The 54935-nt window shown below is 55.0% G+C and carries 65 protein-coding genes and 1 other RNA gene (2 of these 66 only partly in view); 32 read left to right on the top strand and 34 right to left on the bottom strand.

Annotation, left to right across the window (positions count from 1 at the left end; all coding sequences use genetic code 11):
• From AC0L7R_RS14620 to AC0L7R_RS14630, 3 genes are all read right to left on the bottom strand, one after another.
• Window positions 1-64 carry the beginning of a F0F1 ATP synthase subunit C gene (locus AC0L7R_RS14620; RefSeq protein WP_247127293.1) on the bottom strand. Its footprint begins 161 nt before the window's first position, so only the first 64 of its 225 coding nucleotides appear in the window; the start codon lies at window positions 62-64; its stop codon lies beyond the left edge, outside the window.
• Between the two features lie 64 nt (window positions 65-128).
• A complete protein-coding gene (locus tag AC0L7R_RS14625; RefSeq protein ID WP_247127732.1) occupies window positions 129-890 on the bottom strand; it encodes a F0F1 ATP synthase subunit A in 762 nt (253 codons plus the stop codon).
• Entirely contained in the window at window positions 871-1209 is a 339-nt protein-coding gene (locus tag AC0L7R_RS14630; RefSeq protein WP_247127294.1) for an AtpZ/AtpI family protein, read from the bottom strand. Before AC0L7R_RS14630 ends, AC0L7R_RS14625 begins: the two co-directional genes overlap by 20 nt.
• A 217-nt stretch (window positions 1210-1426) precedes the next feature.
• Here AC0L7R_RS14630 and AC0L7R_RS14635 point away from each other — a divergent pair, with 217 nt between their 5' ends.
• On the top strand, window positions 1427-1753 hold the full coding sequence (locus tag AC0L7R_RS14635; RefSeq protein WP_473657599.1) for a metalloregulator ArsR/SmtB family transcription factor: 327 nt from the start codon (window positions 1427-1429) through the stop codon (window positions 1751-1753).
• Here AC0L7R_RS14635 and AC0L7R_RS14640 read toward each other — a convergent pair.
• From AC0L7R_RS14640 to AC0L7R_RS14650, 3 genes are read right to left on the bottom strand one after another with little or no spacing between them, the layout of a single operon-like run.
• Window positions 1750-2496 (bottom strand): hypothetical protein, encoded by a 747-nt coding sequence (locus tag AC0L7R_RS14640; RefSeq protein ID WP_473657600.1) that lies wholly within the window; start codon window positions 2494-2496, stop codon window positions 1750-1752. The two genes, AC0L7R_RS14635 and AC0L7R_RS14640, sit on opposite strands and share 4 nt — an antisense overlap.
• 3 nt (window positions 2497-2499) lie before the next feature.
• The gene (locus tag AC0L7R_RS14645; protein ID WP_473657602.1) at window positions 2500-3363 is read right to left on the bottom strand and encodes an EamA family transporter; all 864 of its coding nucleotides are present in this window, start codon (window positions 3361-3363) and stop codon (window positions 2500-2502) included.
• 17 nt (window positions 3364-3380) lie between these two features.
• On the bottom strand, window positions 3381-4262 hold the full coding sequence (locus AC0L7R_RS14650) for a LysR substrate-binding domain-containing protein (RefSeq protein ID WP_473657604.1): 882 nt from the start codon (window positions 4260-4262) through the stop codon (window positions 3381-3383).
• A 285-nt stretch (window positions 4263-4547) separates the two neighbouring features.
• On the opposite strand from AC0L7R_RS14650, the gene ffh reads away from it, so the two are divergent.
• From ffh to trmD, 7 genes are all read left to right on the top strand, one after another.
• Entirely contained in the window at window positions 4548-6059 is a 1512-nt protein-coding gene (gene ffh / locus AC0L7R_RS14655; protein WP_247127297.1) for a signal recognition particle protein, read from the top strand.
• A 3-nt stretch (window positions 6060-6062) separates the two neighbouring features.
• A complete protein-coding gene (locus AC0L7R_RS14660) occupies window positions 6063-6587 on the top strand; it encodes a GNAT family N-acetyltransferase (RefSeq protein WP_247127298.1) in 525 nt (174 codons plus the stop codon).
• A gap of 73 nt (window positions 6588-6660) precedes the next feature.
• Entirely contained in the window at window positions 6661-6957 is a 297-nt protein-coding gene (locus AC0L7R_RS14665) for a chorismate mutase (RefSeq protein WP_247127299.1), read from the top strand.
• Window positions 6958-6983: 26 nt separating this feature from the next.
• Complete coding sequence (gene rpsP, locus AC0L7R_RS14670; RefSeq protein WP_348108377.1) at window positions 6984-7373, top strand: 30S ribosomal protein S16; 390 nt, start codon at window positions 6984-6986, stop codon at window positions 7371-7373.
• A gap of 95 nt (window positions 7374-7468) precedes the next feature.
• Window positions 7469-7987 (top strand): ribosome maturation factor RimM, encoded by a 519-nt coding sequence (rimM, locus tag AC0L7R_RS14675; RefSeq protein ID WP_473657606.1) that lies wholly within the window; start codon window positions 7469-7471, stop codon window positions 7985-7987.
• 152 nt (window positions 7988-8139) lie between these two features.
• Window positions 8140-8952 (top strand): sulfotransferase family protein, encoded by an 813-nt coding sequence (locus AC0L7R_RS14680; protein ID WP_473657607.1) that lies wholly within the window; start codon window positions 8140-8142, stop codon window positions 8950-8952.
• A 33-nt stretch (window positions 8953-8985) separates the two neighbouring features.
• Complete coding sequence (gene trmD, locus AC0L7R_RS14685) at window positions 8986-9831, top strand: tRNA (guanosine(37)-N1)-methyltransferase TrmD (protein ID WP_473657608.1); 846 nt, start codon at window positions 8986-8988, stop codon at window positions 9829-9831.
• Here the strand turns inward: trmD and AC0L7R_RS14690 are convergent.
• Window positions 9828-10217, bottom strand: a complete 390-nt coding sequence (locus AC0L7R_RS14690; RefSeq protein WP_473657609.1) for a carboxymuconolactone decarboxylase family protein — start codon at window positions 10215-10217, stop codon at window positions 9828-9830. The genes trmD and AC0L7R_RS14690 overlap by 4 nt on opposite strands.
• 153 nt (window positions 10218-10370) lie before the next feature.
• Between AC0L7R_RS14690 and AC0L7R_RS14695 the strand changes: the two genes are divergently transcribed.
• Window positions 10371-10643 (top strand): hypothetical protein, encoded by a 273-nt coding sequence (locus AC0L7R_RS14695; protein WP_473657611.1) that lies wholly within the window; start codon window positions 10371-10373, stop codon window positions 10641-10643.
• Window positions 10644-10781: 138 nt separating this feature from the next.
• On the opposite strand, the gene AC0L7R_RS14700 is transcribed toward AC0L7R_RS14695, so the two are convergent.
• Entirely contained in the window at window positions 10782-10943 is a 162-nt protein-coding gene (locus AC0L7R_RS14700) for a hypothetical protein (RefSeq protein ID WP_473657612.1), read from the bottom strand.
• Here AC0L7R_RS14700 and rplS point away from each other — a divergent pair.
• The 4 genes from rplS to AC0L7R_RS14720 all read left to right on the top strand — a co-directional run bounded on the left by rplS (window position 10942) and on the right by AC0L7R_RS14720 (window position 12499).
• Window positions 10942-11316 (top strand): 50S ribosomal protein L19, encoded by a 375-nt coding sequence (rplS, locus tag AC0L7R_RS14705; protein WP_247127306.1) that lies wholly within the window; start codon window positions 10942-10944, stop codon window positions 11314-11316. The two genes, AC0L7R_RS14700 and rplS, sit on opposite strands and share 2 nt — an antisense overlap.
• An 11-nt stretch (window positions 11317-11327) precedes the next feature.
• Window positions 11328-11549 (top strand): 50S ribosomal protein L31, encoded by a 222-nt coding sequence (rpmE, locus tag AC0L7R_RS14710; RefSeq protein ID WP_247127307.1) that lies wholly within the window; start codon window positions 11328-11330, stop codon window positions 11547-11549.
• A gap of 138 nt (window positions 11550-11687) precedes the next feature.
• The gene (locus tag AC0L7R_RS14715) at window positions 11688-12185 is read left to right on the top strand and encodes an AAA family ATPase (protein ID WP_473657615.1); all 498 of its coding nucleotides are present in this window, start codon (window positions 11688-11690) and stop codon (window positions 12183-12185) included.
• Window positions 12185-12499: a DnaJ family domain-containing protein gene (locus tag AC0L7R_RS14720; protein WP_473657617.1), complete on the top strand. Its 315-nt coding sequence runs from the start codon at window positions 12185-12187 to the stop codon at window positions 12497-12499. Before AC0L7R_RS14715 ends, AC0L7R_RS14720 begins: the two co-directional genes overlap by 1 nt.
• Window positions 12500-12557: 58 nt before the next feature.
• On the opposite strand, the gene AC0L7R_RS14725 is transcribed toward AC0L7R_RS14720, so the two are convergent.
• Window positions 12558-13889, bottom strand: a complete 1332-nt coding sequence (locus AC0L7R_RS14725; protein WP_247127310.1) for a DEAD/DEAH box helicase — start codon at window positions 13887-13889, stop codon at window positions 12558-12560.
• A gap of 396 nt (window positions 13890-14285) precedes the next feature.
• On the opposite strand from AC0L7R_RS14725, the gene AC0L7R_RS14730 reads away from it, so the two are divergent.
• From AC0L7R_RS14730 to AC0L7R_RS14740, 3 genes are all read left to right on the top strand, one after another.
• Window positions 14286-15095, top strand: a complete 810-nt coding sequence (locus tag AC0L7R_RS14730; RefSeq protein ID WP_473657618.1) for a division plane positioning ATPase MipZ — start codon at window positions 14286-14288, stop codon at window positions 15093-15095.
• 121 nt (window positions 15096-15216) lie between these two features.
• Window positions 15217-16842: a glutamate synthase-related protein gene (locus tag AC0L7R_RS14735; protein ID WP_473657620.1), complete on the top strand. Its 1626-nt coding sequence runs from the start codon at window positions 15217-15219 to the stop codon at window positions 16840-16842.
• A 98-nt stretch (window positions 16843-16940) separates the two neighbouring features.
• Window positions 16941-18383: a pyridoxal-dependent decarboxylase gene (locus AC0L7R_RS14740; protein ID WP_473657622.1), complete on the top strand. Its 1443-nt coding sequence runs from the start codon at window positions 16941-16943 to the stop codon at window positions 18381-18383.
• Here AC0L7R_RS14740 and AC0L7R_RS14745 read toward each other — a convergent pair whose 3' ends face one another.
• The 5 genes from AC0L7R_RS14745 to AC0L7R_RS14765 all read right to left on the bottom strand — a co-directional run bounded on the left by AC0L7R_RS14745 (window position 18384) and on the right by AC0L7R_RS14765 (window position 23819).
• On the bottom strand, window positions 18384-19457 hold the full coding sequence (locus AC0L7R_RS14745) for a Hint domain-containing protein (RefSeq protein WP_473657623.1): 1074 nt from the start codon (window positions 19455-19457) through the stop codon (window positions 18384-18386).
• Between the two features lie 119 nt (window positions 19458-19576).
• Window positions 19577-20482 carry a lipid A-modifier LpxR family protein gene (locus AC0L7R_RS14750; protein ID WP_473657625.1) on the bottom strand — a complete coding sequence of 302 codons (906 nt, stop codon included), beginning with the start codon at window positions 20480-20482 and terminating at the stop codon, window positions 19577-19579.
• Window positions 20483-20675: 193 nt separating this feature from the next.
• Window positions 20676-21713: a betaine/proline/choline family ABC transporter ATP-binding protein gene (locus AC0L7R_RS14755; RefSeq protein ID WP_473657627.1), complete on the bottom strand. Its 1038-nt coding sequence runs from the start codon at window positions 21711-21713 to the stop codon at window positions 20676-20678.
• 11 nt (window positions 21714-21724) lie between these two features.
• Window positions 21725-22765 (bottom strand): ABC transporter permease, encoded by a 1041-nt coding sequence (locus tag AC0L7R_RS14760; RefSeq protein ID WP_348108391.1) that lies wholly within the window; start codon window positions 22763-22765, stop codon window positions 21725-21727.
• 79 nt (window positions 22766-22844) lie between these two features.
• Window positions 22845-23819, bottom strand: a complete 975-nt coding sequence (locus tag AC0L7R_RS14765) for a glycine betaine ABC transporter substrate-binding protein (RefSeq protein WP_348108438.1) — start codon at window positions 23817-23819, stop codon at window positions 22845-22847.
• A gap of 597 nt (window positions 23820-24416) precedes the next feature.
• Between AC0L7R_RS14765 and AC0L7R_RS14770 the strand changes: the two genes are divergently transcribed.
• The 3 genes from AC0L7R_RS14770 to AC0L7R_RS14780 all read left to right on the top strand — a co-directional run bounded on the left by AC0L7R_RS14770 (window position 24417) and on the right by AC0L7R_RS14780 (window position 28392).
• Entirely contained in the window at window positions 24417-25946 is a 1530-nt protein-coding gene (locus AC0L7R_RS14770; RefSeq protein ID WP_473657628.1) for a substrate-binding domain-containing protein, read from the top strand.
• Window positions 25947-26023: 77 nt separating this feature from the next.
• Window positions 26024-27142 carry a sulfotransferase gene (locus AC0L7R_RS14775; RefSeq protein ID WP_473657630.1) on the top strand — a complete coding sequence of 373 codons (1119 nt, stop codon included), beginning with the start codon at window positions 26024-26026 and terminating at the stop codon, window positions 27140-27142.
• Window positions 27139-28392 carry a cytochrome P450 gene (locus AC0L7R_RS14780; protein WP_473657631.1) on the top strand — a complete coding sequence of 418 codons (1254 nt, stop codon included), beginning with the start codon at window positions 27139-27141 and terminating at the stop codon, window positions 28390-28392. The genes AC0L7R_RS14775 and AC0L7R_RS14780 overlap by 4 nt, the downstream gene beginning before the upstream one ends.
• Here the strand turns inward: AC0L7R_RS14780 and ccoS are convergent.
• The 9 genes from ccoS to ccoN all read right to left on the bottom strand — a co-directional run bounded on the left by ccoS (window position 28343) and on the right by ccoN (window position 36819).
• Entirely contained in the window at window positions 28343-28531 is a 189-nt protein-coding gene (gene ccoS / locus AC0L7R_RS14785) for a cbb3-type cytochrome oxidase assembly protein CcoS (RefSeq protein WP_473657633.1), read from the bottom strand. The two genes, AC0L7R_RS14780 and ccoS, sit on opposite strands and share 50 nt — an antisense overlap.
• 5 nt (window positions 28532-28536) lie before the next feature.
• The gene (locus AC0L7R_RS14790; RefSeq protein ID WP_473657634.1) at window positions 28537-30681 is read right to left on the bottom strand and encodes a copper-translocating P-type ATPase; all 2145 of its coding nucleotides are present in this window, start codon (window positions 30679-30681) and stop codon (window positions 28537-28539) included.
• Window positions 30678-31142, bottom strand: a complete 465-nt coding sequence (locus AC0L7R_RS14795; protein ID WP_473657636.1) for a FixH family protein — start codon at window positions 31140-31142, stop codon at window positions 30678-30680. Before AC0L7R_RS14795 ends, AC0L7R_RS14790 begins: the two co-directional genes overlap by 4 nt.
• Window positions 31142-32554 (bottom strand): cytochrome c oxidase accessory protein CcoG, encoded by a 1413-nt coding sequence (gene ccoG, locus AC0L7R_RS14800; RefSeq protein ID WP_473657637.1) that lies wholly within the window; start codon window positions 32552-32554, stop codon window positions 31142-31144. The genes AC0L7R_RS14795 and ccoG overlap by 1 nt, the downstream gene beginning before the upstream one ends.
• A 71-nt stretch (window positions 32555-32625) precedes the next feature.
• The gene (locus AC0L7R_RS14805; RefSeq protein ID WP_473657638.1) at window positions 32626-33222 is read right to left on the bottom strand and encodes a hypothetical protein; all 597 of its coding nucleotides are present in this window, start codon (window positions 33220-33222) and stop codon (window positions 32626-32628) included.
• Window positions 33223-33412: 190 nt separating this feature from the next.
• Window positions 33413-34288, bottom strand: coding sequence for a cytochrome-c oxidase, cbb3-type subunit III (gene ccoP, locus AC0L7R_RS14810; protein WP_473657639.1), 876 nt, complete (start codon window positions 34286-34288; stop codon window positions 33413-33415).
• A complete protein-coding gene (locus tag AC0L7R_RS14815; RefSeq protein WP_348108400.1) occupies window positions 34285-34470 on the bottom strand; it encodes a cbb3-type cytochrome c oxidase subunit 3 in 186 nt (61 codons plus the stop codon). The genes ccoP and AC0L7R_RS14815 overlap by 4 nt, the downstream gene beginning before the upstream one ends.
• Before the next feature lie 12 nt (window positions 34471-34482).
• Window positions 34483-35208: a cytochrome-c oxidase, cbb3-type subunit II gene (gene ccoO, locus AC0L7R_RS14820; protein ID WP_473657641.1), complete on the bottom strand. Its 726-nt coding sequence runs from the start codon at window positions 35206-35208 to the stop codon at window positions 34483-34485.
• A 12-nt stretch (window positions 35209-35220) separates the two neighbouring features.
• Entirely contained in the window at window positions 35221-36819 is a 1599-nt protein-coding gene (gene ccoN / locus AC0L7R_RS14825) for a cytochrome-c oxidase, cbb3-type subunit I (RefSeq protein WP_348108402.1), read from the bottom strand.
• A 187-nt stretch (window positions 36820-37006) separates the two neighbouring features.
• Between ccoN and AC0L7R_RS14830 the strand changes: the two genes are divergently transcribed.
• Complete coding sequence (locus AC0L7R_RS14830; RefSeq protein WP_473657642.1) at window positions 37007-37846, top strand: universal stress protein; 840 nt, start codon at window positions 37007-37009, stop codon at window positions 37844-37846.
• On the opposite strand, the gene fnrL is transcribed toward AC0L7R_RS14830, so the two are convergent.
• From fnrL to AC0L7R_RS14875, 9 genes are all read right to left on the bottom strand, one after another.
• On the bottom strand, window positions 37843-38574 hold the full coding sequence (gene fnrL / locus AC0L7R_RS14835) for a transcriptional regulator FnrL (protein WP_473657644.1): 732 nt from the start codon (window positions 38572-38574) through the stop codon (window positions 37843-37845). The two genes, AC0L7R_RS14830 and fnrL, sit on opposite strands and share 4 nt — an antisense overlap.
• A gap of 185 nt (window positions 38575-38759) precedes the next feature.
• The gene (rpmG, locus tag AC0L7R_RS14840; RefSeq protein WP_072857731.1) at window positions 38760-38927 is read right to left on the bottom strand and encodes a 50S ribosomal protein L33; all 168 of its coding nucleotides are present in this window, start codon (window positions 38925-38927) and stop codon (window positions 38760-38762) included.
• 114 nt (window positions 38928-39041) lie between these two features.
• The gene (locus AC0L7R_RS14845) at window positions 39042-39443 is read right to left on the bottom strand and encodes a PAS domain-containing protein (RefSeq protein WP_473657646.1); all 402 of its coding nucleotides are present in this window, start codon (window positions 39441-39443) and stop codon (window positions 39042-39044) included.
• Between the two features lie 106 nt (window positions 39444-39549).
• Window positions 39550-39930: RNase P RNA component class A (rnpB, locus tag AC0L7R_RS14850), an RNA gene on the bottom strand.
• 11 nt (window positions 39931-39941) lie between these two features.
• Window positions 39942-40556 (bottom strand): N-acetylmuramoyl-L-alanine amidase, encoded by a 615-nt coding sequence (locus AC0L7R_RS14855; RefSeq protein WP_473660435.1) that lies wholly within the window; start codon window positions 40554-40556, stop codon window positions 39942-39944.
• A 56-nt stretch (window positions 40557-40612) separates the two neighbouring features.
• Entirely contained in the window at window positions 40613-41386 is a 774-nt protein-coding gene (locus tag AC0L7R_RS14860; RefSeq protein ID WP_348108406.1) for a hypothetical protein, read from the bottom strand.
• A gap of 37 nt (window positions 41387-41423) precedes the next feature.
• Entirely contained in the window at window positions 41424-42902 is a 1479-nt protein-coding gene (gene gatA, locus AC0L7R_RS14865) for an Asp-tRNA(Asn)/Glu-tRNA(Gln) amidotransferase subunit GatA (protein WP_247127334.1), read from the bottom strand.
• A complete protein-coding gene (gene gatC / locus AC0L7R_RS14870; RefSeq protein WP_348108408.1) occupies window positions 42902-43189 on the bottom strand; it encodes an Asp-tRNA(Asn)/Glu-tRNA(Gln) amidotransferase subunit GatC in 288 nt (95 codons plus the stop codon). The genes gatA and gatC overlap by 1 nt, the downstream gene beginning before the upstream one ends.
• A gap of 88 nt (window positions 43190-43277) precedes the next feature.
• On the bottom strand, window positions 43278-43727 hold the full coding sequence (locus tag AC0L7R_RS14875; protein WP_473657647.1) for a deaminase: 450 nt from the start codon (window positions 43725-43727) through the stop codon (window positions 43278-43280).
• Between the two features lie 122 nt (window positions 43728-43849).
• On the opposite strand from AC0L7R_RS14875, the gene AC0L7R_RS14880 reads away from it, so the two are divergent.
• From AC0L7R_RS14880 to dtd, 12 genes are all read left to right on the top strand, one after another.
• Window positions 43850-44662 carry a pseudouridine synthase gene (locus tag AC0L7R_RS14880; protein WP_473657648.1) on the top strand — a complete coding sequence of 271 codons (813 nt, stop codon included), beginning with the start codon at window positions 43850-43852 and terminating at the stop codon, window positions 44660-44662.
• Window positions 44663-44734: 72 nt separating this feature from the next.
• Window positions 44735-45556: a TerC family protein gene (locus tag AC0L7R_RS14885; protein WP_473657650.1), complete on the top strand. Its 822-nt coding sequence runs from the start codon at window positions 44735-44737 to the stop codon at window positions 45554-45556.
• A gap of 55 nt (window positions 45557-45611) precedes the next feature.
• Window positions 45612-45818 (top strand): hypothetical protein, encoded by a 207-nt coding sequence (locus AC0L7R_RS14890; RefSeq protein WP_247127339.1) that lies wholly within the window; start codon window positions 45612-45614, stop codon window positions 45816-45818.
• Complete coding sequence (locus AC0L7R_RS14895; RefSeq protein WP_473657652.1) at window positions 45818-46690, top strand: 5-bromo-4-chloroindolyl phosphate hydrolysis family protein; 873 nt, start codon at window positions 45818-45820, stop codon at window positions 46688-46690. The genes AC0L7R_RS14890 and AC0L7R_RS14895 overlap by 1 nt, the downstream gene beginning before the upstream one ends.
• A 27-nt stretch (window positions 46691-46717) precedes the next feature.
• Entirely contained in the window at window positions 46718-47908 is a 1191-nt protein-coding gene (locus tag AC0L7R_RS14900) for a toxic anion resistance protein (RefSeq protein WP_247127341.1), read from the top strand.
• The gene (locus AC0L7R_RS14905; protein ID WP_348108412.1) at window positions 47909-48880 is read left to right on the top strand and encodes a DUF2927 domain-containing protein; all 972 of its coding nucleotides are present in this window, start codon (window positions 47909-47911) and stop codon (window positions 48878-48880) included.
• Window positions 48881-48960: 80 nt separating this feature from the next.
• The gene (locus AC0L7R_RS14910) at window positions 48961-50088 is read left to right on the top strand and encodes an SPFH domain-containing protein (protein ID WP_473657653.1); all 1128 of its coding nucleotides are present in this window, start codon (window positions 48961-48963) and stop codon (window positions 50086-50088) included.
• A 3-nt stretch (window positions 50089-50091) separates the two neighbouring features.
• The gene (locus AC0L7R_RS14915; RefSeq protein WP_473657655.1) at window positions 50092-50517 is read left to right on the top strand and encodes a hypothetical protein; all 426 of its coding nucleotides are present in this window, start codon (window positions 50092-50094) and stop codon (window positions 50515-50517) included.
• A 34-nt stretch (window positions 50518-50551) separates the two neighbouring features.
• The gene (locus AC0L7R_RS14920; protein ID WP_473657657.1) at window positions 50552-51106 is read left to right on the top strand and encodes a cytochrome b/b6 domain-containing protein; all 555 of its coding nucleotides are present in this window, start codon (window positions 50552-50554) and stop codon (window positions 51104-51106) included.
• Between the two features lie 88 nt (window positions 51107-51194).
• Window positions 51195-52313: a primosomal protein N' (replication factor Y) - superfamily II helicase gene (locus AC0L7R_RS14925; protein ID WP_473657658.1), complete on the top strand. Its 1119-nt coding sequence runs from the start codon at window positions 51195-51197 to the stop codon at window positions 52311-52313.
• 10 nt (window positions 52314-52323) lie between these two features.
• The gene (locus tag AC0L7R_RS14930) at window positions 52324-53241 is read left to right on the top strand and encodes a PfkB family carbohydrate kinase (RefSeq protein WP_473657660.1); all 918 of its coding nucleotides are present in this window, start codon (window positions 52324-52326) and stop codon (window positions 53239-53241) included.
• Window positions 53238-53675 carry a D-aminoacyl-tRNA deacylase gene (gene dtd, locus AC0L7R_RS14935; protein ID WP_473657661.1) on the top strand — a complete coding sequence of 146 codons (438 nt, stop codon included), beginning with the start codon at window positions 53238-53240 and terminating at the stop codon, window positions 53673-53675. The genes AC0L7R_RS14930 and dtd overlap by 4 nt, the downstream gene beginning before the upstream one ends.
• A gap of 10 nt (window positions 53676-53685) precedes the next feature.
• On the opposite strand, the gene AC0L7R_RS14940 is transcribed toward dtd, so the two are convergent.
• The gene (locus AC0L7R_RS14940; protein ID WP_473657662.1) at window positions 53686-54474 is read right to left on the bottom strand and encodes a metal ABC transporter permease; all 789 of its coding nucleotides are present in this window, start codon (window positions 54472-54474) and stop codon (window positions 53686-53688) included.
• A protein-coding gene (locus AC0L7R_RS14945; protein WP_473657663.1) for a metal ABC transporter ATP-binding protein crosses the window boundary here: on the bottom strand, window positions 54474-54935 show its 3' portion. 288 nt of this gene lie beyond the right edge of the window; only the last 462 of its 750 coding nucleotides appear in the window; its start codon lies beyond the right edge, outside the window — the gene reads right to left on this strand; its stop codon occupies window positions 54474-54476. Before AC0L7R_RS14945 ends, AC0L7R_RS14940 begins: the two co-directional genes overlap by 1 nt.

Here is a 54935-nt window from a genome sequence, read left to right on the forward strand (position 1 = left end):
TAGCGGCAGCGCCGGAACCGATTGCAGCCAGGCCAGCGCCGATGTGTGCGAGTTCGCCTTCCATGATATTTCTCCTTACGATGGAATTTTGAATTTGTGTCGTTAGTGGTCGGACAAGTGTGGTGATCTTAGTGATGCGGGCTAAGCGCGTCTTTCAGATACACACAGGTCAGAATGGTGAATACGTAGGCTTGGATACCGGCCACGAGGACTTCCAGTCCGTAGATGGCGGCGATGCCTGCGATGGATACGGGGCTGATGATGCCGATAGCGGCAAAGCCTGCGAATACTTTGATAACTGCGTGGCCAGCCATCACGTTACCCGCAAGACGGATAGAGTGGCTTACCGGACGCACGAAGTACGAGATAACTTCGATGATCGCGATGATCGGACGCAACACTGCTGGCGCGTCTTTCATCCAGAACATGCCCAAGAAGGATGCGCCGTTAAGGACAAAACCCAGTACAGTCACGGCGATAAAGACGCCGAAACCAAGGATCGCGGTCACAGCGATGTGGGATGTTGTAGAGAAGGACATCGGCAGCAGGGCCAAGTAGTTTGCGAACAAGATGAACACAAACAATGTCATGATATATGGGAAGTACTTGATGCCGTCTTTGCCGGTGACATCTTCAACCATTTTGTAAACGAAGGAATACATCAGCTCTGCAATCGACTGTACCCGTGTCGGGACAATCGCGCGGCCCTTGGACCCCATCACGAAAACTGCGATGATCGCGAGAACGGCGATGGCCATCCAAAGCGTTGCGTTTGTGATTGTGAACAGGCCTACTTCGCCGTCGCCAAACAGCGGCTTGACGATAAACTGATCGAGGGGGTGAAAGACAAGACCTTCTTCGGAATGTGCATCAGTCGCCACGTTGATCATCCTCTTCATTCGCAGCATTCAGCTGCTTGTTCTGCATCTCTTTGGCTGACCGCATCATGGTGTTCACACCCGCCGCGAAGCCTAAGAATATAAATATCACCAGAAAGATCGGGGTTGTCCCGAACAGGCTATCCAGCCCGTATCCGATGCCGAAACCGATCCCAAGACCGGCTACTAATTCGATCACCATCCGCCATGCCATCTGGGCTTGGGAATAATGTTCCTCTGAATGGTCCTTGATTTCTGGACCTGCTTTCAGCGCATCGATTTTGGCCTCTAGGGCTTTCAGTCGTTCCGCGTGATCAGGTTCATTGGACAAGGAATTGCCCCCTCAGATGTTGCGCATGGTCTAGGCGCAGGGCCAAACAGAGTCAACAGGATGTGATCGGCAATATAATGCATTAATAACAATACACTAGAATGCATTCCGTATGGCACACCATGCCGAAACTACCCCAATTCCGGCCAATCAGACATTCAACCATTTGGTTGATCTTCTCTAGAATGCCCCGAATTATCAGGATAAGCGTATCGGCATGACACAACCGCTCGACATTATCTTTGCAGCCCTGGCCGATCCAACGCGGCGTACGATCCTGTCGATGTTGCTTGAAGATGATATGGCCGTGACCGACGTGGCGGAGCCGTTCGAGATGTCGCTCGCCGCAATTTCGAAACACTTGGGCGTGCTGACTGCTGCAGGTCTGATTAGCCAAGAAAAGCGTGGTCGCGTGAAATGGTGCAAGCTGGAACCGGATAACCTGCGCGAGGCGTCCACATGGATGCAGGGGTTCGGGCAGATGGGCGGGCTTGATCTGGACGCGTTTGAACGGTTCTTGGAAACAGAGCTGCGGCGGGGCTAACCCCGTGAATCAAAACCGCCGTCGATCAGACGAACGGGGTGGCGAACGCGGTTCATCGGCCTTGGCAGGCTATGTTTCATCTGGCTTGAATCAGATGATGAAGGAATAGCACCCTCTGGCAGCAAACCGGACAGTTGCGCATCGCGACGGGACAGCGCCGACGGCGTAAAATACGGCGGCTTTGCGAGAAAGGGAAATTCATCCGGCGACATAATCTTCACAAATTGCCCAACGGGGACGCGGTTTTGAAACCGGTACAACGCGTCTGGTCCCCCTGCTCCGCCCCTTTGAAAAACGAAAACACCGCCATCATCCGCAATATCTGTCACGCTGATATGGACGTTCATCTCGAATGATTTGGGCCAAGGAAATTTGATCAGGGTCGCAGGTCGCCCAAATTCACCAATGAGGAGATAGGAGGCCCGCCCCCACTTTACCCCAACGACTGCAGAAAAGGCGGCACTGGGCGATGTGATCAGTTTGCCCCACATTAGCCCTCGGGGCAGCAGGTACTGATCAAAAACGCTCCGGCGAAAATCCCACATCTCAAACGCCGTGGCGTAGGTATCCGCAACATAGGTATCGTTGAGTATCATAAAACGGTCGGGCGACGTGCCGATCAGATCATGGACATTCTCACCTTCGGGATAAACGATCATACGGTGCAGGAAGTCATCATCACCGCGACTAAACAACACAGTCACACCGCGCCAAAAATGCCCAAGCCCCAACTGCAAAGCCACCAGCTATTCCCGCAACAACAACAGTAGCGCCACAATCGTCAGACCGATCCCTAAAAGAACCATCGCAGGCGGCAGCGGGTTACCCAACGCCACATCCCAGACCATCACCCAACTTGGGGTCAGGTAGGTGTACGCCATAACCTTTGCGCTTGGCAGGCGGAGCGATGCGAATTGCAGCAACGTGAACGTCGTCGCAGATGCAAAGACTGAGACGTATAATATAGTCACCCAAACCAAGGGCCGCAGATCCGCCCAGTCGGTCCTGATGATCTCTGGCAATCCAAGCACCGTCAGGATCAAAGCGCCCGCGACCAAGGTCCCAAAGGTGAATGAAAGCGCTGTTTCTCCGCGGTTCAGCTTACGAACCAGCGGCGTGTAGGCCGCATGCGATACACAGCCCCAGAAATAAATCATCTCGCCGCGACCAACATCAAAACCAAGGATTGCGGATATATCGGCCCTGAATATCACCCAGATCGCACCTAATGCGCCGATCCCAAGCGCAAGCGCCATGCGGGACGTCGTGATTTGGCGCAACATGACGTAGCCAAAGATCGCGGACAGGATAGGTGTCAGGGTGAAGACCGCAGCGGCGCTGACGGACGGCGCCGTTTTCAGGCCTTCAAACATCAAGACAAAGTAGAACGTAAAGACAACGGCAAGGATCAGGTATCGCCACGGCGCACGAAAGTCGCCGCTTTTGATAGCACCAGTGCCGAATGCAATGCCGCCAACGATACCGGCCGCTATCCAAAAGCGAACAGCGTTCAGCGCCATCGGCGAAATTTCATTAGCGACCAAAACACCCAGCGCAAACGATCCCGCGACCAGCACCGAAAACAGCAACATCGCAAGGTGACCGGCCAACGCCGGGCCACTTAGGGCTAGAGGTCGCAATTTTTCATGTACCCTTTGACGAAGGACAAAAAGGTTTGGACCTTTGTAGTGCGGTGTAGGTCGACGTGCGTGACCAGCCACATTTTGATGTTCCACTCCGGAATCGGGGCGATAACGGGGATCAATGTCGGATATCGGCTGACCGCTGAGTTTACGACAAATCCGATGCCCGCCCCCGCCAGAATACTGTCTTGCAGCGCGCGTTCGTCGGTTGCGCGGTAGACAAAGTTTTCCTTCGGTACAATTTCAGCAAGCCAACGGGCGAATGGAGCGCGGTGATCCACATTATCATACCCCACAAACCTGTGGTTCTGAAAATCCTCGACCCCATCCGGCATCCCAAAACGCGCGATATACGCTTCAGACGCGACAAGCTGGACAGTCGTTTCCATCAATGGCTGCACAACGTTATCGGGTTGATCAGGCGCCATGGCACCTGCCCTGATCGCCACATGGGCTTCGCCGTATTCGAGCCGGAACAAACGTTCACCAGTCAAAAAGCGGATACGGATATCAGGGTGTTCCGTCTGAAATTGGGCAAGCATAGGTGCCAGCATTTGCGAAAAGCTAAGCAGTGATGTCACCACAAGTTCGCCACTGACGCTTTCCCCCAGCCCCTTGATCCGGCTAACAAGTTGGGAAAACTGATCATCCGTCGCTTTTGCAACTTGCAACAAATCTGTACCCGCCTCTGTCGGTGCATAGCCACGCGCGTGGCGCTGAAACAACTTCACACCCAGCCGCTGCTCCAAGGCGTCGATATGCCGGATCACCGTCGCATGATGCACACCCAAAACGTCTGCAGCACCGCTGACGGTACCGTTACGGGCTACTTGATACGCAGTCCTGATTTCGTCCCAATTGTCCATGGTATGACCTGTGCAAATACAAACAGTTCTGGCTATTATTGGCGGTTTACGTTCACATGCGCAAGAGACAGCCAATGGGCGATCAGCAGTTTCACGCCATGACTTGACTCAGCCGCCTCTGCCGTCTAATTCGCGACCCAACTCCGGAAGCAACAGACTTCCGGTCCCTTTTGTAAAAGGGATCGCCCCCCACCAGCGTGTTACGCCCGTGGGGGCGCTACTGCATTCAGCGTTTCGTTCCTATATGGAAAGGTGACGCAACCAACGACGAAGGGCTTAGTGCCGATGTTTGAGAACCTATCAGAACGCCTTGGCGGCGTCTTCGACAAGCTCACCAAACAAGGGGCTTTGTCCGAAGACGACGTGAAAACAGCGCTGCGCGAAGTCCGCGTGGCCCTGCTGGAAGCCGACGTTTCCCTGCCCGTTGCCCGTGATTTCGTCAAAGCCGTTGAAGCCAAAGCAACCGGTCAAGCCGTCACAAAATCCATCACGCCCGGCCAGCAAGTTGTTAAGATCGTTCATGACGAACTCGAACATGTGCTGACAGGCGACAGTGATCCGGGTGCGTTGAAGATCGATAACCCACCCGCCCCGATCCTGATGGTTGGTTTGCAAGGGTCCGGTAAAACGACAACCACTGCGAAGCTGGCGAAGCGTTTGAAAGAACGCGAAGGCAAGCGCGTGTTGATGGCGTCGCTTGATACGAACCGCCCCGCGGCGATGGAACAGCTGGCGATCTTGGGCAACCAGATCGGTGTGGACACACTGCCAATCGTCAAAGGCGAAGATCCGGTTGCGATTGCGAAACGTGCGAAAACCCAAGCGTCACTTGGTGGCTACGACGTCTATATGCTTGATACCGCTGGCCGTTTGCACATCGACGAAGAACTGATCGCGCAGGCCGCTGCCGTGCGTGATGTGGCGCAGCCGCGCGAAACGCTGCTCGTGGTCGATGGCCTGACGGGTCAAGACGCGGTGAACGTCGCGCAAGAATTCGACGACAAAATTGGCGTTAGCGGCGTTGTCCTGACACGGATGGACGGCGACGGGCGCGGTGGTGCAGCGCTTTCGATGCGTGCGATCACTGGCAAGCCGATCCGTTTTGTCGGTCTTGGTGAAAAGCTCGACGCGATTGAAACGTTTGAACCAAACCGTGTTGCTGGCCGCATTCTTGGCATGGGCGATATCGTCGCTCTGGTTGAAAAGGCCCAAGAAACCATCGAGGCCGAACAAGCCGAACGCATGATGAAGCGCTTCCAAAAGGGCGCGTTCAACATGAACGACCTGAAGATGCAGCTCGAACAGATGATGAAGATGGGCGGCATGGAAGGCATGATGGGAATGATGCCCGGCATGGGCAAAATGAAATCACAGATGGATAAGGCGGGCATGGATGACAGCATCCTGAAACGCCAAATCGCCCTGATCAATTCCATGACGAAGAAAGAACGCGCAAACCCTGCGTTGCTTGCGGCATCCCGCAAGAAGCGGATCGCAAAGGGTGCGGGTCTTGAAGTGTCCGAACTGAACAAACTCATCAAACAGCATCGTCAGATGGCTGATATGATGAAAAAAATGGGCAAGATGGGCAAAGGCGGCATGCTGAAACAAGCCATGAAAGGCATGTTCGGCAAAGGCGGCCCTGACATGCCCGGCGGCATGCCCGATATGAACGATCCTGCTGCAATGGAAGCGGCGGCGAAAGCCCTGCAAGGCCAGATGCCCAAAGGCATGCCAGGTCTTGGCGGCGGCATGGGCCTCCCCCCCGGTTTGTCTGGCTTCGGGAAAAAGAAATAAGCCATGAGCAATATGACCCTGCAAACAGAACGGCTGATCCTGCGCCGCCCCGAACCGGGCGACTATGGTGCGTTTCGTGCATTCATGACGTCTGATCGGTCCAAGGGTCTTGATGGCCCGAAAAGCATCGGCGACACGTGGCGTGCATTCGCAGCCGAGTTGGGGCATTGGGAAATCTTTGGGTATGGCATGTGGGCCGTGACAATCCGTGGCGACAACGACGCCGTCGCCCTTGTCGGCCCTTGGACACCGGAAGACTGGCCCGAAACCGAAATCGGCTGGATCGTACTAGACCCAGCTGTCGAAGGCACCGGCGTCGCATACGAAGCGGCCAAAGCAGCCATCACGCATGCGTTTGACGCGCTGAACTGGCGCACAGCGGTGTCCTATATCGCCCCTGAAAATGTTCGTTCTATCGCCTTGGCGCAAAAACTGGGTGCGACGCTCGATATTTCAGCCAAGACGCCTGCGTCTTATGGCGATTGCATCGTTTACCGTCACCCCGATCCCGAGGGGGCGCATCGATGACATATCCGACATCGCAGTGCACGGGTTGTGCACGCATTGTGCACGCAAGTCACATGTTACCTTTGGGGGCCGCATGACCGATACGACAACCAAAGCCGCCGACATCCTCAAGGGCCACCGCGAGAGCATCGACCGCCTCGACGCGATCCTCGTCTATACGCTGGGCGAACGCTTCAAACACACACAGGCCGTGGGTGTTCTGAAAGCAGAACACGCCCTGCCCCCGTCCGATCCAGACCGCGAACAAAAACAGATCGCGCGGCTTACCGACCTTGCAGACCGGGCCGATCTCGACCCGGAATTCGCCAAGAAATTCCTGAATTTCATCATTCAGGAAGTCATCCAACACCACAAACAACACCAATCCTAATAGACTGAAATTAAAGGACTAACACCATGGCTATGAAAATTCGTCTCGCCCGCGGCGGTTCCAAAAAGCGCCCTCACTATTCCATCGTTGCAGCGGACAGCCGCATGCCACGCGACGGCCGTTTCATCGAAAAGCTCGGCACATATAACCCAATGTTGCCAAAAGATTCCGAAGAGCGCGTGAAAATGAACATGGAGCGCGTGAAGTACTGGTTGGGTGAAGGCGCACAGGTCACTGACCGTGTATCCCGTATGCTGGAAGCTGCAGGCGAACTGCCGAAGAAAGACCGGTCTAACCCTAAGAAGGGTACACCAGGTAAAGCGGCACAAGCACGCGCAGAAGAAAAAGCGCAAAAAGCAGCAGACGCTGCTGAAGCGGCAGCTGCACCAGCTGAAGAAGCTGCAGCAGAAGAGTAAATCTCTCACGCTGGTCGGGCGGCGCATGTATTGCCGCCCGACCGCTCTTTTTCCAAAGATCGCGTTGCCGGTCTTTCGCAAAGGAGTTTGATCTGATGACCACAGACACACGTGTAATCGTAGGTTCGCTTGGTGGCTCCTTTGGCGTCAAAGGTGAAGTCCGGCTGAAATCCTTTTGCGCAGACCCAGCCGCTATCGCCGACTACACACCGCTTTATGCCGAAGACGGCCGTGCCTTTACGCAGGTGGTTCTGACGGGCCAACTGAAGAACGGATTTTCCGCCCAAGTCTCTGGTATCACGACAAAAGAAGAAGCAGACGCGCTGCGCAACACGCCGCTTTATGCGGAACGCGATGCAATGCCGCCAGTGGATGACGACGAATATTACTACGCAGACCTGATCGGTTTGACGGTGGTCGATACCGGCGGCGCGACGCTCGGCAAGGTCAAAAATGTGGTTGATCATGGCGCGGGCGATCTGCTGGAAATCACTCCACCGACAACTCCCGAAACCGTATTTCTGCCCTTCACACAGGCCGCCGTGCCCACGGTCGACCTGAAATCAGGCAAAATCGTCGCAGATCCGCCAGCAGGCCTGTTTGCGGACGATTAGGCCCGCTTTTCTTTTGGTCATAAATATCTCGGGGGTATGGGGGCTGGCCCCCATGTCGTGACGCAACAGGCAGCGCAAAACATTTGCAATGGCTTTACCCTGCCCCCCGATCACCGCCATACTTACGCCAAACCTCATGTCAGGCGAGCCCGATGGCAGATCAGCAGCAAATCCTTCTTCACCCCGGTTTTCATCGCACTGGCACCAGTTCGATGCAGCATTTTCTGTGGCTGAACCGGGATGCGTTGGCCCCCTATCTGACAATCCGGCTCACGCGTCACTTCAAGTCTGTCGCGCGCCTGTGCACCCGATATGCCACCACACAAAACCCGCTCGATCTGACAGATATGATCAGCGAACTTGACGCGGGCTTCGCCGCTACGCCGGTTCCAACTGGCCGTAACCTATTGATCAGTAGTGAAATGTTCTGTGGTGAAATTCCCGGACATGGGACCGTTATGGATTACAGCGCAGCCCCTACATTGATCACTTATCTTGTCGGTTACCTCGAAGAACGTTTTCCTGAGGCAAAAATCACGGTTCTCTTGTCGACACGCGATGCGGAAGAATGGTTGTTCAGTGTTTATCGCCATGTCTTGCGCCGCAGTCGGCTAACCATGACGCGAGAAGAATTTGCGACCACCTTCCGTGACGCCGCTGATTTTGAAGCCGTCGCACAGGACATCGCAGAGGCAATCGCCCCGCTCGACGTTCTATACCTGCCGCTGGATCACGCTTTGCAGAACCCGCTGGGTCCGGGTGCTGCGCTTGTTGATCAAATGCCGCTGCCGGAAACGGTACGCGATGCGTTGCTGCCTGTCGGGATTGGTGCAAAGGGCGCAGAACCGCATCTGTGGGGGCAGTTCTTGGCAATGAACCGCGCGGATTACCCCGACGATCAGGTCACGGCGCAAAAAGAACAAATGGCAGAGGCCGCAAAACTTGGCCATTGGCGGAAAGCCTAGCGTTCTGTCGCGCTTGCGCCTAAAAGCCCGCCCATGACAGATGCACCCAAACCGCCCGTCTCGAAATCTTTGGCTACGAAATCGCACGGCGGTAACCAGGCCCGTGCGATTGGGCGGAAATCCATTCGCCCGACGCTAAAGCCGCGCGAGTTGATGACCGACACGCCTGAATTGGCAGGTGCGTGGCGGGCGCAAATCCTGACGCTGTTTCCACAGGCTTTTCCCGGGGTACTCGGCGAAAGCCTGACGGGGCGCGCTTTGCAGGACGGCAAATGGCAGCTCGAAACCTACGATCTCCGCGAATACGGCATCGGCAAGCATCGGAATGTCGATGATACGCCCGCAGGTGGTGGCGCTGGGATGGTGTTACGCGCCGATGTGCTGGAGGCCGCGATTAACGATGCCCGTGCTTCTGCTAAGGGTGTGATGCCGTTGATTTACCTCAGCCCACGTGGACGCCGTATGGATCAAGCGCTGATGCGCGAGTTGTCACAAGCCGACGGTGTCACCCTGCTGTGCGGCCGTTTTGAAGGTGTCGATGAACGGGTGCTCGACCACTATAACATCATAGAAGTCAGCCTTGGCGACTTTGTCATGACCGGCGGCGAATTGGCCGCACAGGCCATGATCGACGCGACCGTGCGCCTACTGCCCGGTGTGTTGGGCAATATGGCCTCAACCGAAGAAGAAAGCCATTCGAACGGGCTACTGGAACATCCGCAATACACGAAGCCAGCGGACTGGCAGGGCCACGCGATCCCTGATGTGCTGCTATCCGGCAATCACGCGAAGATCGCGGCATGGCGCAAAGCACAGTCAGAAAAGATCACACAGGACCGGCGTCCGGATCTTTGGGATGCGCATACAAAGAAGGGCTAAAGCAGCCCTTCCGCTTCTAGCACTTTGCGTGCAGCGCGGAAGCATTCCAGCCCCTGTGGTACCCCGCAATAGATTGCGATCACGTGAATAATCGCGCGAATTTCTTCTTTCGTCACACCGTTGTTGATCGCGCCGCGGCAGTGCAGTTCCCATTCCTGCATCTTTCCCAAAGCGCCGATCATCGACAGGTTCATCATTGAACGGGTCTTCGCATCAATGGCATCGTCGCCCCATCCAAAGCCCCAGCACCAAGCTGTCATCGCTTCTTGAAACGGCATGGTAAAATCATCAGCAGCCGCAAGGTTCTTTTCGACATAGGCGCCGCCTAGGGTCGCTTTGCGCTGCTCTAAGCCCTTCAAAAACAAGTCTTCATCAAACGTGCCCATGATCTGATCGCCCTTTCTTGCTAATCGGTTCTGCCATTGAGCGATTGTTGCGACCTCATGGCAACAACATTGAGGGATTCCAGCGCAACGCGTTGAAAATTATTGATAAATGTGATACGTAAGGTTCATAAACCTCAAACTATAGGAATGCCCTTGAAGATCATTGAAACGCGCACAAATTCTCCGTCCGAATTCACACTCGCCCTTTGGGCCGCGCGCCGACGATCTGGCATTTCATCCTTCTTACTTCACATTTTCGCCTGCTTCGCTTTGGCCGCCGCCACGTTCTTTTTCGGGAACAACGGAGGGCTCGTTTTCGTCGGCGGGGCGTGCATCACGTTAGGTGTGATCGGGTTGCTTGTGCGGCGGATGATCGGAGCCATGACAGAGCTGTTTCAGGTGGTCGCGTTGCGATTGAACCTTTGACTGGAATTTGTTGCTTTTGCAGGCCATTTGGCACGATCTTTTCTTGATCCCTTACGGCGTGACGCCTATACGACCCCATCACCGGGCGCCCTAGGCGATTCTGGTGTGTGGTTTATGGAACCATTCGGGTATTGAGCGTTACTGCGTTGTAACGGAACTCACCGGATAGGCCAGACGACCGACCAAGAATGACGACGTGATCTTTTGCGGGCGCAGTTGCGGACCCGATAACGACAAAAAGCTCTCGCGACTGACGAAAACGCAACCGGACAACCGGTGCCAATCATAGGAGCGTATCATGGACGTGATCGCACAAATCGAAGCGGAGCAAATCGCTGCGCTGGGGAAAGAAATCCCTGACTTTAAAGCGGGTGACACCATCCGCGTTGGTTACAAAGTGACCGAAGGGTCCCGTACCCGTGTTCAGAACTACGAAGGCGTTTGCATCGCCCGTAAGAACGGCAAAGGCATTGCCGGTTCTTTCACAGTTCGTAAGATTTCGTTTGGTGAAGGCGTGGAACGTGTGTTCCCACTGTTCTCAACAAACATCGACAGCATCACCGTTGTACGTCGTGGCCGCGTTCGTCGCGCCAAGCTGTACTATCTCCGCACACGTCGTGGTAAGTCCGCGCGTATCGCAGAAGTCACCAACTACAAAGCGCCAAAGGCGTAAGGGGTCCTGTCATGAAAAAAGATATCCATCCCGATTACCACTTCATCACTGTCAAAATGACAGATGGTACAGAAGTGCAGATGAAATCCACTTGGGGCAAAGAAGGCGACGTTATGGCGCTGGACGTTGACCCATCTGTGCACCCTGCATGGACTGGTGGCGGCACGCGTCTTATGGATGCCGGCGGTCGTGTTTCCAAGTTTAAGAACAAATACGCTGGTCTTGGCTTCTAAGAAGCGAACGGTCATCGCGATTTTCGAAACGCCGTCCCTTTTGGGGCGGCGTTTTGCGTTTCGCTTTGATGTCGAACCATGGTCAGCGACGAGGTCAGTTGTTAGAATTGGCAAAGACGCAAGCAAGGCCATACAGATATGACATCGCACCGCCCTACCCTGCACCTCGTTTGTGGTAAGATCGCCGCTGGGAAATCGACGTTAACTGCGACCTTGGCGGAAGCGGATCAAACGGTTCTTATGTCCGAAGATGTATGGCTGAAGACGTTATTTGCGGATGAAATGAATACGCTCAAGGACTACGTTCGCTTTTCCGCACGGTTGCGTCAGGTTTTGCAGGACCATGTCATAAACATCCTGAATGCTGGAACCTCTGTGGTTCTCGACTTTCCGGCCAACACTGTCGCGACGCGTGTTTGGATGAAAGAAATCACACGAAATGCGAATGCCGATCACGTGATGCATTGGCTAGATGTCCCTGACGCCGTGTGTATCGCGCGGATGCACGCCCGAAACGCCACAGGCAATCACCCGTTCGCGGTGACCGAAGCGCAATTTGCGCAGGTGACAGCGCATTTCGAGGCACCGCGCGAGGACGAGGGCTTCAACGTTCAAATTCACAGGGATCACAACTAATGGCACACCCGCTCGATTCATTGATTGATCAAATCGTTCAGCAAGCCACACGCGACGGTAAGATGGATGATTTGCCGGGTGCAGGTAAACCGCTGCCGCACGTGGATAATCCGCAAGATGCTGTGCTTGCCCGCCTGATGAAGGAAGCGGATGCGACCGCGCCTGTCGTTGTACTGCGCCGGCAAATTCTGGCCGCGCAAGATAAGCTTAAGACCGTAACGGATGAGGCCGAGAAACGGCAGCAGATGCTTTATATCTCAGAACTACAGACGAAGCTCGCACTCGAGATGGAAGCGTTTCGCAAATACGGGTGATATCCCGCGTTTTCTAAAAAAATTGGCACCTCCAGTCGAACTGGAGGTGCCTTCAAACTTATGCAGCGGATGAGTTCCGACCGCCACCGCCGCCCGGCTTACGCCGACGCCGCTGACCACCACCGGGCTTACCGCCACCGGGTTTGCCCGCGCCACCAGCGGCTTTCGGCGCGCCGCCACGTCCACGGCCACCGCCGCCTCCGCCACCACCGCGACGACCACCGCCGCCGCCGTTTGGCCGTTTTTTCTGACCCGGCTGGATTTCCCAAGGCGTGCCGGACGCGACAGGGATCGCTTCCTTCATCGCCTTTTCGATGTCCTTCAGATCGACAATCTCGTCAGGCGCACAGAACGCAACGGCGCTGCCTTCGGCACCCGCACGTGCCGTCCGGCCAATCCGGTGCACATAGTTTTCAGCCACGTTCGGCAGGTCGTAGTTATACACGTGCCGCACACCCGGAATATCGATCCCGCGGGCCGCAACATCTGTCGCCACAAGCACGCGCACACGACCGGCTTTGAAATCTTCAATCGCGCGCTGGCGTTGACCTTGGGATTTGTTCCCGTGGATCGACGCGGCTGCGAAGCCTTTATTCTCAAGGAACTTATACAGCTTTTCACAGCCGTGCTTCGTCCGACCAAAGACCAGCGCCAATTCATCACGGTGTTCATCCAACAGCTCTACCAGCAAATCAGACTTCGCCGCTTGTGCCACATAGTGCAGCGACTGGTTGATACGCTTCACAGCTTGCCCCGGAGGGTTCACTTGCACGCGCACAGGATCGGTCAGGTAGCTATCAGCCAGTTCTGACATCAGTTTCGGCATTGTCGCCGAGAACATCATCGTTTGGCGATCTTTGGCCAACAGTGGCGCGATCCGGCGCAACGCGTGGATAAAGCCCATGTCGAGCATTTGGTCCGCTTCGTCGAGCACCAGATAAATCGTTTCATCCAGACGCACCGCACGACGATCTAACAGGTCAATCAGGCGACCGGGTGTTGCAACCAGCAGATCAACACCACCAGCCAGACGTTTTGTCTGCGCCACGATCCCTGCACCACCAACGACCAATGCGACCTTCAGATGGCTGCCTTTGGTGTAGTTTGTCAGGTTATCGGAAATCTGTTTGGCCAGCTCGCGTGTCGGGGCCAAGATCAGGCCACGCACGGTTTTCGCATTCGGCTTTACGCCTGCTTTCATCAGCGCGTCGATCATCGGCAGACCAAAGGCAGCCGTTTTACCGGTCCCTGTTTGAGCAAGCCCCATCACGTCGCGGCCGTTCATCGCATGTGGAATAGCCTGTGTCTGAATAGGCGTCGGGTCGGTGATGCCTTGTTCAGCAAGCTTCGCCACAAGACGGGGCGCGAGGCCCAGCATATCAAAATCCATAAATCTCTTTCTGTGCGAACACAGGTCCGCATCAATCGTTTTGGGCCTGACGCCAAATGCATCAAACCCCTTGCAGGTTGCGCCCATATGCTGACGGGTTTGGCCACGTGCCAAAACTGCCGATCAGGCGCTGGACCCCCTGCGTGATGTGGGAACCGGGAATGTAGACGACGCCTTGCCTAGACCGCTTGGTCGGGCTCTGCTCACGCGGGCAGGATGCATCGGTTAAGCTGCACATGGTGCCAATTCCGCCCAAAGTCAACCCGCTACGCTGCCGGACAGTGTTGCACCACGTCACACATTGGCGAAAACACATCAGCCATTTCACGCCGATACTTTCACAAGGCGCAAACACACCATAAGGTTGCTACAAAATAAGGGCACGAGGGTAAATCAGTGGCGCATATTATCGTTGTCGGGAACGAAAAAGGTGGGGCAGGCAAATCCACCGTATCAATGCATGTTGCAACAGCGCTTTCGCGGATGGGGCATAAGGTTGGTTGTCTGGATCTGGACCTGCGCCAAAAGACGATGGGACGCTATATTTCCAACCGTTCGGCATTCATGGCGAAGAGCGATTTGAACCTGCCGACCCCTGATTATCAGGATTTGCCAGAAATCGATCAGGCGTCCGTGCCTGACGGTGAAAACATCCACGATCATCGTCTGTCGATGGCTGTTGCTGGACTTGAACCGGAAAACGATTTCATTCTGATCGACTGCCCAGGATCGCACACGCGGCTTAGCCAAGTGGCCCATTCATTGGCCGATACTTTGATCACTCCGCTCAATGACAGCTTCATCGACTTTGATCTGCTGGCCCATGTGGACAGCGATGGTGAAGAAATCACCGGTCCTTCTGTCTATTCCGAAATGGTCTGGAATGCGCGCCAACTGCGTGCACGTGCGGGGCTTTCCCCGATCGACTGGATCGTCGTGCGCAACCGGATGGGAGCGCAGCAGATGGTCAACAAGGAAAAAATGGAACGGGTGATCACCAAACTGTCCAAGCGTATCGGGTTTCGGACAGCACCCGGTTTTAATGAGCGCGTCATCTTCCGCGAACTATTTCCACGGGGTCTGACCCTACTTGATCTGCGCGATCTTGGCGTGAAGGGACTGAACATTTCAAACGTCGCTGCACGCAACGAATTGCGCGGTTTGATTTCAGCGTTGAATTTGCCGGGTGTAACCGTCGATTTTTGATAAAAGTGTAAGGGCTGATTAGCACTTTTTCGTCAAGATGACGTTGAGAGCGAATTAATGGTTCTCTTTCGGTGAAGACACTGCCTAATAATGGGGCAATTGAACCGGCGAAGGACACGTCATGCTGCGTACTATCTATGAACACCAACGGTATCTTGCGCTTTGTGTCGCTGCTATTCTTACGGTGATTGCTTGGTTGTGCTGGATCATTGACGATTGGCCCTTCACCCTTGTCCTCATCACGGGGGGACTGACCGCGCTTGGCATCTATGATATGTTTCAAACCAAGCACGCGATTACCAAAAACTATCCGCTGATCGGCCATATGCGGTTTTTGTTCGAAAAGATTCGTCCTGAAATCCAGCAATATCTAATCGAAGGCGATCTTGAAGAAGTGCCCTTTTCCCGCGAACAGCGTGCGCTTGTCTATCAACGTGCAAAAGGGGCCGAGGATAAGCGCCCATTCGGGACGATGCGAGGCGTCTATGATGCCGGTTACGGCTGGTTGACCCATTCCATCGTACCGACGCATTTCGAAAACACCGACTTCCGTGTCGACATCGGCGGTAAAGATTGCAAACAGCCCTATGCCGCGTCGCTTTTTAACATATCTGCGATGAGCTTTGGATCGCTTTCTGCCAACGCCATCAGCGCCCTGAACAAGGGTGCGAAGATGGGTGGATTTGCCCATGATACGGGCGAAGGTGGCATCAGCCGTTACCACAAAGAAGGCGGCGGTGACCTTATCTATGAAATCGGGTCCGGTTATTTTGGCTGCCGCGATGATGATGGCAACTTTAATCCCGAAAAGTTCAAGGAACGCGCCGGACAAGATCAAGTCAAAATGATCGAAATCAAGCTATCGCAGGGCGCAAAACCTGGCCATGGCGGCATGCTTCCCGCGGCAAAAATTACGCCTGAAATTGCGGAAGCCCGCGATATTCCAATGGGTCAGGATTGCGTGTCCCCCGCATCGCATTCGTCTTTCTCTACGCCGATGGGGCTTGTTCAGTTCATTAAACAACTTCGCGATTTGTCAGATGGGAAGCCCGTCGGGTTTAAGCTTTGCATAGGGCACCGTCGTGAATTTATGTGCATTGTCAAAGCAATGCTTGAAACCGGAATCACGCCAGATTTCATCGTCGTTGATGGTACTGAAGGCGGGACGGGTGCCGCCCCTATCGAATTCACGAACCACGTCGGCATGCCGATGGTCGAAGGGTTGACGTTCGTGCACAATACTTTGCGTGGTGCCGGCCTGCGCGACGAAATAAAGATCGGCGTGGCGGGTAAGATTACATCGGCCTTCCATATCGCAAAGGCTTTGGCGCTTGGTGCGGATTGGTGCAATTCGGCACGCGGCTATATGTTTGCGATTGGTTGTATTCAGGCCCAAGCCTGCCACACAAATCACTGCCCCGTCGGTGTCACGACGCAAGACCCTATCCGCCAAAAGGCGTTGGACGTGGAAAACAAGAGCCAACGTGTCGCACGATACCATCGCGAAACGCTGAAGGCATTGGGTGAGATGGCTGGTGCTGCCGGGCTCGAAGAACCACGTGCATTCTTACCCTATCACTTTATGCAACGCGAAGCGGATAGCAAAATGAAGGAAGGCTCTGACGCTTTCCCGTACTTGCCGCGTAAATTCTTGTTGGAAGAAGGCGAAGACCACATCGAATATCGCCAGCGCTGGCGCCGCGCCGATGCACACAGCTTTGCACCGCCGGAAAAGCCTGCGAACTAACAAAAGATTAGTTTCAGGTTTCCCTTTTCCCTCTTAGCGAGGGTGGTCTTCCTTTAGTCTTCTATGCAATTTGCGCGTGACAAATACGGAGCACCGCAATGTCCAAAGACCTGACACTAGACCCTTCTGACTGGGACGCATTTCGGGCGTCCGCGCATGAAATGTTGGACGCATCCATCAACCAGATGATGGCTGCGCCCCAAGGTCGGGTTTGGACGCCATTACCAGAGGATCAAAAGCAAGGTTTCACTGGCCCGTTGCCCCGCAAAGGCCGCGATGTCACCGATCAAATGGAAGCGCTTTTGCCTCACGGTGTCGGGAACACGCACCCGCGGTTTTTTGGCTGGGTTCATGGGGCTGGTACACCGTCAAACATATTGGCTGACATCACCGCCGCCGCGATGAACGCCAACCTTGGTGGTCGTGATCACGGGGCAATCTACGTCGAAAAACAGGTTGTTGATTGGTGCCGCGAAATCTTTGAATTTCCGGCTAATAGCAGTGGATTGGTTGTTTCTGGCACATCAATTGCGACGTTGATCGCGCTGAAAGCCGCACGTGATCGGATCACTGGTTTTGAAAGCCGTAAAACAGGTCGTCCCGAAAAATTGGTCGGCTACACGTCGACACAAACCCATACCTGCGTCGCGCGCACCTTTGACATCCTTGGGATTGGCAGCAATGCGCTCCGCAAAATTCCGGTCAACGCGCAATTTGAAATTGACTGCGACGCCCTGCGAACTGCAATCGACGAAGACCGAAAAGCCGGTTTCACACCGTTTGTGATCGTCGGGACGGCGGGCGCTGTTAACGTCGGTGCCATTGATGATTTGGACCAATTGGCCAGCATCAGCAACGATCAAGATTTGTGGTTCCACGTCGATGGTGCCTTCGGCGCGCCCGGTATGCTGAGCGACCTTCTGCGCCCCAAACTAAAGGGGCTGTCCAAAGCTGACTCTATTGCGTTTGATTTCCACAAATGGCTGCACGTCAATTATGACGCCGGCATGATCTTGATGCGTTCTGAAGACACACACAGACGCACGTTTTCAGAACGTCCGGACTATCTGAAGGGCGCGGATCGTGGGCTTGCTGCTGGAAATCCATGGCCTACCGAATATGGACCAGAATTGTCGCGCGGCTTCCGTGCGTTGAAAGTTTGGTCACAGCTGGCCACACATGGCACGGAAAAATTGGGGGCATTGATCACCCGAAACTGCGAGCAAGCGCAATATCTAGCCAAGTTGGTTGATGAAACTGACGGCTTTGAACGTTTGGCGCCAGTGCCAATGCAAATCTGCTGTTTCCGGTTTTGTCCGAATGATGCATCGCATGACAAAATCGACCTGCTCAACGATGAAATTGTTATGCGCCTGCAGGAAGACGGCATCGCAGCGCCATCCACGACGTTGATCGGTGGCAAAAACGCGATCCGTGTGAACATCACAAATCACCGCACAACATTCGAAGACCTCGATCTTCTCGTTCGTGAAATCAATCGTATCGGGCGGTCGATCGTTTCTGAATGGGTAGAAACCTAACTAAAATCGGCGCGGCGCGCGAGCGTCCGCCTGTAAGATGGCGGCATCACTCGCGGACAATGTGCGGCGTGCATAACCGCCGTATGCCATTGGATTACCTCGAATTTCAGGAACGCGGGTCAAAAGTCTGGATTGTTCTTCCTTCCGTAGCGATCCAAGAGCCGCACTTGCGGGATGAAAGCTCTCGGTGGGCACACCGTTCGCAAATACAATCTCGTGCTGCCCTAACATCATGTGAATGTAGGTGACGTGGGTTAGACCGTGCGCCCGCACGATGGTGCTGTCATTAACCAGGTTTTTTGCGGAGACCAAAACCTCATCCGCGTTAAACAATGTACGCGCACGGACCCCTCGCAATACCATGCGATGATCCGGTGACACCAAAAGTCCGGCGTCAGGGACATCCTTGTCCAAAGCACCTTCACGCAGTCGGACTGGTCGTAGATGGGGTTGCGCTTTCATTCGCGCGCCAGAGATCAGGCGACGCCCGATCCACAAAATTTCGGCTTTGCCGTTATCTTGCGTTTGGACGTAGTCGCCTTCCATCAAAGCGGAAACATCACGGGCGCCGTCTGGCGTCATAATTGCGGTTCCCGGCGTGAAACATATCACGCCACCCGCATCTTGCGATGGCGCGTGCCTGACCGACGCTTTGATTTCCTCTTTGACGACCCACAAAACCGTATCTTGCGGGGGCACTGTGTCTTGGAACATGAGTAAGGGCTTCTTGCCCGCCCCCATACCAATAACAGTCACGATCCAAAGATCGCGTCCGTCGGTGACCGAAAAAAAACTGCCAAAAATGTTGAGGTCTTCATCGTCGACTTGTGTCGGAGACTGAAGCGCATTGCCAAACATCTGCTGGACTTTCAGACCGGCACGACGCCGCAAATCGGCTTGCCCAAGCGGGTTATCCAACAACAAAACGTCGCTCGGTCCATCGACCCGCGTTGTATTGCCTGTCCACACCCACCCAACACCTGGTTTGACTGCACCAACGTTCGGGGACATTTCCCCATCGATCGCAGTCTGTGCCCACGGGATGACGAACGTGCCACGAAAGCCCGTTTTCATGCCAATTACCTCTGCCTCACAAGTCGCTACATCTTTTTCGTGCAGCGTTCTTGCAGTGAGCCTAGGCCAATTGCCGTAAACCAATCAAGTCACGTCAAGCATATCGCGTAAGTTCTTGGTCAGAAGTTGAAATTAAGCTTCAGCGACCCAGTCAGCTGGCCCTCTGGTTGACCTTCAAATTCAGGAGTGAGGTAGCTGAGGCCGTAAAATACTGAAGTGTCGCTTTCACTTTGCCAATGCATGCCAGCACGCAGCCGGCCCCGTCGGTCCGTCGCGACAACGCCCCGTTCCGCCGGAAAATACGCACTATCAGCTACAGCAGCTAGATCAGCACCAAGAACAAATGCGAACCCAGAATCTGCAGTCTCCGTTCCATGATAAAGATGTCCAGTCGTCACATCCCTAATCAGAATATCGGACGTTATGTTCCGTCCCAGCACGACATCGGCCCCGAAACGTGCGACGTCCTCTGGACCGATTTGTAGCTCGGCAAATGGTCTTGCCGTGATAAAGTCGGTCAATTGAACGTTTTCCGCTGCTTCAGCCGTTAAACCAAGGTGAAATGCGTTTCCCAATTGACTATCGGTGAACCGCACCTGTGCAAGTCCGAGTTGGTCATGTGCCCGTTCTTGAAAACGGGATAGGCCCGTTTGTGGCCCGATCGCTGTGACATCGACACCAACCGTACCACGAAATGTATCCTGTCCAAAATGGCTGTGCACACCCAGCGATAACGCCCCAGCATATGGGCGATCGCCCGGGGCATCCCCAATTCCGTCAGACGCCATAATCGCCGAACGCAGCCGATATTCCCTGATGCTACCAAATTCTAATGGTGTCCTGTCCCAATTGCTGGGTCCGCGCACAAAACTGTGGACGTAGCTGCCAGTTTGATAACGGTCGCGACCATCACCGAAAAAATCGTTTGTAAACAAACGTCCTTCACCCAGAGCATCACGCGATTGCGCGTGTGAAACTGTCCCAAAAGGTACAAGCAAAAGCAGCAATAGAAAAAGGCAGCGCATAAATATGGCCTTCAAAGCAAGAGTGCCCCCACTCCCGTTCAACAGGAGTAGCGACCGATTTCGATTCCCGCCAGATGGCAAAATCAACAACCTTAGAGTCGCATCAAGAATACAACACTAGGTTAACTCGCTTTTGAAAACGAAAAACGCCGGGCACATTCTCATGGCCCGGCGTTTCACAATGCATTTTGGCTTAAGCCGCCGATGACACCCGCGGCACCAGTGCCTTTACAAGCACCCTCATATCGAGCTGACCAATCGCATCACCATCTTTCATAACGCGGTAAACCAGACGGGTATCGCCTTCCGACTGTGCGATCAGGCTTTCGAGGTTGTCGTTTGCTTCAACGTCTCCTGCGTATTCAGTCCCGTCGAGCAAAGGTGACATGACAGACCGCACACGTAAAACGCGCGCGCGATTGATGTCGCTGACAAAGTCTTCAATGTATGGGTCCGCTGGGTTCAGCAGAATACCCTGCGGTTCGCCCTGCTGAATAACCGCACCGTCCTTCAAAATGACCAGGTGATCCGCGAGCTTCAGCGCTTCATCAAGATCGTGGGTAATAAAGACAATCGTCTTTTTCAGCTCGACTTGAAGCTCAAGCAGCAGGTTTTGCATGTCGGTCCGGATCAGCGGATCAAGCGCAGAAAACGCTTCGTCCATCAGCATGATGTCAGAATTAGACGTCAAAGCACGTGCAATACCAACACGTTGCTGCATCCCACCGGACAATTCAGAAGGGTAGCGGTTTTCGTAACCATCAAGGCCAACGCGGGCCAACCATTTGGTTGCTTCGGCTTCACGTTCTGCCTTTGGGACGTCTTGGACTTCCAACGCCATCGCCGCGTTCTGCAAAACAGTCCGGTGTGGCAAAAGCGCGAATTTCTGAAACACCATCGACATCTTTTCTTGGCGCATGCGCCGCAGATCGACTTGGTTCAGCTGCATCACGTCTTCGCCGTCGACCAAGATTTCGCCGCTTGTCGGTTCGATCAAGCGGTTCAAATGGCGGATCAGCGTCGATTTACCTGAGCCCGACAAGCCCATGACAACAGTGATCTCGCCTGCTTGCATATCGACGTTAATGTCTTGCAAACCAAGAACGTGTTTGTGGGCCTCGAGCAGTTCAGGTTTCCCCATCCCTGCCCGGACATGTTCCATCATTGCTTTGTCGCGCGGGCCAAAAATCTTGTAGAGGCCGCGCAGGCTGACTTTGGGTATATTACTCATATCATCAGCCCTTAATGCGACGTTGCTTTGCTGGCCTTATCCACACGGGACAAAGCAGCTTTAGATGTACGGTCAAGGATCACAGCCAAAAGCACGATGCCAATACCACCAACGATACCCACGCCGAGTTCGAGCTGGCGAATACCGATCAACACGTTACGTCCCAGACCCGGTGCGGACACCAGCGATGCGATTACAACCATTGCGAGGCTCATCATGATGGTCTGGTTCACCCCTGCCATAATGTTCGGCAATGCCAACGGCAGTTCAACTTTGACCAAGCGTTGCTTGGAATCCATGCCAAACGCGTTTGCCGCTTCAATCACGTCCTTGTCGACCAAGCGGATGCCGAGATCGGTCAGTCGGATGACCGGCACGATGGCGTAAAGAATGATGGCGATACCGTATAGCTTTGATTCCGTTACTGAAAACAGGAAGATTAGCGGGATCAGGTACACGAAGGTCGGCAAGGTCTGTAGCAAATCCAGAACCGGCACTGTTGCCTTTTGCAACCTGTCAGATTTCGACATCGCGATCCCGATAGGAACCCCCAAAAGAACCGATATCGACGTACAGACAAAGATAATCGACAGGGTCTGCATTGCGACGTCGTAGTGATCGACAAGCCCCAATGCGAACAGCGAAATGGCCACAAATATGGTCACGCCAATCGAACGCGACGCGTAATATGCAAGGATCAACAATGCAGTAATCAACAACCACCAAGGTGTTGCTTCAAACAACCACAACGCACCATCAAGCATCCATGAAAGCGGCTGTGTGATCGGATCCAGAACCGCTTTCAAAGCAGGCTTCGCCGCGAGAAACCCAGTCTCGATCGCAGCAGTAACGTCCCGGCTTTGTCCAATCGAGGAACAGGCCTCGTTCAGGTTATCCAAAGATGGAAACGGAAAAATCTCGGCATTCGGATCAACTGCATCAGCATTATTTTGCTTGAGTAGATCTGCCATCGACATAGGTGCGTCGGACGCATTCCTGTCGCACCAATCGCGTAGGCCAAGCGCGTTAAAAAGCCCGTCGTAAAATGCCATGTGTCCCCGTCCGTCTCTTATTTTGACAAATGCCCCCACCTGTTTTCACAAATGGGGGCACTATCACGAAATGAAGGTCTTACTTGAGCAACGCGCCAAGCTTTTCCTTAGCTTCGTCGTTGATCCAGCTACCCCATACGTCAGGGTAAGAGGACAAGAAGTAGACGGCGGCTTCTTCGTAGGATGCATTGTTGTCATCCTGCCAAGCCAACACTTCACCCATTTGGGCGTTTGTGAATGTGACGTTCTTCAGCAATTCAGCAATCGCTGGTTCGCGGTCCATGAATGCGCCAGAAACAGCAGTCACAACTTTTGCAACTGGGTACGGGGACAGAACTGGGTCTGCGCATTCCACTGTACCGTTACATGTGTGTGCGTCTTGGCTGAATTCAGCGCCAACATCGACTTGTGCCATTGGGTATTTGCCCAGCACAGATGTCGGGGCCCAGTAGTAGCCAAACCAAGGGGCTTCGTCAGCAAACGCAGATGCGATTGATGTCGCAAGCGTTTCGCCGGAACCGTGCTGGAAACGCTCAACGCCAGATGCTTCCAGACCGGATGCATTGATGTTGTTGTTGTTGATGATGTCACATGCCCAACCTGTTGGACAGTCATGGAACTGACCGCCGACCAATTCTGGGTTCGCCATGATACCTTCAAGCGTTGTCAGCTCTGGGTGTGCATCGGCAAGATACTGTGGAATCCACCAGCCTTCTACGCCGCCATCGGACAAGACATGTGTCAGTTCAACCAATTTGCCTTCAGCCAAAAGCGGCTCGTAGGCAGGTGTAGAGTTGGCCCAAACTTCTGTCAGGATGTCTGGCTCGCCAGTTTCAGCCAAAGATGTCAGTGCAGGAACTGTAGATGATGGAACAACAGTCACATCACAGCCGTAGCCTTCAGTCATCAGGAATGTTGCGACAGATGTCACAACAGCAGATGAAGCCCAGTCCATTTCAGTGATGGATACGCCGCCACATTCTGCTGCTGCAGAAGACGCGCTGAATGCGCCGCCAGCGATAAGTGCTGCTGCACTAACCAGTTTCAATTTCATTTCTTTTTCTCCCGTTGTGATGGCTTCATGGGCAAGTGTACCCCGTGCAACATCGGCCATCGCGATTTCATCTTGGGCGGTCCGCGTTGCGGTCAGAGCGCCATTTTTAGCGCGACGCGGCCCGGGACAGGCTCATTTCTGGCATCCCGCGCAGTCGCGGCGTTAAGCTGCGATAGTTTCCGTTGCATTGCAATTGCTGATCCAAGGTTAGGCCCCAAGTATATCTGGTTGACTGTGATTCCTTTCAGTGCACCCCGGCATTCGACACCTGAATCCCGAAAAGCGACACTATTTATCCACGACACGGGGATTAATGCATACATTAATCACGGCTCTGACCGCATTTTTGCCCAATATCATGCAATTTAAAGGTGAATTCACCCTGAATTTGCACACCTATAAATCCAGACCGTCACTTTTTTCGCCCCACGGGTGCGTATTGATTGCCTTCATTTGTTAACCTTTTCCGTTACTCACGCTGAAAGGGCGCAACCCAGACGCACTTTTCACGACCGAAATTCCAACAAACGACACATTCAAATGATCAGTTATCCGGCAAAACAAGACCACCAAGACTATACGAAGAGGGAGCCGATAATGCCGTCAGGTAAGATGTTCAAAGCAGGGCTAGCCGCCACCATATCGACAATACCTTTATCAGTGCAGGCGGAGTCGGTGGAACTGCGCCACGAAAGCGGTCTTGTGACAATCAGCGGCGAAATCCTATCGTTTGACGGGACGACTTTGATGGTCGCGACATCAGCAGGTGATGTCAGCGTTCCCGCCGCCGAAGTTACTTGTGCGGGCAACGATTGCCCCGAGGGCGTCAAACTTAGCGCAATTGAAGAGGCTGTTTCGATCGCCGTGATGTCGCCGGAAAATCTTTCGTTGGCACAATCCTACCTGACGACGACAACCGCGACATCCAGCCGATCAGCACGTGCGGGCGACACCGTGGTAAGAAACGAAACGCAGGACCAAATTGCCAAAGTCAGCTTTGTACCATCTGCCCAGTCTGACCAAGGTGATATCATCATCACCAACGTCATCAGCGACGCCGCAGTGGCGAACCGAACCGGAACTGTCGCAGAGTGGACTCTTGGTTCCACGCCCACGCAGCTGCTTGCGATCAAAGCGCTGAGCGTGGTGACATCGCCCGAGATTGGTGTCGATCACATCTCTATGCCCGAACTGGCGCAGGTGCTCGCTGGTGAAGTCACCAACTGGTCGCAGTTGGGCGGCAACGACCTGAATATCATTCCAATCCAAGCCGCAGCAGGCACGAGATTGCACGCAGACGTCCAAACCGCAGTGCTGGACCCTGCCCGCAAGCCCGCATCGCCAATGGTTTTCTCGATGGCGGATGCAGATGCGATCATGACAGGACTGACGACATTGCCCGGCGGGATGAGCATCGTTCCGACAGAAATGATCGGCGCGACCAATACGTTGGACATCGTGGATAGCTGCGGTGTCACCCACGCGGCCACGGATTTTGAAATACGCGCAGGCGATTACCCCCTTACGGTACCCACGCTGGCCGTTCACAACACGCCTCTTGAGACCCAAGTCATGCACGCAGCATTCGACAAAGCGGCGTCAGTCGGGATTCCCGACATGTTCGAAGAGGCCGATTTTTCGCCCCACACGCTTATGCAACTGCCCACCGACGACAAAGACTGGCGGGTTGCCAACATAATGAGCCAGCAGCTCGACGCGGATCAAAAGCAATCAGCCATCAAGTTGATACAGCTTTTGGCAAACGCGCAGCAATTGTCGGCCGCATTTACAGACGGCGAGTTAACCCAGACAGAAGGTGCATGGACGCGTGCCCATTTCGTCAGATTGCGCGATGCGATCCAAAGTGGCGTATTGGACGATAAGGAAATCCACTTTGTCGGCTTTCATGCGCAGAACATTGGCGCTGACGCTGTCCTGTCCACGCAAACCGCAGCCGAGAATATTCTTGCAGCGTTTCAAGCTTTTGCTCCGGATGCCGCAAATCGCCCAAATGTCACGCTTGCCGCTTCAGGGTATGGACATTTGGGCGCAACAGGGTGCTTGCCGAATGGGGCCACCACTGCGCGTGATACCCGCATCGAAATCTGGACACGTCCCGCGGGATAAAGGCCCTTCCACGTATAACAGTGGCGGATACCCAATAACTGCGCCACACTAGGCGCAGTTCAACAATGGTGCGTATCATGAAGCCAAAGCTCAAACATCGTTGGAGCCTGCAACAGAATTTCTTGATGGGTCTGACCTTTGGGCATTGGATGCGGGTCTTGGCCGAAAACAGGTTCCGGATATCACCGGCCTATTTGCACCGCGCCGCCGCGATTACGCTTGTCAGCCCACTGAATTCGCTGAACGCATTTATCGAACGCAAACGGTATGGCGCAGCGATCGATGCCGTTGAAATCACGCAGCCGCCGGTTTTCATCCTTGGGCACTGGCGCAGCGGGACGACACATCTGCACGATCTGATGGCGCAGGATGACGTCCTGTTTCACGCCCCCAACACGTTTCAGGTCACGAACCCGCTAACTTTCCTGACCACGGAAAGCACTGTGTCCAAACTGTTCGCGTGGATGATCCCCGCGAAGCGGCCGATGGATAACATGCCGATGTCGTTTCAATCCCCGCAAGAAGATGAATTTGCGCCGCTGATCATGTCGCAACGGTCAGCTTACCTTGCCGTTTCGTTTCCACAAACGGGCCAGCACTACGAAGACGAACTGACATTTCGTGATGTGGCGCCGGACAAAGTCGCTGCTTGGAAGTCTGCGTTCGTGGCGTTCTGCAAGAAACTGACGCTAAATGATCCGCGTGCTTTGCTGCTGAAATCACCACCACACACGGCGCGGATCAAAACCATCCTGCAAATGTTTCCAGACGCGCGTTTCGTCCACATACACCGCGACCCTTATCGCGTTTTTCAATCGCAACGGCATTTCTTCGATACGGCCACGTGGTTCATGTATATGCAACGTCCCAATCTTGATGAGATTGACGAGGGTATCCTGCAGCGCCACGAAATCATGTACGATGCCTATTTCGAAGACCTCGCGTTGCTCCCCAAAAATCGCATTTGCGAAGTCACCTTTGACGCGCTCGAAACCGACCCGATTGCGCAGCTTTCGAAAATCTATGACCATCTCGGCCTTGCAGGGTTCGACGCCTACAGACCCAAGGTGCAGGCCCATTTAAACAGTATCGCGGGTTACAAAAAGAACAGTTTCACTCCGCTTGATGACGCGACCAAGGCCGTTGTAGCAGACCGATGGTCCCGTAGTTTTGATGTTTGGGGTTATCCGAAGTGACACGCGCACCGGGACCGCAGAGTAGCGTGATCTGGGGGTCGCTAGCCGATCTGAAAACCGATGCGCTTGGTCTGCTCGGGGATGCTGCGCGTGATCATGGCGATGTTGTGCGGCTTCGTTTCGGACCAGTCACCGCGCATCTGATCAATCATCCTGATCATATTGCCCATGTTCTGTCCCGCCACCCTGACCGCTACGATAAAAACACGCGCAGCGCGGAACGGATTAGGGCGACCTGCGGCGACAGCCTGTTGTCGGCGAACAAGGGCGCTTGGGCGCGCCACAGGCGTCTTATTCAGCCCTTGTTCCAACCAAAGATGTTCAGCGACATAAGCCGCGTCGTTGCGTCTGAGCTCGCGCCCCTGTTAGATCGCTGGATTGTTGCGGATAAGATCGACATAGCCGCCGAGATGATGCATCTCGTCATCGCCATTTCTGCCCGTATTCTGTTTTCATCCAGTGTCGATGCTGCGCGGATCGAGGCGGCGCTAGAGATCATTCTGCAAGACACGTGGCGCAGGTTAGAAGCCCCGCTTGATCCGGCGATGCTATCACGCCACCTGCACCGCCCCGCGTTCAAGCAGGCTGTGCAGACCATCGACGACGTGATTTTTGACTTGATCAATGCGCGACGTACGGCCGACAATCGCCCAGACGATTTACTATCCCAACTCATCACCGCGCACGAAGCAGACGGCGACGCCGGACTGATCGATAAAGAACTACGCGATGCGGCTGTGACGTTGTTGTTGGGCGGACATGAAACGACGGCAAACGCATTGGCTTGGGCATTCTATGCGGTTGCGCAAGCCCCCGATCCCGCGCTGCACACCAACGATCCCGCGCATATATTCGCGGAAGCAGTCCGACTTTACCCGTCTATTTGGATCGTCGAACGCCGTGCAATCCAGACCGATATCATCGGCGGCTTCACAATCCCGCGGGGATCCAGCGTGCTGATTTCGCCCTATCTGATCCACAGGCATCCGGACTTTTGGACTGATGCCGATCAATTTGACCCAACCCGTCACGCAACCGAAACGGACAGGCATCGCCACGCCTATATCCCGTTTGGGCTTGGGCAGCATCGCTGCGTCGGGCTGCATATGACCCGTGCCATTGCCGCCGAAGTCATTGGTCAAACCTATGCACGCCTTAAATTCGAGGCCGTTGGCCCAGCGCCAAATCTCGAACCAAAGATCACCCTGCGTCCGAATGGCCCTTTATGGCTGCGCGTTCTTGCGGGCTAAGGGCATCTTCGACCAAAATCCGCCACGCATCGCCGTCCAGATCATCATATTGTTCGCTGCGCAACGTCCATAGAAACGTCAGCAACCCAGCGATGGCCAAAACCAAAGACACCGGAACAAGTACAATCAAAACATTCATATCGATCACCTTAGACGAAGTGCATTCAACAGCACAGTAATAGAGGACGCGGACATTGCGATGGCGGCGGCCAGTGGTGTCGCCAAACCGATGACCGCGATCGGGATCGCAATCGCGTTGTAACCCGCCGCAATCCCAAAGTTTTCGATCACGCGAGCACGCGCGGATTTGGCTGTCGCGACGGCATCCGGAATTTCGGAAAGACTACGGCCCAACAAAACGATGTCTGACGCGGCGCGCGACGCGTCCAAAGCTGACGCAGGTGACATCGACGCATGTGCCGCAGCCAGTGCCGCCGTATCGTTCAGCCCGTCGCCCACCATCAGGACGCGGCGACCTGCACCGATCATATCGCGGATAGCTTCCAGTTTTTCTTCGGGACGCATGTCGGCACGTACATCAAGAATGTTCAAAGTCGCGGCCAGTTTTTTGGCAGCCTCAGGCGTATCACCAGTAAAGACGGCCACTTGATAACCAGCGGACTTCAAGGCGACGACGGCATCTTCGGCGCCCGCACGCAACGTTTCACTAAACGATAGTTCAACCGGAGAGTCGTGACCAATACACAGACCGGGCGACCGCTTTGCGCCGACCCATTCGGCCCGTCCAATACGAACGATCCGCCCTTGCCAGATACCTTCGACACCCAGCCCTGCAGCTTCGCGGACATCTTGGACATCAGCCGCGACGACATCTTGTGGCATCGCTTGCATGATTGCGCGTGACACGGGGTGGCTGGACGACGCGCATAGCGCTGACAGCACCGCCAGTTCTTCCGGTGACAACTTGTCCGTATCAATGCGTGCGACGCCTTCGGTCAGCGTGCCGGTCTTGTCAAACACGACGGTGTCCACTTCTGCCAGACGTTCCAAAGCCGTGCCGTTCTTAACCAAAAGACCACGCCGGAACAGGCGCCCTGATGCTGCTGTCATCACCGCAGGCACAGCAAGGCCAAGCGCGCAGGGGCATGTGATGATAAGCACTGAAATCGCAATATTCAGCGAAAGAACCATGTCGCCGGATGCAAAAATCCAACCGCCAAAGGTCACGAAGGCCAGCAAGTGCACGGCGGGCGCATAAATCTGCGCGGCCCGATCAGCCAAAGCGGTGTAGCGGTTACGCGCATCTTCTGCCGTTTCGACAAGAGCTGCCATCCGGCGCAGCGTGGTGTCTTCGCCGATTGCCGTGACCTCGATTGTCAGTGGGCCGCTTAGGTTCACATCACCCGCTGCAACCACGTCACCCGGCCCCACGATCAATGGCATACTTTCGCCGGTCAGGAAGGACCGGTCCGCCTCGGACCGCCCTTTTTGCACGACACCATCGACGGGCACACGCATACCAGTGTGAACAACGATCACATCACCAAGGTTCAGGTCAGCGACATTCACTGTCACAGGCTTACCGTCTTCCAATCTGCTGGTCCGAGGGACTTCCAGCGCGCTGAGTTCCTGTGCCGCAGACCTTGCAGCCATCCGTGTCCGGTGATCCAGATACCGCCCCACAAGCAAAAAGAACGTCAAAGACAACGCCGCATCGAAATAGACATGATGCCCGCCTTGCGCCGTTTCATAAACGGACATGCCAGCGGCCAAGATGATCGCCAATGAAATCGGAACATCCATGTTCAATCGGCCAACACGCAGCGCAGTCCAAGCATGGCTGAAAAACACCTGTGCAGAAAACGCGAGCGCAGGCACCGCAATCGCCGCAGAAATCCAGTGAAACATAATTTGGGTGGCTTGCGCCGCGCCCGACCACACAGCTACCGAGAACAACATCACATTCATCATCGCAAAGCCCGCGACGCCCAAACGCAACAGCAACGCACGCCCCTTGGCATCACGATCGGCACCTTCAAGCAGTCCGCTATCCAGTTCCATCGCGGCATATCCAGCCGCATCAAGGGCTGCAATTGCGTCATCGACCTCTAGCGCTGGCGCATCAATCACGACGCGCTTGCGGCTCAGGTTCACGCGGGCTGCATTCACCTCTGGCAGAGCCAAAAGCGTCCGTTCCACGCCCCCGATACAGGCCGCACAATGAATATCAGGTAAGGACAAGATCATATCGGATCTGACAACCGCACGGCCTGCGACGGCTTCCGCCAAAGGCGCTGCATCACATGCTGGACATGCCGACATCGTCATCTGGCTGTCTCCACGATGATGCGTTGCTGAAACATCGTGCCATCTTCGGCCTGTGCGACCAGACGCAGGTTCCAGTTCCCACGTTCCAGCGACACGGGTGCGATGTAGTCCCGTCCGTCAAAAGCCAGTACAGGTGTTTGATCTTGCGACACGTTGGTCGCGCGGCCCAACACTGCGGACTGAATATCGACTTTCACAGGTTCGCCATCATGCATGATGCTGAGACGTAATTGACCCGCCTCCACACGTGCGCCGACGTCCCAGCCCAGCGCCTCTTGCGCGGCGCGATTGGCGTCAAAAGCTTGGCTTGCGACATAGGAATTCTTGGTCTCAAGCCCCGGGAATGTCGCGACCGCTTTGTAGGCCAACGTCAGGTTCACACCGATGATCACGGCAAATGCAGAGCACACGATCAACAACACCTTGCGGCCTGTCAGTTCTTTTTGAACAGCTTCAGTCATCACTGATCCTTTCCGTTAAAGACGCTATCCCTATGGGCGCGTTCACCGTTTTCAACATCTTCGACCCAGAACCGCAGATCCGTGGTCTGTTCGGTCGCTGCCGGGTCTTGTGGCCGTGCAATAACATAGACGCGGACTTGGGTCGTGCTGTCGGGTGCTACCGTCAGAATATTCGTATCAGAACCTTCTTGTGCAATCCGCAGGATTGTATCGGCGGACAACGAAATCCGGAAGTCACGGGGTTCACCGTGCTTGTTGCGCAGACGGATCGTGTAGGTGTTCCGGACAGATCCGTCCGACATCACGATGTACTGTGGATTGCGCACAGGTTCGACCGTCAGGTCAATATCCGCTCGAATGAACAGCGCGAACACAAGGCCAAAACCAATCAATGACCATAGCGCTGTATACAGAATCGTGCGGGTCCGCAGGATATGTTTCCACACAGGTTTTGGCGGCTTGCCTGCCCGTTCTTCTGGTTCATCCGAAAGCGCCAGATAGTCGATCAAACCGCGTGGCTTGCCAATCTTATCCATGACGTCGTCGCAGGCATCAATGCAAAGCGCACAGGTGATGCATTCCATCTGCTGCCCTTCACGAATGTCGATGCCCATGGGGCAGACGTTCACGCAGGCCATACAATCAATACAATCGCCAGTGTCTTCGAGACGTTTCTTCGCACGCGGTTCGCCCCGCCAGTCGCGGTAGGCAACAGTCAACGTATCGTCGTCCATCATCGCACCTTGGATACGCGGCCATGGACACATGTAGATACAGACCTGTTCGCGCATGAAACCGCCAAACAGGAACGTGGTCCCAGTCAAGATGGCGATGGTCGTATAGGCAACCGGATGGGCCGTACCCGCAATCAAATCCTGGGCCAGCGTCGGCGCATCCGTGAAGTAAAACACCCACGCCCCGCCAGTGGCGACGGCAATCAACAGCCATACGAACCACTTCGTCAGACGCAGACGCCACTTATTGATATCCCAGCTTGCTTTCCACAACCGAACACGGGCATTGCGGTCACCTTCGATCCAGCGTTCGACGAGGATGAACAGATCGGTCCAAACAGTTTGCGGACAGGTATAACCACACCACACGCGGCCCAGCGCCGAGGTGAACAGGAACAAGCCTAGACCGGCCATGATCAATAGACCTGCTACGAAATAGAATTCGTGCGGCCAAATCTCGATCCAGAAGAAATAGAAACGACGATGCGCCATATCGACCAGCACCGCCTGATCAGGCAGCGCAGGTCCGCGATCCCAACGGATCCATGGCGTGAGGTAATAAATGCCCAGCGTCACGGCCATGATCCACCACTTCATTGTGCGGAAAAAACCGGTGACACGCCGCGGGAAAATCGGTTCCTGCGGCGCAAATAATTTAGGGGGTTCGGGAGTGTTCATCTGTTCGTCCTGACCTGTTCGCACAGCCTATAGAACAGATCAGGGATCAGGCGACTTTGACCTGAGTCAAACTATTCGCGATCAGCGATAAATCCGCCTGCATAAATCAGGTTGGCATTGTTACCGTGGAACGCACCCACAGTCTTATCGCCACCGACCAAGCCACGTAACGGACCGCTCAATCCGCGATAGACCACGGTGCCACCCAAAGTGCGTCCGTCCATCGTGCCATTCACGGTCAAATTGCCAGCGCTTCCCGTCAGTGTGTCGTTCTCGAAATCAGCGTTTAGCGAAATGGCGCCCGAAACGTTAGAAGCAAAGCCGTAGATTTCATCGCCATTGATATCGATGCCGCTGATCTGCGACAGCTCGTAACGTCCAGTAAACGTGCCGCTTCCCGTATTTGGCCGGAAATTGACTTCGGTGCCAAGGATCAACCCTGAGATTGCTTTCAGACCTTCGCCGTCTTTGCCGCCTGCGGCATAGGCAAAACCATCACCCGACGCGTCGATCTCACGACCCGAACGAGTAATGTCGATACCGCTTGAATAAAATCCAGATGCAGACGGAGTTCGGAAGCCGGAGTCAGTCGATAGGTTTTGGATAAAGTTGCACGCAGATAGGCTGGCGATAGCGGCGCCTGCGATAACGATGTTGAGAATGCGCATAGTCTTATAACCTCTTGGAAACACTGTTGCTTCCTAGGGGTGCATTGGGACGTGAAAAAGGCAAAATTTTGGAGTTTGTCCATCTACCTTAAATAGAAATCGCCCCCGGCTGTGCGAACAGGACCGGAGGCGATCAGCCCCGCGCGCGTGAACTACTCCACGCGCGGGACTATCCCTGTTGGAAGCGGGATTATTCGCCGCCGCCCAATTGATGGACGTAGGCAGCAACTGCATTGACATCGGCGGGTGTCAGACGCGGACCCCAAGCGGGCATCACGCCAAAGCGGGAATAGGTGATGGTTTCAACCAACGTGTCCTCATCCCCACCATAGAGCCAGATCGCATCAGCCAGGTTCGGGGCACCGATACCGTAGTCACCTTCGGCATTGGCGCCATGACACGCGCTGCATTGTTCGTCGAACAACACTGCGCCCGCTTCGGCTTTGGCCGCGTCATGTTCAGCTGCTGACAGCGACATCACGTAGTGAACAACCTGAGAAATCTCTTCTTTCTCAAGGATTTCACCAAAGGCTGGCATCTGGGACCAGTGGGCATCCAGATCGGTTTCATTTCTGATCCCGTGGTTCACGGTGTAGGCGATGTCTTCGATCGTGCCGCCCCACAGCCAGTCATCATCCAGCAAGTTCGGATAGCCTTTGGCACCCGCCGCACCAGACCCGTGACACTGGGAACAATTGGTGCGGAATACAGCACCACCCGCAGACACCGCGAAACGGTTCAGTTCTGCGTTGTCGCCCAATGACGCCAGTTCGACCTCGGCCAAGGCAGAGGTCAGTTCAGCGTTCTGGTCCTTATAACGGTCAATCTCAGCGGCCACTTCACCACGTGTCGAGTACCCGAGCAGACCCGTTGTAGCACCATTGATCAGCGGCCAAGCCGGATAGGCGATGACGTAGCCAATGCCCCAAATGATGCACAGATAGAACGACCATAGCCACCAACGCGGCAAAGGGTTGTTCAGTTCTTTGATGCCGTCCCATTCGTGACCTGTTGTATCGACACCGGTTGCTTCGTCGATTTCTTTGTCTTTGTTTGGATCACTCATGATTTTGCCTCCGGATCGGTAGGTTGGGCGGTTTCATTGCGAAACGGGATGTCTGCGACTTCTTTATGGACGTCACGACTGCCGGGGCGGAACGCCCAAAAAATCGTACCGATGAAGAACAACGTCAACGCCAACAAAACCCAGCTATCCGCCAGTTCGCGCAGGAAAGAATATGTATCCATGATCTTGCTCCTTTAGCGGCTTGCGTCTGGGGTGAAGGTTGAGAAGTCGACCAAAGTGCCCAGCATCTGCAGATAGGCAACAAGCGCGTCCATCTCTGTCAGCTCAGGCTGTCCGTCAAAATTGGACACAACCGCATTCGGATAGCGTTCCAACATCGCATCCCAATCGCCGTCATAATCGACCTGCACCTTAAAGTCGGCGTTCGCGTTTTCGATCATTTCATCGGTGTACGGAACGCCCACAAAGCGATGAGTTTCCATCAGATCTTGGACGTATTCGCCGTCGATCACTTCATCCATCAAGAATGCATATTTCGGCATAATGGATTCAGGGACAACTGACTGCGGATCAATAAGGTGATCCACATGCCACGCATCGGAATACCGACCGCCAACACGGGCGACATCAGGACCCGTCCGCTTTGACCCCCACTGGAACGGGTGGTCATACATCGATTCTGCAGCCAGTGAATAATGCCCGTACCGCTCGACCTCGTCACGCATTGGACGGATCATCTGGCTGTGGCAGTTGTAGCACCCTTCACGGATGTAGATATCGCGACCGGTGAGTTCGAGAGGGGAATACGGACGTACCCCCTCCACTTCCTCAATTGTGTTTTCGAGGTAGAAAAGCGGAGCAATTTCCACAATCCCGCCGATGGTGACCACAAGGAAGGAACCAACCAACAGCAATGTCGGGCTACGTTCCAGCATCTGGTGTTTATCAAGAAATGCCATGTCTAAGGCTCCTTATTCTGCTGGGACGCCGACCGGGGCGGTGACGTTTTCGCCACCCCGGATCGTCATGAACATGTTCCACGCCATGATCAGGGCACCGGTCAGGTACAGAACCCCACCCAAGCCACGGACCACATACATCGGGAACTTCGCAGTCACGGTGTCAGCGAAAGAGTTCACGAGGAAACCTTGCGCATCGACTTCACGCCACATCAGACCTTCCATAATGCCGCTGACCCACATGGATGACGCGTACAAAACGATACCGATCGTGGCCAACCAGAAGTGCCAGTTGATCGCAGCCATTGAATGCATCGACGCCTTGCCCCACAGTTTTGGTGTCAGGAAGTACAGCGCACCAAAGGTGATCATCCCGTTCCAACCAAGCGCACCGGAATGCACGTGACCAATGGTCCAGTCAGTGTAGTGGGACAGCGAGTTCACAGCGCGGATCGACATCATCGGTCCTTCGAAAGTCGACATGCCGTAGAACGCGAGCGAAACAACCATCATGCGGATAATCGGATCGGTCCGCAGTTTGTCCCACGCCCCTTGCAGGGTCATCAGACCGTTGATCATACCACCCCAGCTTGGCATCCAAAGAATGATCGAGAACACCATACCCAATGTAGATGCCCAGTCAGGCAACGCAGTGTAGTGCAAATGGTGTGGACCAGCCCAGATATACAGGAAGATCAGCGCCCAGAAGTGGATGATCGACAGTTTGTAAGAGAAAACCGGACGACCCGCCTGCTTTGGCACGAAGTAGTACATCATGCCGAGGAAACCCGCCGTCAGGAAGAAGCCAACCGCATTGTGGCCATACCACCACTGAGTCATCGCATCTTGAACGCCTGCGAAAACCTGCACCGATTTACTGCCCCAAATGGACACAGGCACGGACAGGTTGTTGACGATATGCAGCATCGCGACAGTGACGATAAAGCTCAGGAAGAACCAGTTCGCCACGTAGATATGTTTTTCCTTACGGGTGAAAATCGTCCCAAGATAGACAACCAAGTAGGCGACCCAAACAATGGTCAGCCAAATATCAACGTACCATTCAGGTTCGGCATATTCTTTGGATTGGGTAGCGCCGAGGAGATAACCAGTGGCCGCCAAAACAATAAACAAATTATAACCCCAGAACACGAACCACGCGAGGTTCCCGCCCCACAACCGCGACCCAGAGGTCCGCTGCACAACGTAAAACGAAGACATGATCAACGCGTTGCCACCAAAGGCAAAAATCACCGCACTTGTGTGCAGTGGGCGAAGGCGACCGAAGTTTGCATATGGTTGGGCCCATTCAAGGTTGAGCGCTGGAAAAGCCAATTGGAAAGCAATCACAACGCCGACCAAAAACCCGACACAGCCCCAGAACCCTGTGGCAATAACACCGTAACGGATGACGCCATCCATATAGCCGTTGGTATCAACCAACGTGACCGGCTCGTCCGTTTGGCGCAAAACCCAAATGAACATGCCGGACGCAACAAGCATGATTAATACAGCGTGGACCTGATAGGCCACATCGCGTGCGAAACTCGACGCGACCGCTGCGAACAAAATAACGATGCCTAACGCAATAAGCTTTAGGTAGTTCAACATCGCAAATACCCCTTTCTTGAGACCCCGACTCAATTGGACGCGGTCCTATTCATTGGCCCGTTTTGGCTCACGGCGGCGTGAGCGACATTGATCTGGGTCAAGAAATGGAAGGAAAAGATATTGCGCTAGATCAAAGACCCCTTCGAAAAGTTACGGCACCTTGCCCGCACAACATCGGAGGATGATCATGACCTACACATCGATAGCGACGATTCTTCACAATAAAGATGCGGACAAATCCGCGCTGGAATTCGCGATTAGTTTTGCCCGCCATCACGACGCCCATTTGCACGTGCTTTGCACAGGCGTCGATGAAACAGAGCCTGGCTTCTATTATGCAGGTGCCCACGCCATCGCGGTTCAACAAAACTTCGATCTGGCGCGCGAAGAAGCCGACCAACTTGAAGCCGCCGCACAGGCGCGTTTGGCGTCAGAAGATATCAAATGGGACGTGCAATCTGTGACCGTGATGCCGGGCGGGCTTGATCCGTTTTTGGCAGATCATATGCGCTTTTTCGACCTGACAATCCTGCCGGCCCCGCATCAAGGCAACAATGACCGCATTGATGCTATGACCTTTGAAGCATGTTTATTTGGCGCAGACGTGCCTGTTTTGGTGGTGCCCAAAGGCGTTGAAATGTCCGGCAGCTTTGACAACATCAAGGTCGCGTGGGACGACGGGGTCGAAGCCATGGCAGCCGCCCGCGCAGCGCTCCCCCTGATGAAGGACGCAAAGATCACGACTATTGCGATTGTTGACCCACCGATGCACGCTCCGGACCGGTCGGATCCCGGTGGAAAACTGGCCGCATATCTTGTGCGAAACGGGGCAAAAGTCGACGTCGCTATTCATGCCCGCACACAGCCGTCTATTGCGGCGCAGTTATTGGCAAGGGCGGCTGAGACAGACGTCGACCTCATGGTCATGGGCGCATACGGTCATTCCAGAATGCGCGAAGCGATCTTAGGGGGCGTCACGCGGGACATGCTGCGGCTGACCACCCTACCCTTACTTATGGCGCATTAACCTAGGTCAGATCCCGTTTCTGCCTGAAGGGCACCCACATCAGGGATCGTGATGTCACGCTTTCCGTCCATCACGATCAACCCGTCCTTGCGGAGCTTGGAAAATTGGCGGCTGACTGTTTCGAGCGTCAGCCCCATGTAATCTGCCATCGCTTCGCGAGTCAGGGGCAAGCTGATCTTCTTATCTGCTACTGCAGCGGGCGTTTTTTCTTCACTCGTCCGGCGCACGATCATCATCAGGAACGTCGCAATTTTCTCGCGGGCTGTTTTACGGCCAAGCAGCAACATCCAGTCCCGCGCGGCGTCCAATTCATCCAGAGCCATTTCCATCAGACGTTGGGCCACGTGTGGCGTCGCCTCGACCATCTTTTCAAAGCTATCTCTGCGGAAACAGCACAGTGTGACATCGGTCACAGCCGTTACATCATAAGTCGCTGTTTCCCGACCGGGACGCCCGATAAAGTCAGATGGCAGCAGCAAGCCCATCGTCTGCTTGCGCCCGTCTTCCATCAGCCGCTCGATCGTTGCGGTGCCGCTGACAACTGACCCTACAAACGCCATGGGGTCACCACCCCACATGATTGGTTGGCCCGCATCGAATGAACGATAGTACTTCATTTCGTCTAGCACGAGGATTTCGTCTTCATCACACGTTGCGCACACGGCGCGATGACGAATTGGGCAGCCACTACAGTTGCGATCTTTTTCAAACGACGCCTGAAGGTCCATGATGTGCCTGCTAAATACTGAGATTGATATGACTATGCCACGATCAGCTAAGGATTGTCAGCCCTTGCGATGTCGCAGGTGACGTTGTGTTAGCCTATCATTTTGCGAACCGCCAAATGTCATGACCCAAAACGAAAAAAGCCGCGCTAGGGGCGCGGCTTAACTCTTCCAAAGATGGGATCAATTTACTTGATCTTACCTTCTTTGTACTCAACGTGCTTACGCACAACAGGGTCGTACTTCTTGATGACCATCTTTTCAGTCATTGTACGTGCGTTCTTTTTTGTGACGTAGAAGTGCCCGGTCCCTGCAGAGGAGTTCAGGCGGATTTTGATGGTGGTAGGCTTCGCCATGGCTCATCTCTCCGGTATGCGGCCCAAACGGCCTGCGGGTGAATATCTATAGAAGCTGCCTTTTACCCGTGCAGCGGTCCGAGTCAACCGCAATAACCCGCTTTTGGGCCAGCATTAGTGCTTTGTTACGGGGCGGGACACCGCGAGCACAGAAGCGACGTCACCAGCTTCATCAAAAATCGGCGAAATCCGGATATCCCAGTCAACGGGCAACCCTTCAGCATTCGGAAATCGCGCCCAATATGTTGAGACGATTCCGCGCCACGCGCGATCTAATGCAACAGTTAACGGGGCATGCGCATCTGCGGGCCATGTCTTGCACCAACTCCGACCAATAATCTGGGTCGCGTCATCTAGACCAATCGTTTCAACAAATACGTCGCTTACCAGTGCGACACGACCAGTATCAGATAAAACTGCAACGCATGTCGCGGCACTGCGGACATCGTCACGTCTTAGTCTTGGGGCGGTGGCCCCGATCATTTCCAGTGTGGTTGGGTCATTTTGAACTATCATACGATCCCCTCACAAAGCAGAACGACTCACTTCGGGATTGGTTCCAGCTTGGGATGAAATGGTTAACAAACGCCAGAGAAATCAACATTTTGCGAAACAAGATATTTTGCGCGGACGGCCTATAAGCCGGATTTTGTCCTTCGGGTTGCCCCGAATGGATGACCATTCATCTGACGACGTTGTTGCCAACGCCGCTCTAGCTGCCAACCCGGACCTGCTGGGGGTCAAGCATCCCCGTCCCCCTTGCGGGCGACACGCGGTCCCTATTTGGCATTGCTCCCGGTGGGGCTTGCCGTGCCGTCCGTGTTGCCACGTCCGCGGTGAGCTCTTACCCCACCGTTTCACCTTTTCCCGCGCGGACGCGGGTAGTTTACATCTCTGTGGCGCTGTCCCTAGGGTTACCCCCGCCGGGGATTACCCGGCACCGTGCTTTGTGGAGTCCGGACTTTCCTCGACATCGAAATGCCGCAGCCATCCAGCCATCCGCGCAGATGCCGCTTAGGCCGTGGCTGGGCCTGCGTCAACGGGGAAACGGGTGGCGAGATCAGTGATCAACGCAATGTCGGTGGCACCAAGCGGACCAGTCGCCCATGGCCGGAAACGCATCCGAAACACGGACAACAGTAAATCCGGATCATCACAGCGATAGCCAAATTGCGCGGCCATCTCCGCAAAGCTGGCGTCAGGAGCGCCTGTTTCTGTGGGCCAAACGCCTAATCCTTCGCACCACAAGCGTCGCCAGTCGAACCGCACGCCCGGATCAATCTTGCGTCCTGGCGCCATATCAGAATGCCCAATGATCCGTTCAGGTTCGATAGACCAGCGCTGTGTGATTCCATGAAGCAACACGATCAGCGCATCCATCTGTCGCATCGCAAACGGGGAAAATCCGTCATTCGCGATCTCAATCCCGATCGAGCGGCTGTTCACATCAACAACATCACCCCACGCGCCCGCACCAGCGTGCCAAGCACGCTGATCTTCGGCAACCATCGACCGAACGGTGCCATCCTCATCAATCAAATAATGGGCGGACACTTCGTTGTCGGGATTACACAACGTCCGGCACGCCGCATCTGCAGACGCCATTGCTGTGTAATGCAAAACAACCATATCCGGCACACACGCTTCTCTGCGCGGGCCAAAGTTCGGCGATGGGTGTGTAAGGGTCAGTTGCCAGCCGCTGCGCGGAATGGCGCAGGATCCCAACCACAAGCGAACCCGTCACCATCCGGATCAATCCCACGCGGATCGCGTTCTGGGCCACCACGAATCAAGAAATCACGCTGTGCAGCATCCGGACTTCCATAAGTCGCACAGTTGCTTGAAAACCGCGATTCGCCAGACAGGATCGAACGGGAATACCATTCCTGCCCCTTCTGGTTCGGCGCGTTAATCGCATAAGACACTATATTCGGACCAGAATCAGCACGTGTTTCCGGCAGCGGAACAGGCTCAACAACGATCAGTGCCTCGGCCTGTTGGGCACGACGCTGCGCGTCACTTTCGATGGTTTCACGGCTCGACACAGCGTCAAAGCTGTTTTCGTCCGAAATCTCTGGGTTATTTGCCAGACGACGTTCGCGTTCTTCTGCCGTTTCACCGATTGGCGCCGCAGAGGTCGCGTTGAGCGGCGCGGTCGTCACAGCCGCGCTTGTTCCGATTCCCGCAGCAGCCAAATCTGATGTCGGAATCGCTTGGTCTGACGTGGTAGCGCCTACCGCGTTTGGTGTTTCACTCGAAATCACAGGCTGGCGCGTTGCGGAAAGCGGGGCACCGATGGTTTGGCCCTGCAATTGCGCTTCGCGTCGTGCGCGATCCAGTTCGAAATCAGCGTAATCGCCAAAACCGACACCACGCCCGCTGTCAGGAACAGCGGGTGGCGTTACTTCACATGCGGCCAAGGCCAAAACAGCCACAAGGCTGAAACTACCAATTTTCACGAGGTCACACCCCAATCGTTTGAAATCAGCGGTGGGTTTACCACCACTTCGCCGGTTTGGCCACAAATCCTGCGGCTTGTTCAAGCGCATAGGCAACGTTCAGCAGATCGCCCTCTTCCCAAGGACGGCCAATCAACTGCAGACCGAGCGGAAGACCGTTTTTATCAAGGCCCGCAGGCACTGCGATCCCTGGCAGACCAGCCAAGTTCACTGTGACCGTAAAGACATCGTTCAGGTACATCTGGATTGGATCGGCGTCTTTCATCGCGCCCAGCGCAAATGCAGATGACGGCGTTGCTGGCGTCAGGATCGCATCAACACCGCTTGCATAGACTTTATCAAAGTCCTGCTTGATCAGCGCACGCACCTTCCGGGCACGGTTATAATAAGCGTCGTAGAAACCGGCGGACAGCACGTATGTCCCGACCATCACGCGGCGCTGAACTTCAGCGCCGAAGCCTTCCGCGCGGGTTTTTTCGTACATTTCGGTGATGCCGTCGCCCGCTTCGAGCTTTGCACGATGACCGAACCGCACACCGTCGTAACGGGCAAGGTTGGATGACGCTTCTGCGGGGGCAATCACATAATACGCTGGCAGCGCATATTTCGTGTGCGGCAGGGAAATGTCACGGATTTCGGCACCTGCGTCTTTCAGCATTGCTGTGCCGTCTTTCCACAGCTTTTCGATTTCTTCGGGCATGCCGTCCATGTGATATTCTTTTGGAATACCAATGACTTTACCTTTGATATCGCCTGTCAGGGCGGCTTCAAAGTTGGGCACTGCGATGTCAGCGGACGTCGAATCTTTCGGGTCGTGGCCACACATCGCTTCCAGCATAATCGCGCTGTCGCGTACGTCTTTGGTCATCGGACCGGCCTGATCAAGCGACGACGCAAAAGCGACAACGCCCCAACGGGATACGCGGCCATAGGTTGGCTTAATGCCGGTTGTGCCGGTAAACGCGGCTGGCTGGCGGATAGACCCGCCTGTGTCAGTGCCTGTCGCACCAAGGCACAAATCAGCAGCAACGGCAGACGCGGACCCACCAGAAGACCCACCCGGTGTCAGTTCAGCGTCAACTTTCCATGGATTCACGGCATTGCCGTAAACAGAGGTCTCGTTTGACGACCCCATCGCAAATTCGTCCATGTTCAGCTTACCAAGCATAACGGAACCTGCATCGAACAATTGTGTGGTCACGGTCGATTCATATTCCGGCTTGAAGCCTTCCAAGATGCCAGATGCGGCTTGGGACGCGACACCTTTGGTACAGAACAAATCTTTGATGCCCAACGGGATACCGCACATGTCAGGGGCATCGCCCGCTTTGATGCGCACGTCCGCAGCTTTGGCCTGATCCATTGCGATATCAGGGGTGTGATGCACAAATGCGTTCAGCGCACCGGCCCCTTCGATGGATTTCAGATAGCTTTCGGTCAATTCCGCAGAAGACACGTCGCCCTTGCGCATTGCATCGCGGGCACCAGCAATTGTCAGTTTGGACAGATCAGTCATTATTCAACCACCTTCGGCACAGCAAAGAACCCTTCACGGGCATCAGGGGCGTTGGCCAGCACTTTTTCTTGCTGGTCGCCGTCAGTCACAACATCTTCGCGGCGCTTCAAACGCTGCGGTGTGACAGAGGTCATCGGTTCAACACCGTCCACATCAACTTCATTGAGTTGTTCAATGAACCCGAGAATCGCGCTAAATTCTGACGCCAGCGCAGGCAATGCGTCGTCCTCTACCTGAATACGGGCAAGTTTTGCCACGCGGCGGGCGGTTTCTGTGTCAATGGACATGGGGCCGTGTCTCCGTCTGATATCGAAGTCGCGTTTACCGTCCCGTTGGGTGGCCTGCAAGGACATGCGGCGGTTGGTGTGCGAAAACCTAGCGCCTGCGAGACGCAAAGAAGGATTTGAGCAATTCCTCGGACGCGAGCGCATCAATTCCGTCATAGACTTCGGGGGCATGATGGCACTGGGCATGGGCAAAGACACGCGGACCTTGCGCCACGCCACCAGACTTTGGATCAGCCGCCCCATAGTAAAGCCGTGCGATCCGCGCATTGCTGATGGCGGCGGCACACATCGGACAGGGTTCCAAGGTCACATACAGGTCGCATTCCGTCAGGCGTTCCTGCCCTAGTTCGGTACAGGCCGCACGAATGGCAAGGACTTCGGCATGCGCTGTCGGGTCGTTGAGTTCACGGGTCCGGTTGCCGGCTTTTGCAAGCACGGCGCCCTGCCGCACGATCACGGCCCCGACCGGCACTTCGCCACGGGCAGCCGCATCTCTGGCTTCGGTCAGCGCAATATCCATGTAACTTTGAAACTTCATGCGGTGTTGTCACGCGGATGTGGTGTCTGTTGCAAGTGTCGGATGCCTCCGGCGGGGATATTTGAGGCCAAAAGAAAGGCGGACCATTGCCTAGACCGCCTGTGGTGCGTAAGGCTGCACGCATGTCAGATGATATCCCCAAGGGCGACCGGATCGCCAAAGTTTTGTCCCGTGCCGGGATTGCGTCTCGCCGTGAAGCCGAACGTATGATCGCCGATGGGCGTGTGACCGTAAACGGCAAGGTCATTGATAGCCCTGCCCTGAATATCATCGGCGGTGCGCGGATCACTGTCGACGGCAAACTTGTGGGCGAACCCGATCCGCCGCGTATTTGGCTGTATCACAAGCCCGCAGGCCTCGTGACGACCGAACGCGATGAACGCGACAGGCCCACCGTTTTTGCAAACCTGCCTGAAGATATGCCCCGCGTGATGTCCGTTGGACGGTTAGATATCAATTCCGAAGGCCTGCTTTTGTTGACCAATGATGGTGAATTGAAGCGCAAACTGGAATTGCCCAGCACAGGATGGCTACGCCGGTATCGCGTTCGGATCAAAGGGTCCGCATCAGAGGCCAGCCTTGATCGCCTGCGTGAAGGTATCAGTGTCGAAGGCGTCAATTACCAGCCAATGACCGTCACCTTTGACCGCCAACAAGGTGCCAACGCATGGCTGACCATCAGCATCCGCGAAGGCAAGAACCGCGAGATCCGCCGCGCCATGGAAGCCATCGGCGCGACCGTGAACCGTTTGATCCGCGTCAGCTATGGCCCGTTCCAATTAGGCGCACTGGCGCAAGGCGAAGTGGAAGAAGTGAAGCAGCGCGTTGTCCGCGATCAATTGGGCCTGTCCGGCAAACCAACACCGACACGCACGCGCAAACCGGTCAATCGTCCCGTAAAAGGCCGCCCTACGGGGAAAAACACAAGACGTTGAACCCTTGTGGCGGTTTACGGGTTATGCACAATATGCGTGACGCGCGCACTGCCAGAATAGGGAACGACACACGTGGCTGATCTTTTAACACTCGAGAACGCAACCAATCTCATCATGCTTTGCTTTTTGCAGGCGGTTCTGGGGTTTGATAACCTTCTTTATATTTCGATTGAAAGCCAACGCGCGCCTGTCGCCCAGCAAAAATCAGTGCGCTTTTGGGGGATTATCATCGCGGTGGCCCTGCGGGTTGTTCTGCTGTTTGTGATGATCAGCTTGATCGATGCGCTAGCCACACCGTTTTACACATTCGCATGGGAAGGCGTTCTGGAAGGTGCCGTGAACTTTGCCACATGCGTATTCGTCTTTGGCGGCGTGTTCATCATGTACACGGCGATTAAGGAAATCCGGCACATGCTGTCGGTCGAACACCTTGGCCACGATGTTGAAGGCAAATCCGGAAAATCCGCCGTTCAGGTCGTACTGCTGATCGTCATGATGAACCTGATTTTCTCGTTCGACTCGGTGCTGTCCGCCCTTGCGATCACGGACGTGTTCCCAATCTTGGCAACAGCAATTCTGCTGTCCGGCCTCGCAATGCTGCTGCTCGCCGACGGCGTAACAAAGTTTCTTGAGAAAAACCGCATGTACGAGGTGCTTGGCCTCTTTATCCTGCTGATCGTCGGTGTTGTGCTTCTTGGTGAAGCGGGTGTTGCCGCATCCCACGCGATGCATGACGATTCGATGGGGATCAAAGTCTTTGGCCAAGACATTATTCCAATGTCGAAATCCACATTCTACTTCTCTGTTGTCGTGTTGTTTGCTGTTGAAATCCTGCAATCCGGCTACGCGCGCAAGCTGAACGCAGAACGGGCAGCAAACCAGAAACATTCGTAATTTCCGAAACGGTGCTTATCTGTTGACCAACCCGAGGTAACCAACGCTGTGAACCATGATCAAACTATTGCTGCTCTTTTTATTGCTACTCCCCGCAATCATGGGTGGCTTGGTCATATGGGCGTTACTCAGGTGGTTCAACGGGGCACCACCGCAAAAAAGCATTGGGGAAACCTTGCCTGAAACGATCCGGACAATCGCATTCATCGTGCTTGTGATCTTGCTGTTTGGCGTGACCAGCGGCTTTTTGGGGGCAGCGTAATGGCGAAGAAATTTGGCGGGAAATATAGCCCGAACGGGGCGTCTTCTGGTGCGGACATCGGTAAAACACCGCCCGACCGACCAATTGAAGACAACACGAAAGGCACGACTTTGTTGTTCGTGCCCGCAATTATTCTTGTCTTCACTTCAATCAATGATGGCCCTGCGATGCTCGCAATCGCACTGCTTGGCGCAGCAACGTTGACCTTTGCCGCGTGGTTCACGCGCGAGGGGCTGAAGGCACAAGCCGAATACGACGCCCGCCGTGTTGCACGTAAACCCGCGATCCCACGCAAGATGATCGCGTCTTTGGCAACCGGTTTGGGTGTTACTTTGGCCGCATACACTGGCGATACTGGGCTGATCGGGTCCGTGATCTACGGTATTGTCGGGACAGTTCTGCATACCGTGGCCTTTGGCATTGACCCGTTGAAAGACAAGCGGATGGAAGGTGTAGATACATTCCAACAAGACCGTGTTGCCCGCGTCGTGGATCAAGCTGATGCAAGCCTTGCCGCGATGAAAGATCAAATCGCCCGTCTCGAAGACCGTGATTTGACGGCACGTGTTGCGTCTTTCGATGCGACGGCACGTAAAATGGCCCGCACCGTCGAAGAAGACCCGCGCGATCTTACACGCGCCCGAAAGTATCTGGGCGTCTATCTTGAAGGCGCGCGGGACGCGACGGTCAAGTTTGTGGACCTGTATACGCGTAAACCTGATCCGTCTGTGCGGACCGACTACATCGCGCTGCTCGACGACCTACAAGACAACTTTGCCGCCCGGACTGACAAGATGATGGAAGATGACCGGACGGATATGGATATCGAAATTAAAGTGCTGCGCGACCGATTGCAGCGTGACGGCCTGTAAAACAGGTCGCTAACCTAGGGGGACAATATGTCTGAAACGATCCGCGAAAAAGCTGCCGCAACGCTGGCTGATGTTGAAAAAGTGACAGCTGTTGTGCTGGCTGAACCGATGGGCGACCTTGTTCCGCTAGCGGCAGCTGATGCACCAACGTCAGCTGAAATCACAAAACGCATGAACGAAATCGACATCACCGAAACACAGTCGATCATTTCTTTTGGGTCCGGCGCACAGGCCGAATTGCAAGAAATTTCACAATCCATGCTGCAAGGCGTGCGCAACAAGGACGTCGGGCCAGCGGGCGACAGCCTGCGCAACATCGTATCCACGATCCGCGGTTTTTCGGTTTCTGAACTCGATGTGCGTCGTAAACGCAGCTGGTGGGAAAAACTGTTGGGCCGTGCTGCGCCAATGGCGAAATTTGTTGCGCGTTTTGAAGACGTTCAAGGCCAGATCGACGGTATTACCGAAGACCTGTTGCGCCACGAAGGCGTGCTGTTGCGCGACATCGAAAGCCTTGATGTGCTGTATGACAAGACCCTCGCATTCTACGACGAACTCGCCCTTTACATCGCGGCTGGCGAAGCGAAGCTCGAAGAACTGGATGCAACCGTGATCCCTGCCAAGGTTGCAGAAGTAGAAGCAGCCCCGGAAAACGACGCCGTAATGATGGCGCAGGAATTGCGTGATATGCGTGCGGCCCGTGACGATCTGGAACGCCGTGTGCATGACCTGAAACTGACACGTCAGGTGACAATGCAATCCTTGCCGTCGATCCGCCTTGTGCAAGAAAATGACAAGTCGCTGGTCACGAAGATCAACTCGACTTTGGTCAACACAGTGCCACTTTGGGAAACCCAACTGGCTCAGGCCGTCACTATTCAACGTTCTGCCGAAGCGGCAGAAGCTGTGCGTAGCGCGAACGACCTGACGAACGAACTGCTGACGGCCAACGCCAAGAACCTGCGCGATGCGAACAAAGTCATCCGTACCGAAATGGAACGCGGCGTGTTCGACATCAACGCAGTGAAGCAAGCGAACGCCGATCTGATCGCCACGATCAACGAAAGCTTGGAAATCGCAGACGAAGGCAAGCGCAAGCGGGCCGAAGCAGAAGCCGACATGATCAAGATGGAGAAAGAGCTGAAAGACACGCTCGCGTCTGCAAAAGCACGCGGTGACAAAACCGGTGACACTATCGGCACTGCGACAGGTGCCTAAGTGACAAACGCAAGCGGCATTATTCGCGCAGTGGGCCTTACGGGCCTGCTGACGCTTGCCGCTTGCGAAACCACACCACCCGTCACGCCAGTCCCCGACACGCCACCGGTCAGTCGTCCGGAACCCGTCGAAGAACTGGCCCCTCCCGTGATTACGGAACCAAGCGAGGCCAGCAAAGCGCTGGCGACGTATTACCGACGCCTTCAAAATGATCTGCTGACGCAAGGCCTGTTGCGCGGCGATGGGGGCGGTCCCGATACCCCGTTCACCGACACCGTTCTCGCACGTAATTTCGTGCGGATCGCTTTGTTTGACGAATACGTCACCGACGGCGATGTATTGCGTCCGCAGGCCACCCTTTCACGTTTACGCCGCTGGGATATGCCCGTGCGCATGACGATGGAATTTGGGGCCTCGGTTACGCCAGAACAACAATCCCGCGACCGCACCACTGTGGCCGCCTATGCGCAGCGACTATCGCGCGTATCTGGTCTATCGATCCTGCAAACGGACGCTGACCCAAATTTCCACGTTCTTGTGCTTGGCGAAGATGACCGCGCGACCTATCGCGATCGCCTGCGTGAAATCGTGCCGGGCATCGCCGAAAGCTCTTTGCGAGCGATCACCCAACTGCCGCGCGACCAGCTTTGCATCGTCGTCGCCTTTTCCGAAGGCGGCGGGGCCAGTTACTCCAAAGCCGTTGCGATTATCCGGTCCGAACACCCCGATCTCTTGCGCACGTCCTGTTTCCACGAAGAGCTGGCACAGGGGCTTGGCCTTGCCAACGACAGTCCACAGGCCCGCCCGTCCATTTTCAACGACGACGAAGAATTTGGGTTGCTGACGACACACGACGAATTGCTGCTGAAAATGCTCTACGATCCGCGTTTCCGCACCGGTATGTCCGCCGCCGAAGCCGCCCCGATTGCGCGGGTTATCGCCCGCGAATTACTCGATTCCGGTCCCACATAGGGTCCGTTTTTCATGACCTTGCTATGCGGCGCACCGCTGCCTAGCATATCGTTAACATCAAATACGAAAGGGCCAAGCACATGGGCATTCTCGACTTCCTCTCTGGCCAATTTATCGACGTCATCCACTGGACCGACGACACCCAAGACACGATGGTTTGGCGTTTTGAACGCGCAGGTCACGAAATCAAATACGGCGCGAAGCTGACGGTCCGCGAAGGCCAAGCCGCTGTTTTTGTACACGAAGGTCAGATGGCTGATGTGTTCACGCCGGGTCTGTACATGTTGGAAACCAACAACATGCCGATCATGACGACGTTGCAGCACTGGGATCACGGTTTCAAATCGCCGTTCAAATCCGAGATCTATTTCGTCGATACGACACGTTTCGCGAACCTGAAATGGGGCACTAAAAACCCGATCATGTTGCGTGACCCCGAATTTGGACCAACACGGATTCGCGCTTACGGCACCTATACAATGAAGGTCAGCGACCCCGCACGGTTCATGACCGAAATCGTAGGCACCGATGGCGAATTTACGGCTGACGAAATCAGCTACCAAATCCGCAATATCATCGTTCAGGAATTCAGCCGCGCGATCGCGAAATCCGGTATTCCGGTGCTTGATATGGCCGCGAATACTGGCGAAGTCGGCAAGCTGATTGCGGATGCGATCAACCCGACGATTGCGCAATACGGCATCATGCTGCCGGAACTTTACATCGAGAACATCAGCCTCCCCCCTGCCGTGGAAAAGGCACTGGATACCCGCACATCGCGTGGCATCACAGGCAATCTTGATGACCATCTGAAATATCAAGCGGCCCAAGCGATGGGGGCCGAAGGATCTGCCGCTGGTCAAGCGATGGGTATGGGCATGGGCGCAGGTCTTGGCATGAACATGGGTCAAATGTTCAATCAAGCCCCCCAAGCCGGACCATGGGGTGCGGCACCACAACAACCGGCTGCGATGGCACCTCCGCCTCCACCGCCGCCACCTGCGGAACATGTTTGGCATATTGCCGTCACGGGCGACGTCACTGGCCCGTTCTCCAAAGCTGCGATGGGCCGCAAAGTCACCGAGGGTGCGCTAACACGTGACACAATGGTCTGGACCCAAGGCCAAGACGGCTGGATGCGTGCCGAAGATGTTGCTGATCTGAACAGTATCTTCACTGTCGCACCACCGCCCCCACCCGGAGCATAATCAATGACGCCACGCATCCCGACCTTTTGTGCGATGACCGCCATTTTGGCCGGCTGCGTGGCGTCTGATGCAACGACAGATCGCCCCGAAGGGCTGTCGCCAGTCGACGTGATTGCAACGCAAGCCGACCTGACAGCACGGTTTCCGACAGCCAACGCGTTCAGCGCGCTTGCACCAAGCGGCGAAGGCGTGATTTTCGCGTTGGACGGCACCGCCACATACATCAATCCAGCCTTTAACACGCGGATTGAAAGCACAATTTCCGGTTTCGATGGCAACACGATGTGCGTCGCAGAAGCAGGCGATTGGAGCGGCATTTGCATTTCGCTGTTCCAGACCCAAGCTGGCAACAATTATTGCGAAGGCACGTTCGGCGATGGTGGCGCATTGAATTTCCCATGCACCTTGCAACCAGCCCTACCTATTTGACGAAACTATTTCGGGCACGTCACGTGCCTGAAGCATGAACAACAGCCGCGCCATATTCAGCCCAAACAAGCGGTCGCTCGTCAAAGTACTGCATGGCGTGACGATTCCACTTTTCGTCTGGTTTATGTTGGTGACGCCGGAAGACGTAAACCGGATCGGGCGTTGGGCCTTCCACGTGCATTCGTTTCTTGGGCTGATCTTCGTCAGTTTCGCCTTGTTTTGGACAGGAACATATCTAAAGCGCGGCCTTGTCGGACGCCCCGGTCCAAAACTTGGTCCGCGGGGCAAACGCACCCATCAAGTTTTGCACAAGACACTCATTTGGGGGCTATTTGGCGTCGCAGTTACTGGGTTTGGCTTGGGCGTTACGTCTGCAACGCAGTTGTGGGCAGGCAATATCGTTCCCATTGGTGTGCCACTGAACCTGCCCGAGTGGAACGATTTCATCGGTCAGGTTCACATCTACGAATTCTACATCCTTGCAGTCATTGCGATTGGTCACGCAGGATTTCACACATGGCGGCACCTGCGATTACGCGACAATGCGTTGCGGATCATGGCCCCCAAAGCCTTGCATCGGTTCCTGTGACGCCGTCCATTTTGGGTGGTCGCTGGCCCGCGTTTCCGGCTATGATCAAACCAACCGATTTAGCCGCCCCAGCAGAAGCACGCTTCACATGACCGACACTGATTTCGACACCCCAAACAGCCCGCTCCAAGAACACCGGTTCCCTTGTGATAATTGCGGGTCCGATCTGCGGTTTGATCCAGGCGATCACCGTCTCATCTGTGATCATTGCGGCAATACCGAACCATTAGAATCAGCGGCAGGCGTCGCCAGCGGGATCAAGGAACTTGATTTTAAAGACGCTGTGGCCAACGCACTGGCCGAAGAAGACATCGAAGAAACAAAGGTCATCACTTGCCCCAATTGCGGCGCGCAGACCGAATTCGATAGCGATACGCACGCTGCAGAATGTCCGTTCTGTGCGACACCCGTCGTCACGGACACTGGCACGCACCGCCACATCAAACCGCGTGGTCTTTTACCGTTTGAGCTAGACGAACCGGCGTCCCGTAAAGAACTAACGGATTGGCTGGGATCGCTATGGTTCGCGCCAAACGGGCTAACAGAATACGCTCGTAAGGGCCGGAAAATGAACGGTATTTACGTGCCTTACTGGACGTTCGATGCCGATACAAAATCCAGCTACACTGGCCAGCGCGGCACCCATTACTACGAGACCAAAACAGTCGTGCGAGATGGCAAACGAAAACAGGTTCGGGTTCGCAAAACCCGCTGGCGGGCTGCGTCTGGCCGTGTTGCGCGTTTCTTTGATGATGTGCTTGTTCTCGCGTCAAACAGCCTGCCGAAGAAATACACCGACGGTCTGGAACCTTGGGATCTATCCGCGCTTGAACCATATAAACCCGAATATCTGGCTGGTTTCAGAGCTGAAGGATATCAAGTCGAATTAACCGACGGTTTCACCGAAGCCCGCGCTTACATGGACCGCATGATCCGGCGCGACGTCAAATATGACATTGGTGGCGATGAACAGCGAATCAGCAATGTTCAAACACAAATCAGCGACGTGACCTTCAAACACATCCTGCTGCCGGTCTGGCTTGCGGCCTATAAATACAACGGGAAGACCTATCGCTTTGTCGTCAACGGCCGGACGGGCCGTGTGCAGGGCGAAAGGCCATACTCGGCTTGGAAAATCACATTTGCGGTCATTATCGGCTTGATTATCGCGGCAGGTGTGGGATTTGTTATCGCTAACAGTCAATAGGAGATAGGCGATGATCCTGTGTGCGGGCGAAGCCCTGATCGATATGCTACCGCGTGAAACATCCGCAGGGGAAGCCGCGTTCGCGCCACATGCAGGTGGCGCTGTGTTCAACACAAGCATCGCTTTGGGTCGTCTTGGCGTTCCGACGCAATTCTACTCAGGCATTTCCAACGATCTGTTCGGCGAAGTTCTGACCGGTGCGCTGGCCGCATCCAACGTCGATGCCAGCCTCGCCCATCGCTCGGACCAACCGACGACACTGGCCTTCGTGAAACTGGTGGACGGACACGCAAGCTACGCCTTCTATGACGAAAACACCGCCGGACGCATGTTGCCTTTGGATAGCCTGCCCGACACATCGGCGGACGCATTGTTCCTTGGCGGTATTTCTTTGGCTGTTGAACCATGTGCGGGAACTTACGCGGCCCTGCTGATACGCGAAGCATCCAGCAAGGTCACGATGATCGATCCGAACATCCGCCCGACGTTCATCAAGGATGAAGCCGTGTATCGTGCCCGCATCGCAGAGATGATCGGCCTCGCGGACATCATCAAACTATCCGACGAAGACCTTGATTGGATCGATCCGGAAGGCGACACAGCAGACAAAGCCCGCAAAATGGTTACCGATAACAATCTGAAATTGTTGTGCATTACCGAAGGGTCGAAAGGGGTAACCGGATACACGCCGACCCAAGAAATCTTTGTCGCCGCGAACAAGGCGACTGTCGTTGACACCGTTGGTGCTGGCGACACGTTCAACGCAGGTCTGTTGGCCAGCTTGCACAACGCGGGACTTTTGACGAAATCCGGCGTCGCCAGTCTATCAGATGATGCCGTGCGTGATGCGCTGTCCCTTGGCGCTAGAACTGCCGCGATCACAGTGTCGCGCGCTGGTGCGAACCCGCCGTGGGCCTCTGAATTGTGAGAGCCCTAATCCAACGCGTCACTGACGCACGTGTTGTTGTTGACGGCGAAACCATCGGTGAAATCGGTCACGGCTTGCTGATCCTCGTTTGTGCGATGCAGGGTGATACCGCAGCCCAGTCAGCCAAACTTGCCGCAAAGATCAGCAAGCTGCGGATCTTCACCGACGATACTGGCAAAATGAACCTGTCGCTTGCCGACACAGGCGGATCAGCTTTGATTGTCAGCCAGTTCACACTGGCAGGCGACACATCTCGCGGCAATCGTCCTGGTTTTTCGACTGCGGCACGCCCCGAAGAGGGGCGCGCGCTTTACGAGCACTTCATCGACGATGTCGCGGCTCTAGGGATCACGACGCAAACCGGATCATTCGGCGCTGATATGAAGGTCAGCCTCACCAACGATGGTCCTGTTACGTTGTGGTTGGATGTCTAGGCAAGGACCATTACGCCCGCAACCGTCCCAAAATCGTCGTCGCGGCAAAAACGCAGGCCGCCGCCACCACGATTGACGGCCCCGTTGGCGTGTCGAACATCAAGGACGCTTGCGTACCTGCAAATGCAGCCAACGTCCCAATAATGATTGACGCGACCGCCATGCCTTCAGGGGTGCGTGCCAATTGGCGTGACGCGGACGCGGGAATAATCAGCAACGCCGTTATCAACAACGCACCGACGACCTTAATGGCCACGGCTACAACCAACGACAACAGAATTGTCAGCAGCAGTTCCTGCCTGCGCGGGTCGATACCCGCCGCATAGGCCAAATCGGGGCTCAGCGTGGCCGTCAAAAGATGCGACCATTGCCACCACAGAACGCCAACCACGATAAACGCACCGCCCCAGATGATCGCAAGGTCTGTCGTTCCGACGCTAAGGACGTTCCCGAAAAGGTAAGCCGACAGGCTAAGCTTCGCACCTGACAACAATGACACGATCACAAGGCCCAGCGCCAAGGCGCTATGGGCCAGCACCCCAAGCGCCGCGTCAGCCGTCTGCCCAGCGCCAGTTAATTGCAAGAATATCAAAGCGATACAGATGGCTGTGATGATCACACCCACATAGATCGACATTGAAAACGCCAACGACAGCGCCACGCCCAAAACCGCCGCATGTGCCATCGCATCCCCGAAATAGGCCATGCGCCGCCACACGACGAAACAGCCCAAAACGCCAGTCGCGACAACAGTTCCAAGGGCAGCAAGGACCCCGCGTACCACAAAATCGTCAAGCATTATTCGGCTGCCTCATGGGTATGGTCGTGGTCATGGTCATGGTGGTGGTGATGATCGTGGTCATGCCGGTACAGCGCCAAAGCGCCCCCCGTCCCGGTTCCGAACAGTTCGCGATATGCTGGTGCCGCGCTGACAACTTCAGGCGTTCCTTCGCAACACACATGACCGTTCAGACAAATCACGCGGTCAGAGGCGCTCATCACGACGTGCAATTCGTGGCTGACCATTAAAACAGCGCAACCCAATTCTTGGCGGACCGCTTCGATCTGACGGTAGAAGCTCGCAGATCCCGGTTGATCCAACCCCTGCGTCGCCTCATCAAGCATCAGAATATCGGGGCGTCCAAGGATCGCCCGCGCAAGCAGCACCCGCTGGAATTGGCCGCCAGACAAATCCGACATCTGCCGTTTGCCGAGGTCCGAAAGACCAGCGGTTTCAAGCGCTTCACAGGCCTGCGCATC

This window comes from Yoonia sp. D2-7 (assembly GCF_055809435.1).

Coding starts and splice junctions, on each gene's coding strand:
- fnrL (WP_473657644.1), bottom strand. CDS start 38,574: ATGGACCTTCAGGCGTCGTTTGAAAAAGATCGCAACTGTAGTGGCTGC.
- AC0L7R_RS14845 (WP_473657646.1), bottom strand. CDS start 39,443: ATGATAGTTCAAAATGACCCAACCACACTGGAAATGATCGGGGCCACC.
- AC0L7R_RS14855 (WP_473660435.1), bottom strand. CDS start 40,556: ATGGTTGTTTTGCATTACACAGCAATGGCGTCTGCAGATGCGGCGTGC.
- rpmG (WP_072857731.1), bottom strand. CDS start 38,927: ATGGCGAAGCCTACCACCATCAAAATCCGCCTGAACTCCTCTGCAGGG.
- AC0L7R_RS14760 (WP_348108391.1), bottom strand. CDS start 22,765: ATGGCATTTTACGACGGGCTTTTTAACGCGCTTGGCCTACGCGATTGG.
- AC0L7R_RS14770 (WP_473657628.1), top strand. CDS start 24,417: ATGCCGTCAGGTAAGATGTTCAAAGCAGGGCTAGCCGCCACCATATCG.
- AC0L7R_RS14830 (WP_473657642.1), top strand. CDS start 37,007: ATGACCTACACATCGATAGCGACGATTCTTCACAATAAAGATGCGGAC.
- AC0L7R_RS14700 (WP_473657612.1), bottom strand. CDS start 10,943: ATGATACGCTCCTATGATTGGCACCGGTTGTCCGGTTGCGTTTTCGTC.
- rplS (WP_247127306.1), top strand. CDS start 10,942: ATGGACGTGATCGCACAAATCGAAGCGGAGCAAATCGCTGCGCTGGGG.
- rpmE (WP_247127307.1), top strand. CDS start 11,328: ATGAAAAAAGATATCCATCCCGATTACCACTTCATCACTGTCAAAATG.
- gatA (WP_247127334.1), bottom strand. CDS start 42,902: ATGACTGATCTGTCCAAACTGACAATTGCTGGTGCCCGCGATGCAATG.
- AC0L7R_RS14805 (WP_473657638.1), bottom strand. CDS start 33,222: ATGCGCATTCTCAACATCGTTATCGCAGGCGCCGCTATCGCCAGCCTA.
- AC0L7R_RS14880 (WP_473657648.1), top strand. CDS start 43,850: ATGTCAGATGATATCCCCAAGGGCGACCGGATCGCCAAAGTTTTGTCC.
- AC0L7R_RS14720 (WP_473657617.1), top strand. CDS start 12,185: ATGGCACACCCGCTCGATTCATTGATTGATCAAATCGTTCAGCAAGCC.
- AC0L7R_RS14930 (WP_473657660.1), top strand. CDS start 52,324: ATGATCCTGTGTGCGGGCGAAGCCCTGATCGATATGCTACCGCGTGAA.
- rimM (WP_473657606.1), top strand. CDS start 7,469: ATGACCACAGACACACGTGTAATCGTAGGTTCGCTTGGTGGCTCCTTT.
- AC0L7R_RS14875 (WP_473657647.1), bottom strand. CDS start 43,727: ATGAAGTTTCAAAGTTACATGGATATTGCGCTGACCGAAGCCAGAGAT.
- AC0L7R_RS14660 (WP_247127298.1), top strand. CDS start 6,063: ATGAGCAATATGACCCTGCAAACAGAACGGCTGATCCTGCGCCGCCCC.
- AC0L7R_RS14625 (WP_247127732.1), bottom strand. CDS start 890: ATGATCAACGTGGCGACTGATGCACATTCCGAAGAAGGTCTTGTCTTT.
- AC0L7R_RS14900 (WP_247127341.1), top strand. CDS start 46,718: ATGTCTGAAACGATCCGCGAAAAAGCTGCCGCAACGCTGGCTGATGTT.
- ffh (WP_247127297.1), top strand. CDS start 4,548: ATGTTTGAGAACCTATCAGAACGCCTTGGCGGCGTCTTCGACAAGCTC.
- AC0L7R_RS14680 (WP_473657607.1), top strand. CDS start 8,140: ATGGCAGATCAGCAGCAAATCCTTCTTCACCCCGGTTTTCATCGCACT.
- AC0L7R_RS14925 (WP_473657658.1), top strand. CDS start 51,195: ATGACCGACACTGATTTCGACACCCCAAACAGCCCGCTCCAAGAACAC.
- AC0L7R_RS14915 (WP_473657655.1), top strand. CDS start 50,092: ATGACGCCACGCATCCCGACCTTTTGTGCGATGACCGCCATTTTGGCC.
- AC0L7R_RS14775 (WP_473657630.1), top strand. CDS start 26,024: ATGAAGCCAAAGCTCAAACATCGTTGGAGCCTGCAACAGAATTTCTTG.
- AC0L7R_RS14665 (WP_247127299.1), top strand. CDS start 6,661: ATGACCGATACGACAACCAAAGCCGCCGACATCCTCAAGGGCCACCGC.
- AC0L7R_RS14750 (WP_473657625.1), bottom strand. CDS start 20,482: ATGCGCTGCCTTTTTCTATTGCTGCTTTTGCTTGTACCTTTTGGGACA.
- AC0L7R_RS14790 (WP_473657634.1), bottom strand. CDS start 30,681: ATGACGATGTCGGCATGTCCAGCATGTGATGCAGCGCCTTTGGCGGAA.
- AC0L7R_RS14815 (WP_348108400.1), bottom strand. CDS start 34,470: ATGGATACATATTCTTTCCTGCGCGAACTGGCGGATAGCTGGGTTTTG.
- AC0L7R_RS14745 (WP_473657623.1), bottom strand. CDS start 19,457: ATGAAAACGGGCTTTCGTGGCACGTTCGTCATCCCGTGGGCACAGACT.
- AC0L7R_RS14920 (WP_473657657.1), top strand. CDS start 50,552: ATGAACAACAGCCGCGCCATATTCAGCCCAAACAAGCGGTCGCTCGTC.
- rpsP (WP_348108377.1), top strand. CDS start 6,984: ATGGCTATGAAAATTCGTCTCGCCCGCGGCGGTTCCAAAAAGCGCCCT.
- AC0L7R_RS14795 (WP_473657636.1), bottom strand. CDS start 31,142: ATGACTGAAGCTGTTCAAAAAGAACTGACAGGCCGCAAGGTGTTGTTG.
- AC0L7R_RS14650 (WP_473657604.1), bottom strand. CDS start 4,262: ATGGACAATTGGGACGAAATCAGGACTGCGTATCAAGTAGCCCGTAAC.
- trmD (WP_473657608.1), top strand. CDS start 8,986: ATGACAGATGCACCCAAACCGCCCGTCTCGAAATCTTTGGCTACGAAA.
- AC0L7R_RS14890 (WP_247127339.1), top strand. CDS start 45,612: ATGATCAAACTATTGCTGCTCTTTTTATTGCTACTCCCCGCAATCATG.
- AC0L7R_RS14715 (WP_473657615.1), top strand. CDS start 11,688: ATGACATCGCACCGCCCTACCCTGCACCTCGTTTGTGGTAAGATCGCC.
- AC0L7R_RS14735 (WP_473657620.1), top strand. CDS start 15,217: ATGCTGCGTACTATCTATGAACACCAACGGTATCTTGCGCTTTGTGTC.
- gatC (WP_348108408.1), bottom strand. CDS start 43,189: ATGTCCATTGACACAGAAACCGCCCGCCGCGTGGCAAAACTTGCCCGT.
- ccoS (WP_473657633.1), bottom strand. CDS start 28,531: ATGAATGTTTTGATTGTACTTGTTCCGGTGTCTTTGGTTTTGGCCATC.
- ccoN (WP_348108402.1), bottom strand. CDS start 36,819: ATGTTGAACTACCTAAAGCTTATTGCGTTAGGCATCGTTATTTTGTTC.
- ccoO (WP_473657641.1), bottom strand. CDS start 35,208: ATGGCATTTCTTGATAAACACCAGATGCTGGAACGTAGCCCGACATTG.
- AC0L7R_RS14740 (WP_473657622.1), top strand. CDS start 16,941: ATGTCCAAAGACCTGACACTAGACCCTTCTGACTGGGACGCATTTCGG.
- AC0L7R_RS14940 (WP_473657662.1), bottom strand. CDS start 54,474: ATGCTTGACGATTTTGTGGTACGCGGGGTCCTTGCTGCCCTTGGAACT.
- AC0L7R_RS14690 (WP_473657609.1), bottom strand. CDS start 10,217: ATGGGCACGTTTGATGAAGACTTGTTTTTGAAGGGCTTAGAGCAGCGC.
- ccoG (WP_473657637.1), bottom strand. CDS start 32,554: ATGAACACTCCCGAACCCCCTAAATTATTTGCGCCGCAGGAACCGATT.
- AC0L7R_RS14765 (WP_348108438.1), bottom strand. CDS start 23,819: ATGAAATTGAAACTGGTTAGTGCAGCAGCACTTATCGCTGGCGGCGCA.
- AC0L7R_RS14725 (WP_247127310.1), bottom strand. CDS start 13,889: ATGGATTTTGATATGCTGGGCCTCGCGCCCCGTCTTGTGGCGAAGCTT.
- AC0L7R_RS14635 (WP_473657599.1), top strand. CDS start 1,427: ATGACACAACCGCTCGACATTATCTTTGCAGCCCTGGCCGATCCAACG.
- AC0L7R_RS14755 (WP_473657627.1), bottom strand. CDS start 21,713: ATGAGTAATATACCCAAAGTCAGCCTGCGCGGCCTCTACAAGATTTTT.
- AC0L7R_RS14910 (WP_473657653.1), top strand. CDS start 48,961: ATGGGCATTCTCGACTTCCTCTCTGGCCAATTTATCGACGTCATCCAC.
- AC0L7R_RS14895 (WP_473657652.1), top strand. CDS start 45,818: ATGGCGAAGAAATTTGGCGGGAAATATAGCCCGAACGGGGCGTCTTCT.
- ccoP (WP_473657639.1), bottom strand. CDS start 34,288: ATGAGTGATCCAAACAAAGACAAAGAAATCGACGAAGCAACCGGTGTC.